Origin of the sequence: Blastochloris tepida (assembly GCF_003966715.1) — a bacterium.
GTDB classification, from domain to species: Bacteria; Pseudomonadota; Alphaproteobacteria; order Rhizobiales; family Xanthobacteraceae; genus Blastochloris; species Blastochloris tepida.
On sequence record NZ_AP018907.1, the window covers coordinates 2,029,023 to 2,085,119 of the forward strand.

Annotated in this window: 56 protein-coding genes (2 of these 56 running past the window's edge); 17 read left to right on the plus strand and 39 right to left on the minus strand. The window is 67.3% G+C overall.

All coding sequences use genetic code 11. The features are described 5' to 3' along the window. Positions 1-136, plus strand: the 3' end of a protein-coding gene (locus tag BLTE_RS09340) for a thiamine phosphate synthase (RefSeq protein WP_126399669.1). It extends 503 nt beyond the left edge of the window; the window shows 136 of its 639 coding nt (coding positions 504-639); the start codon falls outside the window, past its left edge; its stop codon occupies positions 134-136. An 89-nt stretch (positions 137-225) separates the two neighbouring features. Here BLTE_RS09340 and BLTE_RS09345 read toward each other — a convergent pair whose 3' ends face one another. Together BLTE_RS09345 and queF are read right to left on the minus strand one after the other, a co-directional pair. Continuing rightward, on the minus strand, positions 226-1,194 hold the full coding sequence (locus tag BLTE_RS09345; RefSeq protein ID WP_126399672.1) for an IS110 family RNA-guided transposase: 969 nt from the start codon (positions 1,192-1,194) through the stop codon (positions 226-228). Between the two features lie 290 nt (positions 1,195-1,484). Further along, positions 1,485-1,934, minus strand: coding sequence for a preQ(1) synthase (queF, locus tag BLTE_RS09350; RefSeq protein ID WP_126399674.1), 450 nt, complete (start codon positions 1,932-1,934; stop codon positions 1,485-1,487). A gap of 129 nt (positions 1,935-2,063) precedes the next feature. Between queF and eno the strand changes: the two genes are divergently transcribed. Beyond that, on the plus strand, positions 2,064-3,347 hold the full coding sequence (eno, locus tag BLTE_RS09355; protein WP_126399676.1) for a phosphopyruvate hydratase: 1,284 nt from the start codon (positions 2,064-2,066) through the stop codon (positions 3,345-3,347). 88 nt (positions 3,348-3,435) lie between these two features. Here eno and BLTE_RS09360 read toward each other — a convergent pair whose 3' ends face one another. The 13 genes from BLTE_RS09360 to BLTE_RS09420 all read right to left on the minus strand — a co-directional run bounded on the left by BLTE_RS09360 (position 3,436) and on the right by BLTE_RS09420 (position 15,896). Continuing rightward, complete coding sequence (locus tag BLTE_RS09360; RefSeq protein WP_126399678.1) at positions 3,436-4,299, minus strand: VOC family protein; 864 nt, start codon at positions 4,297-4,299, stop codon at positions 3,436-3,438. A gap of 247 nt (positions 4,300-4,546) precedes the next feature. Continuing rightward, positions 4,547-5,677, minus strand: a complete 1,131-nt coding sequence (gene tgt, locus BLTE_RS09365) for a tRNA guanosine(34) transglycosylase Tgt (RefSeq protein WP_126399680.1) — start codon at positions 5,675-5,677, stop codon at positions 4,547-4,549. 20 nt (positions 5,678-5,697) lie between these two features. Beyond that, positions 5,698-6,777, minus strand: coding sequence for a tRNA preQ1(34) S-adenosylmethionine ribosyltransferase-isomerase QueA (gene queA / locus BLTE_RS09370; RefSeq protein ID WP_126399682.1), 1,080 nt, complete (start codon positions 6,775-6,777; stop codon positions 5,698-5,700). A 7-nt stretch (positions 6,778-6,784) separates the two neighbouring features. Then, entirely contained in the window at positions 6,785-7,252 is a 468-nt protein-coding gene (locus BLTE_RS09375) for a peptidylprolyl isomerase (protein WP_126399685.1), read from the minus strand. Beyond that, a complete protein-coding gene (locus tag BLTE_RS09380; RefSeq protein ID WP_126399688.1) occupies positions 7,249-7,728 on the minus strand; it encodes a hypothetical protein in 480 nt (159 codons plus the stop codon). The genes BLTE_RS09375 and BLTE_RS09380 overlap by 4 nt, the downstream gene beginning before the upstream one ends. Before the next feature lie 7 nt (positions 7,729-7,735). Next, a complete protein-coding gene (locus BLTE_RS09385) occupies positions 7,736-8,275 on the minus strand; it encodes a peptidylprolyl isomerase (protein ID WP_126399691.1) in 540 nt (179 codons plus the stop codon). A 20-nt stretch (positions 8,276-8,295) separates the two neighbouring features. Next, the gene (coaD, locus tag BLTE_RS09390; protein ID WP_126399694.1) at positions 8,296-8,802 is read right to left on the minus strand and encodes a pantetheine-phosphate adenylyltransferase; all 507 of its coding nucleotides are present in this window, start codon (positions 8,800-8,802) and stop codon (positions 8,296-8,298) included. 74 nt (positions 8,803-8,876) lie between these two features. After that, the gene (locus BLTE_RS09395) at positions 8,877-9,491 is read right to left on the minus strand and encodes a LysE family translocator (protein WP_126399696.1); all 615 of its coding nucleotides are present in this window, start codon (positions 9,489-9,491) and stop codon (positions 8,877-8,879) included. Between the two features lie 6 nt (positions 9,492-9,497). Further along, the gene (gyrA, locus tag BLTE_RS09400; protein ID WP_126399699.1) at positions 9,498-12,269 is read right to left on the minus strand and encodes a DNA gyrase subunit A; all 2,772 of its coding nucleotides are present in this window, start codon (positions 12,267-12,269) and stop codon (positions 9,498-9,500) included. A gap of 305 nt (positions 12,270-12,574) precedes the next feature. After that, the gene (locus BLTE_RS09405) at positions 12,575-13,324 is read right to left on the minus strand and encodes a class I SAM-dependent methyltransferase (protein ID WP_160140562.1); all 750 of its coding nucleotides are present in this window, start codon (positions 13,322-13,324) and stop codon (positions 12,575-12,577) included. 177 nt (positions 13,325-13,501) lie between these two features. Then, positions 13,502-14,857 carry a sensor histidine kinase gene (locus BLTE_RS09410; RefSeq protein ID WP_126399704.1) on the minus strand — a complete coding sequence of 452 codons (1,356 nt, stop codon included), beginning with the start codon at positions 14,855-14,857 and terminating at the stop codon, positions 13,502-13,504. Further along, the gene (locus BLTE_RS09415; RefSeq protein ID WP_126399707.1) at positions 14,854-15,519 is read right to left on the minus strand and encodes a response regulator transcription factor; all 666 of its coding nucleotides are present in this window, start codon (positions 15,517-15,519) and stop codon (positions 14,854-14,856) included. The genes BLTE_RS09410 and BLTE_RS09415 overlap by 4 nt, the downstream gene beginning before the upstream one ends. After that, a complete protein-coding gene (locus tag BLTE_RS09420) occupies positions 15,519-15,896 on the minus strand; it encodes a PepSY domain-containing protein (protein WP_126399709.1) in 378 nt (125 codons plus the stop codon). Before BLTE_RS09420 ends, BLTE_RS09415 begins: the two co-directional genes overlap by 1 nt. 427 nt (positions 15,897-16,323) lie before the next feature. On the opposite strand from BLTE_RS09420, the gene BLTE_RS18070 reads away from it, so the two are divergent. The 3 genes from BLTE_RS18070 (at position 16,324) to BLTE_RS18680 (ending at position 21,361) form a co-directional block, all read left to right on the plus strand. Then, a complete protein-coding gene (locus BLTE_RS18070) occupies positions 16,324-16,494 on the plus strand; it encodes a hypothetical protein (protein WP_160140563.1) in 171 nt (56 codons plus the stop codon). A gap of 1,042 nt (positions 16,495-17,536) precedes the next feature. Then, a complete protein-coding gene (locus BLTE_RS18075; protein ID WP_160140564.1) occupies positions 17,537-17,710 on the plus strand; it encodes a hypothetical protein in 174 nt (57 codons plus the stop codon). Positions 17,711-18,979: 1,269 nt separating this feature from the next. Next, positions 18,980-21,361 carry a M10 family metallopeptidase gene (locus tag BLTE_RS18680; protein ID WP_160140565.1) on the plus strand — a complete coding sequence of 794 codons (2,382 nt, stop codon included), beginning with the start codon at positions 18,980-18,982 and terminating at the stop codon, positions 21,359-21,361. A gap of 163 nt (positions 21,362-21,524) precedes the next feature. Here BLTE_RS18680 and BLTE_RS09430 read toward each other — a convergent pair whose 3' ends face one another. The 11 genes from BLTE_RS09430 to BLTE_RS09480 form a co-directional block, all read right to left on the minus strand. Next, on the minus strand, positions 21,525-22,076 hold the full coding sequence (locus BLTE_RS09430) for a flavin reductase family protein (RefSeq protein WP_126399715.1): 552 nt from the start codon (positions 22,074-22,076) through the stop codon (positions 21,525-21,527). Between the two features lie 161 nt (positions 22,077-22,237). Next, on the minus strand, positions 22,238-22,726 hold the full coding sequence (locus BLTE_RS09435; protein WP_126399718.1) for a hypothetical protein: 489 nt from the start codon (positions 22,724-22,726) through the stop codon (positions 22,238-22,240). A 317-nt stretch (positions 22,727-23,043) separates the two neighbouring features. Beyond that, positions 23,044-23,220, minus strand: a complete 177-nt coding sequence (locus tag BLTE_RS18255) for a DUF6898 family protein (protein ID WP_165439197.1) — start codon at positions 23,218-23,220, stop codon at positions 23,044-23,046. Positions 23,221-23,291: 71 nt separating this feature from the next. Further along, complete coding sequence (locus BLTE_RS09440) at positions 23,292-24,467, minus strand: L,D-transpeptidase family protein (RefSeq protein WP_244600214.1); 1,176 nt, start codon at positions 24,465-24,467, stop codon at positions 23,292-23,294. A gap of 702 nt (positions 24,468-25,169) precedes the next feature. Next, on the minus strand, positions 25,170-25,682 hold the full coding sequence (ldtR, locus tag BLTE_RS09450; RefSeq protein WP_126399721.1) for a transcriptional regulator LdtR: 513 nt from the start codon (positions 25,680-25,682) through the stop codon (positions 25,170-25,172). Between the two features lie 164 nt (positions 25,683-25,846). Continuing rightward, positions 25,847-26,734 (minus strand): 3-hydroxyisobutyrate dehydrogenase, encoded by an 888-nt coding sequence (mmsB, locus tag BLTE_RS09455; protein WP_126399724.1) that lies wholly within the window; start codon positions 26,732-26,734, stop codon positions 25,847-25,849. Between the two features lie 41 nt (positions 26,735-26,775). Next, entirely contained in the window at positions 26,776-27,210 is a 435-nt protein-coding gene (locus BLTE_RS09460) for a DUF6163 family protein (RefSeq protein WP_126399727.1), read from the minus strand. Next, positions 27,207-28,235, minus strand: a complete 1,029-nt coding sequence (locus BLTE_RS09465; protein WP_126399730.1) for an enoyl-CoA hydratase/isomerase family protein — start codon at positions 28,233-28,235, stop codon at positions 27,207-27,209. The genes BLTE_RS09460 and BLTE_RS09465 overlap by 4 nt, the downstream gene beginning before the upstream one ends. Before the next feature lie 10 nt (positions 28,236-28,245). Further along, positions 28,246-28,737, minus strand: coding sequence for a DUF29 domain-containing protein (locus BLTE_RS09470; RefSeq protein WP_126399733.1), 492 nt, complete (start codon positions 28,735-28,737; stop codon positions 28,246-28,248). 11 nt (positions 28,738-28,748) lie between these two features. Continuing rightward, positions 28,749-29,231: a DUF29 domain-containing protein gene (locus BLTE_RS09475; protein ID WP_126399734.1), complete on the minus strand. Its 483-nt coding sequence runs from the start codon at positions 29,229-29,231 to the stop codon at positions 28,749-28,751. A gap of 22 nt (positions 29,232-29,253) precedes the next feature. Further along, positions 29,254-30,393, minus strand: coding sequence for an acyl-CoA dehydrogenase family protein (locus tag BLTE_RS09480; protein WP_126399737.1), 1,140 nt, complete (start codon positions 30,391-30,393; stop codon positions 29,254-29,256). 213 nt (positions 30,394-30,606) lie between these two features. Between BLTE_RS09480 and hemB the strand changes: the two genes are divergently transcribed. The 4 genes from hemB to BLTE_RS09500 all read left to right on the plus strand — a co-directional run bounded on the left by hemB (position 30,607) and on the right by BLTE_RS09500 (position 37,463). Next, positions 30,607-31,671, plus strand: a complete 1,065-nt coding sequence (hemB, locus tag BLTE_RS09485) for a porphobilinogen synthase (RefSeq protein WP_126399739.1) — start codon at positions 30,607-30,609, stop codon at positions 31,669-31,671. A 668-nt stretch (positions 31,672-32,339) separates the two neighbouring features. Next, the gene (locus BLTE_RS18685) at positions 32,340-33,668 is read left to right on the plus strand and encodes a CAP domain-containing protein (protein WP_126399741.1); all 1,329 of its coding nucleotides are present in this window, start codon (positions 32,340-32,342) and stop codon (positions 33,666-33,668) included. Between the two features lie 655 nt (positions 33,669-34,323). Then, complete coding sequence (locus tag BLTE_RS09495; RefSeq protein ID WP_244599943.1) at positions 34,324-36,105, plus strand: type I secretion system permease/ATPase; 1,782 nt, start codon at positions 34,324-34,326, stop codon at positions 36,103-36,105. A 14-nt stretch (positions 36,106-36,119) separates the two neighbouring features. Beyond that, positions 36,120-37,463, plus strand: a complete 1,344-nt coding sequence (locus BLTE_RS09500; RefSeq protein WP_126399744.1) for an HlyD family type I secretion periplasmic adaptor subunit — start codon at positions 36,120-36,122, stop codon at positions 37,461-37,463. Between the two features lie 15 nt (positions 37,464-37,478). On the opposite strand, the gene BLTE_RS09505 is transcribed toward BLTE_RS09500, so the two are convergent. Further along, a complete protein-coding gene (locus BLTE_RS09505) occupies positions 37,479-38,069 on the minus strand; it encodes a biliverdin-producing heme oxygenase (protein ID WP_126399746.1) in 591 nt (196 codons plus the stop codon). 338 nt (positions 38,070-38,407) lie between these two features. On the opposite strand from BLTE_RS09505, the gene BLTE_RS09510 reads away from it, so the two are divergent. Further along, entirely contained in the window at positions 38,408-38,905 is a 498-nt protein-coding gene (locus BLTE_RS09510) for an RDD family protein (protein WP_126402134.1), read from the plus strand. Between the two features lie 19 nt (positions 38,906-38,924). On the opposite strand, the gene BLTE_RS09515 is transcribed toward BLTE_RS09510, so the two are convergent. Together BLTE_RS09515 and BLTE_RS09520 are read right to left on the minus strand one after the other, a co-directional pair. Further along, complete coding sequence (locus BLTE_RS09515) at positions 38,925-39,158, minus strand: sulfurtransferase TusA family protein (protein ID WP_126399748.1); 234 nt, start codon at positions 39,156-39,158, stop codon at positions 38,925-38,927. 73 nt (positions 39,159-39,231) lie between these two features. Continuing rightward, complete coding sequence (locus BLTE_RS09520) at positions 39,232-39,438, minus strand: hypothetical protein (RefSeq protein WP_126399751.1); 207 nt, start codon at positions 39,436-39,438, stop codon at positions 39,232-39,234. A gap of 491 nt (positions 39,439-39,929) precedes the next feature. Here BLTE_RS09520 and BLTE_RS09525 point away from each other — a divergent pair, with 491 nt between their 5' ends. From BLTE_RS09525 to BLTE_RS09545, 5 genes are all read left to right on the plus strand, one after another. Further along, a complete protein-coding gene (locus BLTE_RS09525; protein ID WP_126399755.1) occupies positions 39,930-41,132 on the plus strand; it encodes an MFS transporter in 1,203 nt (400 codons plus the stop codon). Positions 41,133-41,329: 197 nt separating this feature from the next. Further along, the gene (locus BLTE_RS09530) at positions 41,330-42,820 is read left to right on the plus strand and encodes a DEAD/DEAH box helicase (RefSeq protein ID WP_126399758.1); all 1,491 of its coding nucleotides are present in this window, start codon (positions 41,330-41,332) and stop codon (positions 42,818-42,820) included. A gap of 166 nt (positions 42,821-42,986) precedes the next feature. After that, the gene (locus BLTE_RS09535; protein WP_126399761.1) at positions 42,987-44,045 is read left to right on the plus strand and encodes a GGDEF domain-containing protein; all 1,059 of its coding nucleotides are present in this window, start codon (positions 42,987-42,989) and stop codon (positions 44,043-44,045) included. A 164-nt stretch (positions 44,046-44,209) separates the two neighbouring features. Further along, positions 44,210-44,374, plus strand: coding sequence for an antitoxin MazE family protein (locus BLTE_RS09540; protein ID WP_342211509.1), 165 nt, complete (start codon positions 44,210-44,212; stop codon positions 44,372-44,374). 20 nt (positions 44,375-44,394) lie between these two features. Next, positions 44,395-44,703 (plus strand): type II toxin-antitoxin system PemK/MazF family toxin, encoded by a 309-nt coding sequence (locus BLTE_RS09545; RefSeq protein ID WP_126399767.1) that lies wholly within the window; start codon positions 44,395-44,397, stop codon positions 44,701-44,703. Positions 44,704-44,802: 99 nt separating this feature from the next. On the opposite strand, the gene BLTE_RS09550 is transcribed toward BLTE_RS09545, so the two are convergent. From BLTE_RS09550 to BLTE_RS09585, 8 genes are all read right to left on the minus strand, one after another. Beyond that, positions 44,803-45,177 carry a HesB/IscA family protein gene (locus tag BLTE_RS09550; protein WP_126399770.1) on the minus strand — a complete coding sequence of 125 codons (375 nt, stop codon included), beginning with the start codon at positions 45,175-45,177 and terminating at the stop codon, positions 44,803-44,805. A 109-nt stretch (positions 45,178-45,286) separates the two neighbouring features. Next, positions 45,287-45,673: an SUF system Fe-S cluster assembly protein gene (locus BLTE_RS09555; protein WP_126399773.1), complete on the minus strand. Its 387-nt coding sequence runs from the start codon at positions 45,671-45,673 to the stop codon at positions 45,287-45,289. Beyond that, entirely contained in the window at positions 45,670-46,923 is a 1,254-nt protein-coding gene (locus tag BLTE_RS09560) for a cysteine desulfurase (protein ID WP_126402135.1), read from the minus strand. The genes BLTE_RS09555 and BLTE_RS09560 overlap by 4 nt, the downstream gene beginning before the upstream one ends. Positions 46,924-46,955: 32 nt before the next feature. Further along, positions 46,956-48,299: a Fe-S cluster assembly protein SufD gene (gene sufD, locus BLTE_RS09565; protein WP_126399776.1), complete on the minus strand. Its 1,344-nt coding sequence runs from the start codon at positions 48,297-48,299 to the stop codon at positions 46,956-46,958. Between the two features lie 219 nt (positions 48,300-48,518). Then, on the minus strand, positions 48,519-49,265 hold the full coding sequence (gene sufC / locus BLTE_RS09570; protein WP_126402136.1) for a Fe-S cluster assembly ATPase SufC: 747 nt from the start codon (positions 49,263-49,265) through the stop codon (positions 48,519-48,521). 11 nt (positions 49,266-49,276) lie between these two features. Then, complete coding sequence (locus BLTE_RS09575) at positions 49,277-49,777, minus strand: cupin domain-containing protein (RefSeq protein WP_126399778.1); 501 nt, start codon at positions 49,775-49,777, stop codon at positions 49,277-49,279. Continuing rightward, positions 49,774-51,258, minus strand: coding sequence for a Fe-S cluster assembly protein SufB (sufB, locus tag BLTE_RS09580; protein WP_126399781.1), 1,485 nt, complete (start codon positions 51,256-51,258; stop codon positions 49,774-49,776). Before sufB ends, BLTE_RS09575 begins: the two co-directional genes overlap by 4 nt. A gap of 57 nt (positions 51,259-51,315) precedes the next feature. Next, positions 51,316-52,488, minus strand: coding sequence for a cysteine desulfurase family protein (locus tag BLTE_RS09585; protein WP_126399783.1), 1,173 nt, complete (start codon positions 52,486-52,488; stop codon positions 51,316-51,318). A 231-nt stretch (positions 52,489-52,719) separates the two neighbouring features. On the opposite strand from BLTE_RS09585, the gene BLTE_RS09590 reads away from it, so the two are divergent. Beyond that, positions 52,720-53,373 carry an alpha/beta hydrolase gene (locus tag BLTE_RS09590; protein ID WP_126399786.1) on the plus strand — a complete coding sequence of 218 codons (654 nt, stop codon included), beginning with the start codon at positions 52,720-52,722 and terminating at the stop codon, positions 53,371-53,373. Positions 53,374-53,431: 58 nt separating this feature from the next. Here BLTE_RS09590 and BLTE_RS09595 read toward each other — a convergent pair whose 3' ends face one another. After that, positions 53,432-54,553 (minus strand): anhydro-N-acetylmuramic acid kinase, encoded by a 1,122-nt coding sequence (locus BLTE_RS09595; protein WP_244599944.1) that lies wholly within the window; start codon positions 54,551-54,553, stop codon positions 53,432-53,434. Between the two features lie 102 nt (positions 54,554-54,655). On the opposite strand from BLTE_RS09595, the gene tyrS reads away from it, so the two are divergent. Further along, a complete protein-coding gene (tyrS, locus tag BLTE_RS09600) occupies positions 54,656-55,909 on the plus strand; it encodes a tyrosine--tRNA ligase (RefSeq protein ID WP_126399792.1) in 1,254 nt (417 codons plus the stop codon). A gap of 125 nt (positions 55,910-56,034) precedes the next feature. On the opposite strand, the gene recJ is transcribed toward tyrS, so the two are convergent. Continuing rightward, on the minus strand, positions 56,035-56,097 hold the 3' portion of the coding sequence (gene recJ, locus BLTE_RS09605; RefSeq protein WP_126399795.1) for a single-stranded-DNA-specific exonuclease RecJ. Its footprint extends 1,746 nt past the window's final position; only the last 63 of its 1,809 coding nucleotides appear in the window; its start codon lies off the right edge, out of view; its stop codon occupies positions 56,035-56,037.

Here is a 56,097-nt window from a genome sequence, read left to right on the forward strand (position 1 = left end):
CTGCCTGAAGGCCGGCGCCGCCGGCATTGCGGTGATGGGCGGGGTGATGCGGGCGGACGACCCGGGCGCGGAGGTCGCGGCATTGCTCGCATCCATGAGATGTCCCGCCGGCATCTCCACCGAACGGCCTGCGTGATTTTCGCGCACCATCTCGTTCTGCGCGGGGAAGGATCGTGAAATCCAGCCTGTCGTCCCGGGCAAGGGCCGAAGGCCCGCGAGCAACTGTCATGCGGTTTTGGGGTCTCGCCAGGGTTTGTTGTCTCGAATCATGGCGTTGAGGATGGTCAGGAGCTTTCTGGCGATGGCGATGAGGGCGACCTTGGCGGGTTTTCCGCGGGCTTTGAGGTCGGCGTAGAGCTGTTTGGCCCACGGGTTCCAGTGGATGGCGGCGAAGGCGGCGAGATAGCAGGCGCGCTTGAGCGCGCGGCGTCCGGCCTCGATATGGGCCGGCCGCCGCGCTTTGCCGCTGTCGTTGCGATAGGGTGCGCAGCCGCCGATGGCACCGGCTTGGCGGGGGCTGAACTGGCCGAGTTCGGGAGCTTCTGCGAGCAGGACGCGGGCCGTCTTGTTGGCGATCCCCGGCACCGAGGTGATGATCTTGGCCTTGGCGTCCATCGCCGGATCGGCGGCGATCAACGCCTCGATGGCCTGTTCGGCCGCGGCGACGGTCTCGCGCAGGGCGGCGATTTCGGCATCGAGCCGGGCGGTGATGGCCGCCAGGGTGGGGTGGGCCTTGCGGTTCTCGAGGCGGCGGATGTCGGCCTCGGCGCGGGTGATTTCGCGCACCCAGGCGGTCAGGTCGCTCTGCGCTTGCGAGGGCTCCGGGAACGGCCGGCAGGGGTGATGCAGCATGAAGGCGCGGATGATGCGGGCGTCGAGCGGATCGCTCTTGGCGCGCTGGCCGCAGGCCTTGGCGAACTGGCGGCAGCGCCAGCTGTCGACCTGCAGCACGGTGAGGCCGGCCTCGCGCAGCACCGCGACCGCCAGGCGTTCATAGCCGCCGGTCGGCTCCAGGCCGGCGGTGGTGAGCCCGGCCTTCACCAGGCGCCTGGCCAAGCGCTGGAGAGCCGCGGGGGTGTTATCGACGCGCTCGACCTTGGTGTCGTCGAAGGCGATGTCGAGCCAGTCCTTGGAGACATCGATGCCCACAAGGTGGGTGGCAAACGGCGTCGGGTGTGGCAGCATGGCAAGCATCCCAGGCTTGGAAGCGGGGTCAAAAGCCCCGTGCAACTGTTCGGGTTGGCTTGGGACGGACGGCCGCTTCTGCTCGCGACGGCCTCGAAGGCTCACCCGGGATACGGCGTGCCGCCCGCACCGGCTCGGGGTGGCCACCCCGAGCCGGTGCACCCATCAAAGCACAGTTCGCCGTTCCAACCCGGGATCGTGCGGAGAAAGAGGAGCCTTGTTCTGATTGCGGCCCCGGGTCTTCGCGGAGTGCTTCGCATCCGCTCCGCCCGGGGCGACGAGACATCCGACGCGAAATGTCACCGCCCGCGATAGGGCGGCATGCCCTGGTCGGGGATGAACAGGCCCGCCGGGGGCGCCGCCGTCTGCCAGAAGATGTCGATCGGCATGCCGCCGCGCGGGAACCAGTAGCCGCCGATGCGCAGCCAGCGCGGTTCCAGGAGCCCCACCAGCCGCTTGCCCACCGCGATGGTGCAATCCTCGTGGAAGGCGCCGTGATTGCGGAAGCTCGCCAGATAGAGCTTCAGCGACTTCGACTCGACCAGCCAGTCGCCAGGCACATAGTCGATCACCAGCAGCGCGAAATCCGGCTGGCCGGTCACCGGGCACAGCGAGGTGAATTCCGGGCAGGTGAAGCGGGCGACGTAATTGGTATCGGAGTGAGGGTTCGGCACGCGCTCCAGCAGCGCCCGGTCGGGCGAGGCGGGCAAGGGAACGTGACGGCCGAGCTGGAGAGATTCATCTGTCATGATTTTCTCCTATCGAACCGTGGCTCCCGACGGAAGCGCGGGTTCCCCAGGCTGGTGCGATCCTGTATGAGCGGGCCAGCCCCTCCGTGTTTCCGATTACATCGTCCCATTCAGACAGGCAGGCGTTCCATGACCGCGATCGTCGACATTATCGCCCGTGAGATCCTCGACAGCCGGGGCAATCCGACCGTGGAGGTGGACGTGCGGCTGGAGGACGGCTCGTTCGGCCGCGCCGCCGTGCCGTCCGGCGCCTCGACCGGCGCCCATGAGGCGGTCGAACTGCGCGACGGCGACAAGAGCCGCTATCTCGGAAAGGGCGTCCGCAAGGCGGTGGATGCCGTCAACAACGAGATCTACGACGCCGTGGGCGGCCTGGATGCCGAGGATCAGGTCAAGATCGACGAGATCATGATCGCGCTCGACGGCACGCCCAACAAGTCGCGGCTCGGCGCCAACGCCATCCTCGGCGTGTCGCTGGCCACCGCCAAGGCGGCCGCCGCCGCCTGCGGCCTGCCGCTCTACCGCTATGTCGGCGGCACCTCGGCGCGGCTGCTGCCGGTGCCGATGATGAACATCATCAATGGCGGCGTGCATGCCGACAACCCGATCGACTTCCAGGAATTCATGATCCTGCCGGTCGGCGCGGAGAGCGTGGCCGAGGCGGTGCGCGTGGGCGCCGAGGTGTTCCACACGCTTAAAAAGGCGCTCAAGGACGCCGGCCACAACACCAATGTCGGCGACGAGGGTGGCTTCGCCCCCAACCTGCCGTCGGCGGAGGCGGCGCTCGACTTCATCATGACGTCGATCGAGAAGGCCGGCTTCAAGGCTGGCGAAGAAGTGGCGATCGGCCTCGACTGCGCCGCCACCGAGTTCTTCAAGGATGGCAGCTATGTCTATGAGGGCGAAGGCACCAAGCGCTCGCGCCAGCAGCAGGCGGAGTATCTCGCCAAGCTCGTCGGCGCCTACCCGATCGTGACGATCGAGGACGGCATGTCGGAGGATGATTTCGAGGGCTGGAAGATCGTCACCGACCTGATCGGTTCCAAGTGCCAGCTCGTCGGCGACGATTTGTTCGTCACCAATGTCGAGCGGCTCGCCGCGGGCATCAAGGGTGGCCTCGCCAACTCGATCCTGATCAAGGTCAACCAGATCGGTTCGCTGACCGAGACGCTGGCCGCCGTCGAGATGGCTCACAAGGCGGGCTACACCGCGGTGATGAGCCACCGCTCGGGCGAGACCGAGGATTCGACCATCGCCGACCTCGCGGTTGCCACCAATTGCGGGCAGATCAAGACCGGCTCGCTCGCCCGCTCGGACCGGCTCGCCAAGTACAACCAGCTCATCCGCATCGAAGAGGAGTTGGACTCTCAGGCCCGCTATGCCGGCCGTGCGGCGCTGAAGGCGCTTGCCTGATCCAACGACACGACCTCCGGCCCCTCGGGGCCGGAGGCTGCATTTCGGGTGGTTCCCGAAATCCTTGCCCGGCAGTCGGCTTGTCGGTTCACGCCTGCTCGAACACCAGCGCCGCGCCGTGGGCGTGTGCCGGCGTGACCACCAACGCGCCGCGTCCCGTCTCGATGCCGAGACGGCCGACCACCGTGCGGGCAAGGCCGAGGTCGGTGGCCGCAATCCGCACCGCCGCCAGCCGCAGGCCGGACGCCGTGACCGGCGCCGGACAGCCATAGACACGGGCGAATACCGCCGGTTCCATCACCGAAATCTCGCCGCGCCCGGTTCGGATGACGAGGCCGAGGCTCGTGGCGTGCATCTCGCGCCGCGCGGCAAAGCTGCCGAGAAATCCGTGATGGTCGCTGGGGTTGTCAGCAACCAGCACCACGCCGCGCACCCCTGCCGCGCCGTTGGGGTGGCGCTGGAACGCCGGGTTCCAGAAGTTCTCCGGGAAATGCTGCTCGCAGACGAAGAAGCAGGCATCGGGCGAGCCGGGATCGACCGCGAACGCCAGCGTGAAGGCCACCGTCACCACCGTGCCGTCCGGCCGCTGGCCCTGGCGGCTGAAATGGAACGGCTCGTAGTCGCCGAGGGCCGAGGCGCGGAACGCCATGGCCGCCACCCGCGCATTGTCGCTCTCCAGCACCAGGCACGACAGCCCCTCGCCATTGCGGAGAAGAAAGTCGCGGTTGAAGGCGCCGAACGACACGTGCCGCGGCTGGGCGGGCACAATCTTCGCCGGCTCGCCGACCGTGAGCAGTTCGATAAAGAACCCCGGCAACTGGACCAGCCGGTTCCAGGTGCCCCAGGGATGGCGGTTGACCGCGCCGACCTGGAAGCCGAGCCGCTGATAGGCGGCACCGGCGGCGTCGAGATCGCGGACGCAATGGACGACGTGATCGAGGCCGAGAATCATGAGGGAATTGCCAGGAAGACGGAGGGGGCCCAGGACGGCAGGAACATCCGCAGCATGCGCCATCCGCGGGCGGTGGGAAACCTCCCGCCGATCACAGATCACGGCAGGCCGCGCAGGCGGCGGCTCATACGTATTCCGGCTGATCAAGCCGGAATACGTATTCCGATCGCCGAAAATCCCGTTACTGAATAAGGGGTTTTCGGCGAGACCGTTTCCAGTATCCCGAAGGGATCAACCGGAAATCGTATCACAATGCCGGCAGATCGCCCCGCGCCCAGCCGGCCTTGACCTCCTCGCGGAAGGCGGCGAGCCGCCCTTCTGCGATGGCTGAGCGGATGCCGGCCATCAACTCCTGGTAATAGGCGATGTTGACGGCGGTCAGGATCATGCCGGCCAGCATCTCCTCGGCCCGCACGAGGTGGTGGAGATAGGCCCGGCTCCAGCGGCGCAGCGGCTCGGAGGGGCTGTCGGGGTCGAGCGGGCGGGTGTCCTCGGCGTGGCGGGCGTTGCGCAGATTGATCTTGCCGAAGCGGGTGAAGGCGGTGGCGTGGCGGCCGGCGCGGGTCGGCATAACGCAGTCGAACATGTCGATGCCGCGCGACGCCGCCTCCAGGATGTCGTCCGGCGTGCCGACGCCCATCAGATAGCGCGGCTTGGCGGCCGGCAGATGCGGCTCCACCGTCTCGATCATCGCCAGCATCACCTCCTGCGGCTCGCCAACCGCAAGGCCGCCGACCGCGAGGCCGTGGAAATCCATGCCGGCCAGCGCCTTGGCGCTCTCGACCCGCAAATCCGGCTGGTCGCCGCCCTGGACGATGCCGAAGATCGCCCGGCCCTCGGGCTGGCCCTCGAAGGCCCGGCGCGAGCGCTCGGCCCAGCGCAGCGACAGCTCCATGGCGCGGGCGATGTCCTCGCGGGCGGCCGGCAGCTTCAGGCATTCGTCGAGCTGCATCTGGATGTCGGCGCCGAGCAGGCCCTGGATCTCGATCGAGCGCTCCGGCGTCAGCCGGTATTCGGAGCCATCGAGGTGCGAGCGAAACGTGACGCCGTCCTCGTCGAGCTTGCGCAAGGAGGCGAGCGACATCACCTGGAAGCCGCCCGAATCGGTAAGGATCGGGTGCGGCCAGTCCATGAAGGTGTGGAGCCCGCCGAGCCGAGCCACCCGCTCCGCCCCTGGGCGCAGCATCAGGTGATAGGTGTTGCCAAGGATGATGTCGGCGCCGAGCGCCCTCACCTGCTCGGGATACATCGCCTTGACGGTGGCCTGGGTGCCGACCGGCATGAAGGCGGGCGTGCGGATGACGCCGCGCGGGGTGGCGATCTCGCCAAGGCGCGCGGTGCCGTCCGTGGCGCGGACGCGGAAGGAAAAGGCGGTCATGTCTCAGGCTCGGATTTGGATCAGGCTCGATCCGGAAACAGCAGGCTGGCGTCGCCGTAGGAATAGAAGCGATAGCCGGATTGGATAGCGTGCGCGTAGGCGGCGCGCATGGTCTCAAGGCCGGAAAAGGCCGAGACCAGCATGAACAGCGTCGACTTCGGCAGATGGAAGTTGCTCATCAGCACGTCGACGGCGCGGAAGCGGTAGCCCGGCGTGATGAAGATATCGGTCTCGCCGGCGAAGGGCTTGAGCGCACCATCCCTTGCTGCGGTCTCCAGCAGGCGCGCCGAGGTGGTGCCGACGGCGACGACGCGGCCGCCCCCTGCCCGCGCCGCGTCAAGCGCTTCGACGGTCGCGGCCGAGACCTCGCCCCACTCAGCGTGCATGCGGTGGGCGCGCACATCCTCGGTCTTGACCGGCAGGAAGGTGCCGGCGCCGACATGCAGCGTGACGAAATGCTGCGAGATGCCCTTCGCCGCAAGCCGCCCTAGCAGATCGGGCGTGAAGTGCAGGCCGGCGGTGGGCGCGGCGACCGAGCCGTCGAAACGGGCGAACACCGTCTGATAGTCGGCGCGGTCGCGGGCATCGTCCGCGCGCCGTGCGGCGATGTAGGGCGGCAGCGGCACGTGGCCGTGGCGGGCAATCGCCTCGTCGAGCGCCACGCCGGAAAGGGCGAAGCGCAGCTCGACCTCGCCGCCTTCGCCCTTCGCCGCCACCTCGGCGTCGAAGGCGGCAAGCTCGCAGGCGATGCTCTCGGATGCGGGGCCGAACCGCACCCGCTCGCCCACCTTCAGCCGCTTGGCCGGGCGGGCGAAGGCGAGCCAGCGATCCTCCGCGATGCGCTTGTGCAAATTGAAATGGACGGTGGCGGCGGCCTCGCCGCGCACCCGCAACCCGACCAACTCGGCGGGAATCACGCGCGTGTCGTTGAACACCAGCGCATCGCCGGGCTTAAGCAGGTCCGGCAGGTCGCGCACGACGCGGTCCTCAAGGCCCGCGCCCGGCCGCACGACGAGGAGCCGCGCCGAGTCGCGCGGCTCGGCCGGGCGCAGCGCGATGCGCCCCTCCGGCAGGTCATAATCGAAGTCGGAGAGGCGCACGGCAGGATCAGGCCGCGTCGGCCGCCACCTTCATCGAGACGATCTTGTCGGGATCGCGCACCGGCTCGCCGCGCTTGATCTGGTCGACCACGTCCATGCCCTCGGTGACCTGACCCCAGACCGAATACTGGCGGTCGAGCCAGGGCGCCTCGGCGAAGCAGATGAAGAACTGCGAATTGGCCGAATCCGGATTGGCGGAGCGCGCCATCGAGCAGGTGCCGCGCACGTGCTTCTCGGCCGAGAACTCGGCCTTGAGGTTGGGCAGGTCCGAGCCGCCGGTGCCGGTGCCGCGCGGGCAGCCGGTCTGGGCCATGAAGCCGTCGATCACCCGGTGGAACACGATGCCGTCATAGAAGCCTTGGCGCGCCAGGGTCTTCAGCCGCTCGACATGGTTGGGGGCGAGGTCGGGACGCAGCGCGATGGTGACGCGGCCCTTGGTGGTTTCGAGAATCAGCGTGTTTTCGGGATCACTCATCGGAGCGCTTGCCTCTGGTTGCGGCGGTCTTGGAGGACGACCCTGAAGGTCCGTCCGGCGACGGCGCCGCCGAGCCCGTCGGTGAACGGCAGGGATGAACACAGGTCGAGCGCCCGGGCGACCGCCTGATAGAAGATTCCACGCTCGGCCGAGGTCACCGCACGGGAGAACTCGATGGTTCGCGGCCGGCCGAACAGGGTGCCGTTGCGGCGGTAGCTCACCTGGAAGATCACGTCGGGCGGGTTGGCCACCTCGGCGTGGTCAGGCGGGCTCCAGCATCCAGCAAGCGCTTGGGCGACGCCATTGAGGTCGGAGATCGGCGCGGTCGGGCGCACTGGGTTCGGATTGTCGGCTGCAATGCGCACGCCGAGGATCAGGCCCTGCACCGTCTCGACAGGATGGCCCGGCGCCTCCGCCGCGGCGGCCAAGAAGGCCAAGGCCAAGCCGGTCGCAGCGGCGAAGGGCGCTGATCTCATGCGGGACTCATTTGGAGTCGGCCTGGACCGTCATCTTGACGATCTTGTCGGGATTGCGGGGCGGCTCGCCGCGCTCGATGTTGTCGACCACATCCATGCCCTCGGTGACGTAGCCGACCACGGTGTACTGGTTGTTGAGGTGCGGCTTGTCGGCAAACATGATGAAGAACTGCGAGTTTGCCGAATTGGGATCCCTCGCACGGGCCATGCCGACGACACCGCGGGTGTAGGGCACCTTGGAGAATTCCTGGCGCAGGTCCGGATACTTCGAGCCGCCGGTGCCGTCGCCCCGCTCGCCGTCACCGGTCTGCGCCATGAAGCCGGGGATGACGCGGTGGAACGGCACGCCATCATAATAGCCCTCGCGGGCCAGCAGCTTGATGCGCTCGGCGTGCTTGGGGGCAACGTCATCGCGCAGGCGGATGACGACGCGGCCCTTGGTCGTCTCCAGCACCACGGTGTTCGCAGGGTCGGGCGGCAGCGTCGTCTGGGCGAGCGCAGGCGCCGCGAAGGCGAGCGCGAGCGCGGTCACGAGGGCGCGGAACATGAAGCCTCCTTTGGAGTCGATCAGCCCCTGCGGGGCGGGAATTTGGCGGCCAGCCGCTGCTGGACCGGCGCAGGCACGAAGGCGGACACGTCGCCCCCCATGCTGGCGATCTGCCGCACCAGCGTGGCGGTGATGGGGCGCACGATCGGCGAGGCCGGCAGGAACACCGTCTGCAACTCCGGCGCCAGGGTGGCGTTCATGCCGGCAAGCTGCATCTCGTAATCAAGGTCGGAGCCGTCGCGCAGGCCGCGGATCAGGAGGCCGGCGCCGACCCGGCGCGCCGCCGAGACCGCGAGGTCGTCGAAGGTGACGACCTCCAGCCGGCTGCCGACCTCGCTGGCATAGGGGCCGCAGATCTCCATCAGCATCGACGCCCGGTCCTCGGCCGAGAACAGCGGCATCTTGCCGGGGTGGATGCCGATGCCGATGACGAAACGGTCGACCATCCGGCAGGCATTGTGGATCACGTCCACATGGCCGTTGGTCACCGGGTCGAAGGAGCCGGGGTAGAAGGCGGTGCGCATCATCGGGCGGCACCTTTAGCCCACAATCCGTGAAAGTGGAAATACGCCCCGAGGCCGAGGGTTTGGGCGCCGGGAGGCTACCGCCGCCCTGCCGCCAGCAGCACCACGGCGCCGCCGAGCAGGATGCCGGCGCTCGCTCTGTCGGCGATGCGGACGTAACGGCCGGACACCGCATGGCCGAGGCGCGCCGCCGCCAGAACGAACAGAGTGTCGCCGCCCGCCGCGATCACCGCGAAGGTGGCGGCCAGGATCCATAGTGCGGTCGACTCCCCGGCATTGGGGTCGATAAACAGCGGCAGGAAGGCGGCGAAGAACACCAGCGTCTTGGGATTGGCGAAGGCGATGAGGAAGCCGCGGGCAAACGCCCGCTCGGGCGCCAGTGCCGGGGCGGCGACGCCGGGTGAGACCGGCTTGCTGCGCCATTGCTGCACCGCAAGAAAGATCAGGTAGCCGGCGCCGAGGTAACGGATCAGGTCGAAATGGGCCGAGAACACCTCGACGATCCAGGTGAGACCGGCGGCAACCGTGCAGAGCTGCAGCACCACCCCGGCATTGACCCCGGCCACCGCGAGCAGGCCCGCGGTGCGGCCGTGGCGCAGGGTGGTGCCGACCACCAGCGCGACGTTCGGCCCGGGGGTGGCGATCAGCGCCGCGGTAGCGAGAACGAACAGCAGCCAGGTTTCAACGGTCATCGCGGCTCACCCTTCCCCGCCGTCGTCCTCGCCCTCGCCGTTCGCATCGGCGCTTGCCTCGCCGGCGGTCTCCTCGCTCACCCGCTCGACCGAGACCACCCGCTCGCCCTCGGCGGTGTTGAAGATGATCACGCCTTGGGTCGAGCGGCCGGCGATGCGGATGCCGTCGACCGGGCAGCGGATGAGCTGGCCGCCATTGGTGACCAGCATGATCTGGTCGGAATCCTCGACCGGGAACGAGGCCACCAGCGGCCCGTTGCGGTCGTTCACCGCCATGGCGGCGATGCCTTTGCCGCCGCGGCCGGCGATGCGGTACTCGAACGACGATGAGCGCTTGCCGAAGCCGTTCTCCGAGACGGTGAGGATGAACTGCTCCTGGGCGCCCATCTCGATATAGCGCTCGGGCGCGAGCTGGCCGTTGCCGGCAGCCTCCTCGCCCTCCTCCGCCACCACCGGCTCGTCCGGCACATCGTCGCCGGCCGCGCGGCGCATGGCAGACGCCTGCTTGAGATAGGCGGCGCGCTCGGCCGAGGTCGCCTCGGCATGGCGCAGGATGGCCATGGAGATGACGCGGTCGTCTCCCTCCAGCCGGATGCCGCGCACGCCGGTCGATTCGCGACCCTTGAACAGGCGCACGTCGCCGACGGGGAAGCGGATGCACTGGCCGTTCGCCGCGGTGAGCAGCACGTCGTCGGCCTCGGTGCAGAGCGCCACACCGGCGATCGCCTCGCCCTCCTCCGTCAGCTTCATCGCGATCTTGCCGTTGCGGTTGACCTGGACGAAGTCGGACAGCTCGTTCTTGCGCACGCCGCCGGCGGTGGTGGCGAACATGATCTGATAGTTCGCCCAGGTCGACTCATCCTCCGGCAGCGGCATGATCGAGGTGATGCGCTCGCCCTGCTCCAAGGGCAGGATGTTGACCAGCGCCTTGCCGCGCCCCTGCGGCGGCGCCAAGGGCAGGCGCCAGACTTTCAGCTTGTAGACCATACCGCGCGAGGAGAAGAACAGCACCGGCGCGTGGGTGGAGGCGACGAACAGGCGGGTGACGAAATCCTCCTCCCGCGTCTGCATGCCCGAGCGGCCCTTGCCGCCGCGGCGCTGCGCCCGGTAGGTCGACAGCGGCACGCGCTTGACATAGCCGGCGTGCGACACGGTCACCACCATGTCCTCGCGCTGGATGAGATCCTCATCCTCCATGTCGGCGTCGGCTTCGACGATCTCGGTCTTGCGCGGGGTGGCAAATTCGCTCTGCAGCTCGACCAGCTCGGTCTTGACGATGGCCATGATGCGGGCGCGCGAGCGCAGGATGTCGAGATAGTCGGTGATCTCGGCGGCGAGCTTGTCGAGTTCCTGGGCGATCTCCTCGCGGCCCAGCGCGGTGAGGCGCTGCAGGCGGAGGTCGAGGATCGCGCGCGCCTGCTCCTCGGTGAGGCGGATGGTGCCGTCCTCGCCGATGCGGTGGCGCGGGTCGTCGATCAGCGCCAGCAGCGGCTCGACGTCCCGCGCCGGCCAGTCGCGCGCCATCAGGGCTTCGCGGGCCGTCGCGGCGTCCGGCGAGGTGCGGATCAGCCGGATCACCTCGTCAATATTGGCCACCGCGATGGCGAGGCCGACCAGGATGTGGGCGCGGTCGCGCGCCTTGCGCAGCAGGAACTTGGTGCGGCGGCTGACCACCTCTTCGCGGAAGGCGACGAAGGCCGAGATCAGATCCTTCAAGTTCATCAGCGCCGGCCGGCCGCCGGCCAGCGCCACCATGTTGACGCCGAACGTGGTCTGCAGCGGCGTGAAGCGGTAGAGCTGGTTCAGCACCACGTCGGGCACCGCGTCGCGCTTGAGCTCGACAACCACGCGCACGCCCTGACGGTCGCTCTCGTCGCGCAGGTCGGAGACGCCCTCGATGCGCTTCTCCCGCACCAACTCGGCGATCTTCTCGACCATCGACGCCTTGTTCACCTGGTAGGGCACCTCGGTGATGATGATGGCTTCGCGGTCCTTGCGGATGGTCTCGATCGACACCTTGCCCCGCATCACCACCGAGCCGCGGCCGGTGTGGAAGGCGGAGCGGATGCCGCCGCGGCCGAGGATCAGGCCGCCGGTCGGGAAATCCGGCCCCGGCATGCGCTCGGCCAGCTCGTCGATGCCGATCCCCGGATTGTCGATGTAGGCGATGCAGGCATCGATCACCTCGCCGAGATTGTGCGGCGGGATGTTGGTGGCCATGCCGACCGCGATGCCACCCGCGCCATTGGCCAGCAGATTGGGGAAGCGCGCCGGCAGCACCGACGGCTCGCGCTCGGAATTGTCGTAGTTGGGCAGGAACTCGACGGTGTCCTTGTCGAGGTCGTCGAGAAGCGCGCCCGCGACCTTCTGCAGGCGCACCTCGGTGTAGCGCATCGCCGCCGGCGGATCGCCGTCGAGCGAGCCGAAATTGCCCTGCCCGTCGATCAGCGTCAGACGCATCGAGAAGGGCTGCGCCATGCGCACCAGCGCGTCATAGACCGCCTGATCGCCATGCGGATGATACTTACCGATGACGTCGCCGACCACGCGGGCCGATTTGCGGTACGGCTTGTTCCACTCGTAACCGTTCTCGCTCATCGAGAACAGGATGCGGCGATGCACAGGCTTGAGCCCGTCGCGCACGTCGGGCAGCGCCCGGCTCACGATCACGCTCATCGCGTAATCGAGGTAGGAGCGCTTCATCTCCTCGGCGATGGAGACAGGACGAACGTCGGAGGAATCGCCGCCTTGGGGGTTCGCGGGGTCGTTGGGCAACATCGCCTCGGTGTGCTGGGATGATGCGGATACCGGCCCAAGGGGCCGGATCCGCAGTCCGATCGCTGGAAACCCCGTTCTTGAACAAGGATTTCGGGCAAAATTCGGATCCGGCGATCACGGAGTGACCGGCCGGATGCTGCAATGCCTGCCTGGATAGCCGATTCCGCCGCCCGGCGCCACCGCCGCAAGCCTGCAAAGGCGGGGATTTTTCAGTTTAGTTTCAGATATTTGTGCGAAGCGTTGCGGGAGGTTCCAGCGCGCCGGCCAGGGTTGCGGCCCTCATCGCCCGCCCCGCCGGCCCGGGCTCACGGCGCCGGCTTGCGGGCCGCCACGGTGATGTAGCCATAGGTGTCGCCACAGTCGCGGAAGACCGCGATCTCGCGGCGGGTGAGGGCCGCGACCTCGGCCAGCGCAGGGTCCATCACGGTGCCCAGCGCGTCGAGCCGGGCCGCCAGCGGCAGATAGTAGCTCTCCCACCAGTCCTCGACCGGCAGCACGAAGTCGGCGACCGGCTCGAAGCCGCGGCCGGCGACCTCGGCGCGCAGGGCCGTCACGTCGGTCATGCCCGGATATTCACGCTCCCAGAACGCGGAGGCTTCCGGCGGCCGCTCCTCCCCCAGCCAGACCAGCTCGCTGAACACGGCGAGGCCGCCCGGCATCAGCAGGTCGCGCCAAGCGTCGAGCGCCCGCCCGACGCCGACCGAATATGCCGCCGCCTCGCACCAGATCAGCGCGGCGGTGCCCGGACCGATGCCGGGATCGTCGAGCGAGGCGACCTCGAATACGATGCGATCGCCGAGCCCGACCAGCTCGGCCCGCTTGCGGGCGATCTCGACCGAGGCCGGGAACACGTCGGACGCCCGGATCACCCGGTCGAGATGGCGGGCGAGCACCCGCGTCGAGGCGCCGGTGCCACAGCCGACGTCGAGCACCTCGCCGGTCGGCGGCAGCAGCGGACGCACGAGGTTGAGCGCGCGCAGGGTGGACGCAGTCGTGCCGGGCCCCTGGCGAATCAGGTCGCCGAATACCCGCATGAATGCGTCTTCAATGGTCATGCTTTTTTCCCCTCGCCTTCTTCTAGCGCCGGAGCCGAGCGGGCGGAAGCGTATCCAACACCGATTGCGTGCGGACGATTGTCTTACCGTGGGAGAACACTTGCCGTGGGAGAACATTTGCCGCGATAGAGCATTTGCCGGTTGCGGACGCGGAGTCGGCGTAGAACGCGAGGGATGTCAGCCCGCGCGCGGCAGCCGCACCACCGCGGTCATGGCGCCGGGCGCGGTCGGGCCGAGCGTCAGCGCCCCGTCCCAGGCTTCGGCGAGGTCGGCGGCGATGGCGAGGCCAAGCCCGGTGCCGGGCCCGGTCTGGTCGAGACGGCCGCCGCGCCGGAGCGCGATCGGCACCTGGGCCTCCGGAATGCCCGGCCCGTCATCGATGACCGAGATCACCACCCAATCCGCCTCGGCGACCGCCCGCACCTCGATGCGCTCGGCGGCATGGCGGGCGGCATTCTCCAGCAGATTGCCGAGGATCTCGGTCAGGTCGTCGGGCTGGATGCGGACGGCGAGGTCGGCAGGCACGTCGTTCGACCATTCGAGCGCCTCGCCGCGCGACGTGCGGCGCACCACGGCGATGACCTGCGCCGCCACCGCCGCCACCATGGCACGGGCAGTGGTGGTGCCGCCGGTGCGGCGTGCCCGCGCCAGTTCCCGCTCGACGTGCCGGCGCATCGCCTCGCCGATGGCGGCGAGGTCGGCGGCGATGACGCTCTCGCCCTTGGCCTGCAGCCGGTCGATGTCGCCGGCCAGCACCTGCAGCGGCGTCTTGAGCCCGTGGGCGAGGTCGGAGGCGCGTGCCCGCGCCGCCGTGACCTGACGTTCACGCTGCTCCAGCAGGGCGTCGACCTCGGCGGCCAGCGGGCGAACCTCGTCGGGGAAGGCCGTGCCGAGCCGCTCGGCGGTGCCGGCGCGGATCGCCGCCAGCCGGGCCTGCACCGCCTTGAGCGGCGCCAGACCCACCGCCACCTGCACCGCCGAGGCCGCCACCAGCAGCAGCGCCACCAGACCGAGAAACGGCAGCAGGTCGCCGGCAAAATCGCGGGTCGCCGCGGTGAGATCGGCCACGTCCTGCGCCACAGCCACCCGCACCGCGCCGCCGCCCAGCCGCGGCGACAGGATCACCCGCCGCTCCACCGCCAACAGCGTGCCGCCCCCCGGCCCCGGGATGCGGTGGTGGTGCAGCGTGCCTTCCGACAGTTCGTCGGCTGGCAGCGCCAGTTGCGAATCCCACAGCGAGCGCGACCGATCGATCAGGCCGCCCGGCTCGGCCGTCACCTGCCAGTAGAGCCCGGCCAGCGGCTTGTCGAAGCGTGGGTCGTCGGGCGGATCGGTCTCGGCCAGCCGGCCGCTGGTGTCGCTGTCGAGCCCCGCCAACAGCCGGTCGAGAATGACCGTCAGGTCGGCTGCCATGCGCCGCTCGACGTGGCGCTCGAACAGCATGGTCAGCCCCAGCGCGGCGAGCCCGAGCGCCAGGAGAATCGACACCGCTCCGGCCGCGAACAGCCGCAGCCGCAGCGAGCCGCCGATCACGGCCGCGGCTCCGCCACCAGATAGCCGAAGCCACGGCGGGTCTCGATCAGCTCGGCGCCCAGCTTGCGGCGCAGCCGGGTGACCAGCGCTTCCAGGGCGTTGGCGTCGCGGGCATCGTCGTCGCCATAGAGATGGCCGATCAGCTCATGGGCCGGCACCACCCGCCCCTTGTGGAGCGCCAGATAGGCCACCAGCCGGTATTCGAGTGGAGAGAGCGTCACCGGCAGGCCGCGCACCGTCACCCGCATCTCGCGCGGATCGACGGCGAGCGGGCCGGCCTCGATCACCGCCGTGCCGATTCCCGCCGAGCGGCGGACGAGCGCACGGGCACGGGCGACCAGCTCCTCCATGCGGAAGGGCTTCGGCAGATAGTCGTCGGCGCCGGCATCGATGCCTTCCACCCGCTCGGCCCAGGTGCCGCGCGCCGACAGCACCAGCACCGGCATCTGGCGCCCGTTGCGCCGCCAGCGCTTGAGCACCGCCAGACCGTCGAGCCCCGGCAGGCCGAGATCGAGCACCACCAGCGCGTAGTCCTCGGTGTCGCCCTTGAACCACGCCTCCTCGCCATCGGCGACGACGTCCACCACCGCCCCGGTCGCCGTCAGCGCCGCGGCGATGTCATCGGCGATGCGCGGCTCGTCCTCCACCACCAGCACGCGCATCACATCTTTTCCTTGAGGACCTCGCCGGTCATGGCATCGACCTCGGCCTCGACCAGCCGGCCATCCGGCCGCAGCACCTTGACCTCATAGACGATCCGGGCGTCACAGTGTTCCAGCTCGACCTCGATGACCTGCCCGCCCAGCGCCGACTCGACAGCCGGCAGGATTTCGGCCAGCGGCCGCGCCCGCCCCTCCTCCAGCGCCCGCCGGGCGCAGTCGTGGTCGTCACGGCGGCGGTGGCGATTCCGCCGCTGCTCGCCAGGGCCGTACGGCCCGCCAAACCCATGCGGCGGACCAAATTGCGCAGCGGCGCCGGGAATGCCGAGAAGTCCGCACACGCCGGCCAGAAGAATCACGCGCCTGACATTATCAACCATGGTCACCTTTTAGATTCGCACGGCTGACGGCGCCCTGACGCCGCCGCCGTCCCCAGCCGGACCGGGATTGCCGGGATTGCGAGGCGAATCCCCCTTCCGGCAAGGCGCTGTGAAAGCCGGCAAAGAACCGTCGCTCGGCGCAACGCCGCCTGCCGCCTCGGGAAAGAGGAGCGGCCGCCGGCAACCTCCGCGAAACAGCGCGATCGAGCGGCGCCAAGCGGCATTTGCCGGCAATGGCGGCCATTGCATTCGGCGCCAGAAACGGTAGTGTCACCCCGCTTGGGGGGTGCGACAACCTCTTCCATTCTCATCCGTGACGGACCGCAGCCCCGACCGGTTTGCATGGATGAACTGAAGCGTCTGGTCATGCCAGCCGTCTCAGTATGGGGGAGGTGGGCACCCTCAGCTCCTTAGGAGAGGATCAAAGATGAAACTTTCGTTCGTTATTGGGGCGCTCTCGGCCATCCTCGCGTCGACGGCTGCGTCTGCCGCCATGGTCAACGGCGTTGTTCAGCCGAGCATCACCGACTGGAACCTGTGGGTTCCGCTCGGAATCCTTGGCATCCCGACCATCTGGATCGCGCTGCTCTATCGTTGAGCACGTGCCCAGCGGTTCAGGATGTGAGCAGAACATATCGGGCTGGGCTCCTCGTGGGCCCAGAACGGTTCTGTAAAGCCTGACGCTCTTGCAGGATTTCCAATTGCGCTAAGGCGCTTTTGGGAATCCTGCTTCATAAAGCTGCCACAGCCCTGCGCTTGTGGCAGCTTTTTGATTCTTGCCGTCCGGTTTTCCGCCGTTCGCGCGCCCGCCATCCGACGTCTCATCCCCCGAACTGCTGCCGTTCGAGTCCCTGCTTTCGATTCTGTCCGCGCGCCGTTTTCTCCCCTTTTCTTGTTTTTCCCCTTTTCTTGCCCTCTCCTTGTCTCGGCTCACCTCGTTTCTCGAATCCGTTGATTCTATTACGGGCTGCGGTTCAGCCTGCGCACGGTGTGACGCCAGCAGCTTCTGCGGCCGAGGATCTCCTCTCGGAAGCTTCTTCGCCCGGAAGCCCGACCGGGGGCGTCGCGGCCAACCGGTGGCCTTGCGCCCCCTCGCTTTGCCCACCGCCCTCTCCGGACAGCGATCGGCCGGCTGGTCGAGCCCGTACGTAGTACGTCTCATGGGTGCATCCCATCCCGGTTGCGGCGACCGCGCGTGCCGCGGCCGACCCGTGGGCGGTGGTCCCAGGTCGCGCTCCCCTGCGTGGCGACCGAGTCGCCGCCGCGCCCTCGGTGCAACCCTTGCCGCATGCGGCTTCGCGGCCGCTGGCTACCGGACGCGCTCCGCCGGATTGTTTCCGGCGAATACCTCCGCGGCGTCAAAAATGTTCGCCCGCCACGAGCTCGAACCGCATGCGGCGGGCCGGTGATCGGCAGTTTCTCGTAACCTCAATCGCCGATCCGACCATTGCATTCGTCGCCAGAAGCGCTAGAGTCACCTCGCTCGGAGGTGCGACAACCTTTTCCGTTCTCATTCGCAACGACACCGCTGCCCCGATCGGTGTGAGGTGAATGGACTGGCGGCGGAAGACAACACCGGCCGCGAGGCATGGCGGAAAAGGAAGTAAGCATTCCTGGGCCCCTTCATGAGAGGACCAAAGATGAAACTATCAGCTGTTATTGGGGCGCTTTCGGTCGTCCTCACGTCGACGCTCGCTTCTGCTTACTTCGCTGCCGATGGCTCTGTCGTGCCGAGCATCACCGACGCCAACCTGTGGGTTCCGCTCGGAATCCTTGGCATCCCGACCATCTGGATCGCGCTGCTCTATCGTTGATCACAGGTCGGCGTAGCAGGGCCTGAGCAGAGTGACGCAGGTTGGACTGAAGGTCGGACCAGCGCTGTCCTGCAAAACCTGAGACGATCGCAGGATTTCCGAATCCGCTCATATGCGGACTTCGGAAATCCTGCTTTATTTTTGGCGATCGCAATCCGGTTGATCGTCAGATTCCTAGAGCGTGATCCGATCTGACTGCATCAGATCGGACGCTTTAAGTTTCTCGTTTGTCGCATTTTCTTTCGCACAACCGGTATCCACTTGTGCGGAAAATGCTTTAGTGGCCGTCCGTTACGCCGCGCCCCCTGCGCGGCTTTATTTTTGCCGGCGACATGACCTTGCCGAGCAAGTGAGACAAACGGCCCGAACGCTGAGGCGTGGGACCGTCGACTCTCGCGGTTTTTCTCATCTGATACCAGCCTGCTTGGAGCATGACTCCGGGGTCTATCGTCGCCAGCGACCGGGCCGACAGCCTCTGATCCGCGCAGGCTGAGATGACATGCTTGCGCACTCTCACCGTGGTCATCGCCGGGCTTGGCCCGGCGATCTCGATTGGACCGCGGCGGTGTCGGACAAGAGGTCGGCAAGCGGGATGACCAGGGTGTCGGGATCGCCGGGACAAGCCCGGCGATGGCGGGGACTGTTCCGGCCATACCGCTTGGCCCCGCAGGTTCCCGTCCACGCAGGCCGGTATGAAATCAAGGACTTCGCGAAAATCCGCGACAGGAATCAACGGTCCGCGTTCGCGGCCTTTGGTCCGACCTCGCCGGCAAATCATGCGGACGACCCCAAGCACTGACGCGCGCGACCGTTCGCACTCCGATCGCCAAAATTTCCAATGTCGAGCCAACCCTGGCTGACCGACGCTTTCGTCGAGACCGCTTCCGGCATCCCGGAGGGATCATCGGGAGGCCGTGTGACACGATCTCGCTCCGGGTGGCCTGCTGCCGCGGGCCTGCCACAAGGCGCTGCCGTCGCACGCTTGCCAGTCGGTGCCGGCATGCCGTGTCATATGGTTTCCGGATGATTACCCGATGGAATGCGGAAGCAAACTCCGCAGAAATCGCCCTCGAACGTCGGAATTCCCAGCAACTGAGCGACAAAACGCCCCCTACGCCGTTCGATTTCGTGTCGCCACTCACCCCCGGGCTGTCGTCGACCGCCAATGAAGTGTCACAGGTAGATGGCATTTTAGGGATCAATACGCAGTTTGTTTAAAGCGTCTTCGGAATCATGCCGCCTGCGAATTGGGGTCCAGGAGGGCGCATCATGGCGAAGGCGGTTTGGACGAACGCCCAGATCACTGCTCAGCTCGACAGCGGTTATCACCTGACGGGCGCCAGCCTGACCTACGGCTTCCCCTCCAGCGCAAGCTGGTTTCCCTACGCCGAGAAGTCCGGGTTCTCGGCGCTGAACAGCACCCAGCAGACCGCCGCAACCCTCGCCATCAAGCTGTGGGATGACCTGATCACGACCGATTTCGCCTACACGTCCAACGGCGCCGCGGCGACGATCAAGTACTCGAACACCACCACCAATATCGGCTACGCCCACGCCTATTATCCGGGCAGCTATACCGGCGCCAGCTCCGTCTGGTTCAATTCCAGCTACGGCTCGAATTCCGGCACCAACAATCTGGTGTCGCCCACCGTCGGCCAGTGGGGCTTCCAGACCTACGTCCATGAAACCGGCCACGCGCTGGGTCTCGACCACCCCGGCGACTATAATGGCGGCTCGCCGACCTATGCGAACGATGCACTCTTCATGCAGGATTCGCAGATGTACACCATCATGTCGTACTTCACGGCCAACAATACCGGTGCCGACTGGGTGGCGAGCGACGGCAAGACCTACTACGCCCAGACCCCGATGCTGTACGATATCCTGGCCATCCAGACGATGTACGGCGCCGAGACCACCACGCGTGTCGGTAACACCACCTACGGCTTCAATGCCACCGCCGATGCCTGGGTGTTCGACTTCACCCAGAACAGGCACCCGGTGCTGTGCATCTATGATTCCGCCGGTACCGACACGATCGACCTGTCGGGCTGGAGCTATTCCTGCACCCTCGACCTGACGCCGGGCGCGTTCTCCAACTGCGATATGATGACCTGCAACCTCTCGATCGCCTATGGCGCCTGGATCGAGAACGGCATCGGCGGCAGCGGGGCGGACCGGCTCACCGGCAACAGCCTCGGCAACACGCTGTCCGGCCTCGGCGGCAACGACATCATCGACGGCGGCGCCGGCAACGACATCCTCCTGGGCGGCGACGGCAACGACCAGCTCACGGGCGGAACCGGCGACGACACGCTGACCGGCGGCGCCGGCAACGACACGCTGACCGGCAATGACGGCAGCGACACCGCGCTCTATTCTGGCCTGTTCGCGGCCTACACGATCTCCATCTCCGGCAGCAGCTATCTGGTCTCCGGTGAAGGCGTGGACACGCTGACCGGCATCGAGTTCGCGCGCTTCGCCGACGGCATCTACGATTTCCTGCTCGGGCTGTTCTCAGACCCCACCACGACCACGACGACGACCACGACGACGACCACCACCACCGACGAGGAGGAAACCGGGGTCATCGTCCATGGCTCGAAGCGCAGCGACACCATCAGCACGACCGTCACCGTCACCGGCCAGTCCAAGGCCGGCAACGGCGCCGACACGCTCTACGGCTATGCCGGCAACGACTCGCTGGATGGCGGCCAGGGCGCCGACATCATGTATGGCGGTGCCGGCAACGACACCTACACGGTGGATGATGCGGGCGACCAGGCGATCGAACTGATCGGCCAGGGCACCGATCTCGTGCGCACCTCGCTGTCCGCCTTCGCGCTCGGCGACTATCTCGAAGGGCTGACCTTCATCGGCAGCGGGGATTTCGCCGGCACCGGCAACGAGCTGGCCAACATCCTGACCGGCGGGGCCGGCGACGACACGCTGTCCGGGCTCGCCGGCAACGACACGCTCACCGGCAATGACGGCAACGACACGCTCGACGGCGGCCTCGGCAACGACACCATGGTGGGCGGCGCGGGCAACGACACCTATGTGGTCGACAGCACGCGCGACAGGATCACCGAGCGCAAGGATGGCGGCACCGATCTGGTGACCACCACGCTCAGCAAATATACGCTCAGCACCTATCTCGAGAATCTCACCTATACCGGATCGGACTCCTTCACCGGCACCGGCAATGCGTCAGCCAATGTCATCACCGGCGGCACGGGCAAGGACACGCTGTCCGGCGGCGCCGGAAACGACGTGCTGAGCGGCCTCGCAGGCGATGATATCCTGGAAGGCGGCGCGGGCATCGACACGCTCTCCGGCGGCGAGGGCGCCGACACCTTCGTGTTCCGCACCATCAAGGACATGGGCTGCGGCGCGAACGCCGACACCATCAGCGACTTCTCGGTGGATGAGAACGATATCATCGACCTGCGCCTGATCGATGCCATGACCACGGTGCGCGGCAACAACACCTTCGTGTTCATCGGCGATGACGACTTCTCGAACACGGCGGGCCAGCTTCGGTTCACCGAGGGCCTGCTCGCCGGGGACATCAATGGCGACGGCACTGCCGATTTCGAGATCTGCCTCACCGGCGTCACCACGCTGACCGCGGCGAACGTCATCCTTTGATGCAGAACCAGACGGCTCGGTTGCGATTCTGAATCCGAAAGTCGCCGCAACCTGCTGCGATTCCGAATCCGGATTTTGCCGCAAGCCACTGCCGTGAAACCGCAATTGCGTCGGTGCCGGGGGCGATATACCGCCCCACTGGGGCGCGCGTCCGCCCCCTTCCCTACAGCATCTCCGGCCGAAACTTCGAGCGCCGGCTGATGATCCTGCCCGACACCATGAATGCGCCGCCGCCGAGATAGTGCAGCGTTTCCGGGTGCTTCGGCCGTGCCGCGGCCTGCGCCTTCACCACCTCGAAGATGAAGAAATTGTACTTGTCGATCAGGCAGCCATCGACGAGGCGGCATTCGAAATTGGCGTGGCACTCGGCGATGAGGGGGGCAGCGACGTGCACGGCCGGCTCGGCCGTCAGGCCGAAATGCGCGAACTTGTCGATCTCGGCGCCGGTGGTGTTGCCGATGCCGACCACTGTGTCGATCAGATCCGCGGTCGGCAGGTTGATCACGCACGCCTTGCTGCGCCGGATCAGACCAAAGCTGTGGTTGGCGCTGGAGATGATGCAGCCGACCAGCGACGGCGTGAACTCCATCACCGTGAGCCAGCCCATGGTCATGATGTCGGTATCGCCGCGATCGGCCGAGGACACCAGCACCACCGGGCCGGGCTCGAGAAAGCGCCGAACATCGCTGACCGGGACGTCGACCTTGCGCGACATCGCCGCCTCACGGGTTTCACACGGCGTCCGGCCATGATGCCGGACACCGTGTGATATCGATCCTCGCCCCCGCAGGAAACCGCTTCTCCGAAACACCTGTTCGAAAAGGGATTTCCGGCCGTCGGGATGCGACTACCCGGCTTGATCGGCCGGATACCGCGTCACGCCTTCTTCTCGGCCGGCTCGCTCGCTTCCGGTTCGGCGGCGGGCGCAGTCTCCGCCGGCCCGGCCGGTGCAGCGGGTTCGGCCGCCAGCGCCTTCTCGATGGCGGGCTCGGCGACCGCAACGACCGTCACCACCGTCGTCTCGGCCACCGCCTCGACCGTCTCCGACACGGCCGGCTCGACCACGATCGTCTCAGACACCGTCTCGACAGGCGGTGCCGGGTCCACGGCAGCGGCGGCCGGTTCGTCCGCCTTGGCGGGAGCAGCCTCCGTCTTCGCCGCGTCAAGCGCGGCGGCGCGTTCCTCCGCAGCCTGACGGCGCTCCTCCTGGAAATTGGTCACCAGGAACCAGAACCAGTTGATCGGCCACCAGATGACCGGTCCTCGCCCCTCTTCCCACAGAATGCCTCTGCCCTTGAAGCTGTATGTCATGCCGAATCCCTCCGCAACGGCGGTGGTAGTATAGCGCAGCAGCGCGACAAGCACAGCGACTCGAATGCGCCGGGTTTGCGTCGCCCGGCACCAGAGCATGCCCGGCAAGACTGGATTCCGCTGCTGCGGAAGCGATGACGTGAGACGGAATCCGGCTGATCAAGCCGAAGCTTTGTCGTTCCGCCGGCAAGACTCCTGGCCGCGGGCAACCATATCTGCTGAAGTGCAGAGATTACGGGTACAAATTTTCCTCGCCCGCAGATGATCCCCCTGCGCTTCCCGCAAGCACGCGGAGCGAGGATCTCTTGTCCTGCGGCAGGCTTGATTGCGATCCGCCGACGATGATCGTCCCGGACGCGCGGATAGTCGTCTCAACCTGCGGCAAGCCGGCGTTGAAGCTTCTGCAGTGCCAGCCGTTCGAGGTCGCCACGGGTGGCTGCGGCCGGCGCCATCACCACCACCTCGATGCCGGTTTCGGCATCGATGGCGGCCACCCGGACATAGGCGCCCATGCGTGAAAATTCGAACAGCACTTCGCGCTCGGCCATGGCGCCTTCCGCAACCCGGATACGCTGGCCGGGCACACGGCCCGCGCCGGCCGGCGCTGCCCCACTCGTCCTCAGTGGTCCGCGGCGACCTGGCCGCCCAGGCCATCGCGGTTGTAGATGTCCTCTCGGAGCTGCACCACGCCGTCCGAGGTCGCCCAGGCGGTGATGTAGACCCAATAGACCGGTACCGGCGCGACCGGCTTGGCATCGGCGCGCTCGCCCGAGCGGATCACCGAGTCGATCTGCGGCCGCGCCCATTGGCTGCCGGCGAGAATCCAGGTGACGAGATCGCGCACGTTCTGCACCCGCACGCAGCCCGATGAGTCGAAGCGACGGTCCTCGCCGAACAGGTTCTTCTGCGGCGTGTCGTGCATATAGACCGAATGCTGGTTCGGCATGTTGATGCGTACCGAGCCCATCGAGTTCTGCTCGCCCGGATCCTGGCGGAACTGGTAGTTCACCGCCTCTTCCGAGTACCAGTTGATCTGGCGGGGATCGAGTTCGCGGCCGCGGCCGTCATAGACCCGGATCTTGTACTTGGCCAAATAGTCCGGCTCGGCCTGCATCTTGGGGATCAGATCCTTGCGGATGATCGATACCGGCACGGTCCAGAACGGATTGAAGTTGACTTCCTGGATCTTGACCGACAGCACCGGCGAGGGCCGGTCCGGCTTGCCGACGATGGCAGTGTGGCGGGAAACGACCGCGCCATTCTCCACCGCCTCGAGCTGGGCAGCGGGAATATTGACGGTGATGAAGCGATTGCCGAGGAAGCCGGACATCGCCTTGAGCCGGCCGAGATTGGTCTCGAGCTGGCGCAGGCGCACGTCGGCCGGCACGTTGAGGGCGCGATAGGTGCTCTCGCGCACCACGCCGTCCGCCTGCAGACCATGACGGGCCTGGAAGCGGCGCACGCCGGCCTCGACATAGGAATCGAACACCTCCGAGACGCCGGCGGCGGGATCGAGGTCGCCGCTCGCCGCCAGACGCTGGCGCAGCGCCGGCACGGCCCGGTGGCGCATGCCGACACGCAGCCGCCCGGCCTCGGGCACCATGGGCCAGCCGCCGCGGGCGACGATACCAGCATAGGTCTGCAGCGCCTGCTCGGTGGCCGCCAGCGTCTGCGGCGACAGGGTCGGCAGCGAGGAGCGCGGCATCAGGATGGTGCGAGAAGCCGAATCGAACCCCTGGTTCCATTCGGCGCTGTCGACCAGGGTGGCGTTCCGCTCCTCCTGGCCGAAACCCAGGCCGAAGCCCTGACCGAACCCCTGCGCCAGCACCGGCGAGGCGATCAGACCGGCCCCAAGACCGGCGAGCAGGCCGCGGCGGGAAACCGAGACGGGCGACAGAACGGCGGGCAGACGAGACCGAGAAGGTTGGTCGGCGCGTGACGACACGATGCCGGGCTCCGGTATGACATCAGCGACGCCCGCGAAATTGCGGACGAAGCGGGGGTGGACTATCGGCTTGTTTCGTTAACAAACAAAGTGGCCATAACGGGGCGGCGGCGGCGAAGAGCACCGCCTGCGGCCTTCACCTTGGCGTGCACGGAGCGCGGTGCGTGCACGCCGGACTCCCTGCCACGAGGGCGTGCGGGTCACGGTTTCCTATTGGTCACCCGGCGATCCCGGAAACCGCCGCACCGAAAAACCATGTTCGAAAACCGGCCTTCCCAAGGCCGGGGCTCCCGGTCTCCGGTCCTGCAGGCCGAGGTTGCTGCCCTTTCGGAATGCACCTCTCCGCAAGCCGGAACAGGCCCGGAAGGCACGCGCATTCGACGCGGCGGGCGGCGGCAGACCTCCGGCCAACGCAAATCCAGCCAAGACGAAGCCGGCAAAGACGAAGCCGGCAAAGACGAAGCCGGCAAAGACGAAGCCGGCCATAACGAAACGGCCCCGATCCTCGTCGGATCGGGGCCGTTCGCCGCAAGGCGTTCGATCAAAAGTCGATTACAGCCGATAGAGGATCTGGTCGGTCCAGAACCGCTCGAGCCGCTGCAAAGCCTTGTTCAGGCCGGCGAAATCGGCTGTGCCAATGCCGCCCACCTGCTCGATGGTCTTGATGTGCTTGGCATAGAGGCTGTCGATGATATCGCGCACCTCCCTGCCCTTGTCCGTCAGGCTGATGCGCACCGACCGCCGGTCGATCCGCGAGCGCTGATGGTGCAGATAGCCCATTTCCACAAGCTTTTTCAGATTGTAGGAAACGTTGGAGCCAAGATAGTAGCCCCTGGTGCGAAGTTCACCAGCGGTCAGTTCACTGTCTCCGATGTTGAACAACAGCAGTGCCTGCACGCTGTTGACGTCGGAGCGGCCTCGACGATCGAACTCGTCCTTGATCACGTCAAGGAGCCGGCGATGCAGTCGCTCTACCAGCGTCAGAGACTCGAGGTAGAGCGGACGAATCTCCTGGGCTCGCTCTCGTCGCTCGACGGGTTCCACCGTCTTCACTGCACTCTTCATTACGACGCCCCTTGTCTGCTGTAAGCACCGGTGTTTCCCGGTTTCACAGCAAATCTAGCTCTTCTCGCCTAAGGTTCGTCTTAAAGAATACCGTGAACAGTCGGTGAAATTCGCCAGCCTTGACGCGAGGTATACGAGTTGTTTGCAATTGTACTATTCGGTTGTCAGGTACCGCGCAGGAGGCGGATGATGCCGGAGAAGTCGCGCCCGCCCTCGCCGCTGCCGCAATAGAGGCCATAGAGCTGGGCCACCGCCGCGCCCAGCGGCGTCGAGACGCCGGCGCCGGCCGCGGCATCCTGGGCGAGCTTGAGGTCCTTCAGCATCATCGCGGCGGTGAAGCCCGCGGCATAATCGCGGTTGGCGGGCGAGGTCGGCACCGGGCCGGGCACCGGGCAGTAGCTGGTGAGCGACCAGCACTGGCCCGACGATTTGGAGGAGATGTCGAACAGCTTCTGGGCGTCGAGCCCCAGCCGCTCGGCCAGCACGAAGGCCTCCGACACCGCCACCATCGAGATGCCGAGAATCATGTTGTTGCAGATCTTCGCCGCCTGCCCGGTGCCGGGGCCGCCGGCGTGAACAATGGTCTTGCCCATCGCCTGCAGGATCGGCTCGGCGCGGGCGAAGGCCGCGTCCGGCCCGCCGACCATGAAGGTGAGCGTGCCGGCGGTGGCGCCACCGACGCCGCCGGACACCGGCGCATCGAGCACGGCGAGGCCCGCGGCCTCGGCCGACGCCGCCACGGCGCGGGCGGTCTCCACGTCGATGGTGGAGGAGTCGATCAGCAGCGCGCCGGGCGCCGCCGCCGCGATCACCCCGCCGGGTCCGAGATAGACCTCGCGCACGTGCCGGCCCGCCGGCAGCATGGTGATGATGACCTCCGCGCCGGCCGCGACATCGGCGGCCTTGGCCGCGGCGACGCCGCCCGCCGCGGTGAAGCGCTCCACTGCCGCCGGCACCGGGTCATAGCCGGTGACGCGATGACCGGCCTTGAGCAGGTTCGCCGCCATCGGCCCGCCCATATTGCCGAGCCCGATGAAACCGATGTTCGCCATGATGTGTCCTCCCGTGGATGGTTTTTTGTCGTTGGAATGGATCAGCGATCCGGCTTCTCGCGCAGCGCCAGCACGCGCAGCACCACGTAGCCGACCAGCAGCAGCGCGTAGAAGATGGTGAGCGGCACCACGCCGCCATAGATCTGCGGAAACCAGATATCGAACACCACCTGCGACATGCCGCCGATCAGCCACACCGCGGCGCCCCAGGCGGCGAGCAGCCACAGGCCGACGCCCGCCACCACGTCGATGATGGCGAAGAAGATGGTGGCGATCTGCCAAGCCGGCGGCATGACCTCGAAATGCACGCCGCTGCCGTCGCCGACCCCGCACAGCAGCGACCAGTGGAACAGGCCCTTGATCAGCACCAGCACCGCCACCGAGCGCACGAAGATGGTGAGGCGGCGGGCCCACACGCCCTTCTCGACCAGCTTGTCGAGCTCGATCGGCGGATCGTGAATCGGAATGTCGCTCATAGCGGCAACTCGCGGTCGATCGGCGCGAAGTGGCGCTCGACATCGGCGGCCGAAACCGCATCGAGCGTGGCGGGAGTCCAGCGCGGGACGTTGTCCTTGTCGATGATGAGCGCCCGCACGCCTTCGTAGAAATCGTGGCCGTGGGCGAGACGCGACACGATGCGGAATTCGGTGCGGATCGCCTCGGCGAACGACATGGTGCGCCCGCGCCGCATCTGGCCGAGCGCGATCTTGAGGCTGGTCGGCGACTTGCTGCGGATGGTGGCGGCAAGCTCCGGCCCGGGTGCCGCGGCGCCATCGAGCCGGGCGAGGATCGTCTCGACGCTGTCGCCGGCAAAGCAGGCATCGATGAGCGGGCGGATGTCGCGCAGCGGCCCTGGGGCCTGCGGCAGCGCCCGCGCCGCGAGGGCGGCGTCGGGGTGCTGTCCGGTGGCGAGGTCGGCGATCAGCGCCGGAAAATCGGCCGACCGCACGGCTGCCCGCACCAGACCGAGATCGGCGGCATCGGCCTGGTTCAGCCGCGCGCCGGTGAGCGCGCAATAGGTGCCGACCTCGCCGGGCAGCCGCGGCAGGGCATAGGTCGCCCCGACATCGGGGAAGAAGCCGATGCCGACCTCCGGCATGGCGAACTGGAAGCGGTCGCCGGCGACGCAGTGGCTGCCATGGATCGACACGCCGACCCCGCCGCCCATGACGATGCCGTCGACCAGCGCCACATAGGGCTTCGGGTAGGTCTTGATCCTGGCGTTGAGCAGATATTCGTCGTGCCAGAAGGCAAGTTGCTCGTCGAAGCGACCGGCCTTGGCGAGATCGTAGAGCCGGCGGATGTCGCCGCCGGCACAGAAGGCGCGCTCGCCGGCGCCCTGCACCACGATGCAGCGAATGGCGGGATCCTCGGCCCAGAGGTCGAGCTGGCGGGCCAGCGCCAGCGCCATGGCGTAGGTGAGCGCATTCAGCGCCTTGGGACGATTGAGCGTGACGATGCCGGCGGCACCGCGCTGCTCGAACAGAATCTCTGAATCCATCGGGACTGTCTTAAACGTCGGGGGAACGGGCGGCGAGTGCTGCAGGATCGGCCGGCGGCCACTCGACCGGCCGGGTCATGATGGCGTCGAAGTCGTAGGGGCAGGTCTCGGGGAACACCGAGAGGTCGAGGTCAGTCTCGCCGGAGGCTTCGCGGCGGGCAAGCCGGTAGGCATCGGCGATGATGTCCCCCAGCCTGGGCTTGAGGCTACGGTTCTCTTTCAGGAACTTGGTCGCCCGGTCGCGCTGGTTGGCGATGGTGACGGCCCAGCTTCGCGTGCGCTTCTGAGGTTGATAATCCCATTTCAGCAGGTGCATCAGCACCAGCCTGAGCGCGCTTTCCAGCCTATCTGCTTCCGCCCGTCCCACGCTTTCGATCTCATCGGCCAAGTGTTCGATATCAAGGTCGTGCCAGCGCCCGGCGCGCAGCAATGCCGCCTGCTCGAACGCCCAGCCATAGGCGTCGTCGTCGTAATGTGCCTTGGCCTTCGGTTTGTCGTCCATCGCGGTGCCTCTCACGATGCCGCCGGCGGCCACTCGACCGGCCGGGTCATGAGGGTGTCGAAGTCGTAGGGGCAGGCTTCGGGAAACACCGAGAGGTCGAGGTCGGTCTCGCCGGAGGCCTCAAGCCGGGCGGTCTCATAGGCGTCGGCCAGCACCTCCACCAGCACACCCTTGAGGCCTGGGTTCTTGCGCAACGCCCTCGCCGCGAACTTGCGGTGGACGGCAATGCTGAGCGTCCAGCTTCGCGTGCGCTTCTCGGGCTGATGGTCCCATTTCAGGAGGTGCATCAGCACCAGCCTGAGTGCGCTTTCCAGTTCACGCGCCTCGGATTTGCCCACGTCCTCGATCTCGTCGGCGAGGTGTCCGATGTCGAGTTCGCTCCAGCGTCCGGCGCGCAGCAGCGCTGCCTGCTCGAAGGCCCAGCTATAGGTGTCGTCCTCGTAGCGCACCGTGGCCTTCCGGGGCTTCGGCGCCTTGTTCGCGACATCGTCCATGGCCGCCTCCTGAAAGCCCTCCTTAAATATCAAATATACCGCGGCTGATGATCAGCCGCATGATCTCGTTGGTGCCCTCCAGGATGCGATGCACGCGCAGGTCGCGCAGAACCCGCTCGATCGGGAAATCGCGCAGGTACCCATAGCCGCCATGAAGCTGCAGGCAGCCATCGACCACCTGGAACCCGGTGTCGGTGGCCAGCCGCTTGGCCATGGCGGCAAGCTGGGTGGCGTTCGGCTCGCGGTCGGCGACCGCCTTGGCGGCACGGCGCAGCAGCAGGCGCGCCGCCTCCAGCTCGGTGGCATAGTCGGCGATGCGGAAGCGCAGCGCCTGGAAGTCGGCGATCGGTTGTCCGAACTGCTTCCTCTGGCGCATGTAGTCGATGGTCTGGTCGAGGCAGAACTGGGCGCCGCCCAGCGAGCAGGCGCCGATATTCAGCCGGCCGCCATCGAGCCCGGCCATGGCGATCCTGAAGCCCTGCCCTTCGCTGCCGACCAGATTGCCGGCCGGAATCCGGCAATTCTCGAAATGCACCGCGGCGGTGGGTTGGGTCTTCCAGCCGAGCTTCTTCTCCTTGGCGCCGAAATGCAGCCCCGGCGTGCCCTTCTCGACCACAAAGCAGGAGATGCCGCGGGGGCCGGCCTCGCCGGTGCGGGCCATCACCACATAGACGTCCGACACGCCGCCGCCGGAGATGAACGCCTTGTCGCCGTCGAGCACCCAGTGATCGCCGTCGCGGCGGGCGCGGGTGCGCAGCGAGGCGGCATCGGAGCCCGCGCCGGGCTCGGTCAGGCAGTAGCTCGCCACCCTGTCCATGGTGCAGAGATTCGGCAGATAGCGCTGGCGCAGCTCATCGGAGCCGAAGGCGTCGATCATCCACGACGCCATGTTGTGGATCGAGAGAAACGCGGCGGTCGACACGCAGCCCTGCGCCAGCTCCTCGAAGATCAGCGCGGCATCGAAGCGCGTGAGGCCGGAGCCGCCGACATCCTCCTTCACATAGATGCCGGCGAAGCCGAGCGCGGCGGCATGACGCAGCGTCTCGATGGGAAAGGTCTCGGCCTCGTCCCAGGCCTTGGCGTGGGGGGCCATCTCGTGGCGGGCGAACTCGCGCGCCGCCTCGGCAATCGCCCGCTGGTCGGCGGTTAGGGCGAAGTCCATCGGTTTTTCTCGTTGTATTGCCGGCGCTTGGGCTGCGCCGGTCCTCCCGTCCGGTGATCTAACGAGGCCCTGGCGCCAGCGTCAACGCGACATTGGTTGCACGCAGGCCGGGCATGCCGGGCCGGGCAATGGCCGGCGGCTTTGCTGTGGCCGGGGCGGTTGCGGAGTGCTAAGGCGTTCCGCGCTTTCTTCCCGCGTTCCGGAGGCGTCGCCATGGCCATCAAATACGGCCGCCCGATCGAACCCGCCAATCACTTCCCGCTCGAAGCGCCGGCCGGCCGAACCCCGCCGGGCCTCGACCTCGTCCACCGGCCGCGCCGAACCCGCCGCACCGACTGGGCGCGCCGTCTGGTGCGCGAGAACACGCTCACGGTCGATGACCTGATCTGGCCGATCTTCATCGTCGATGGCGAGAAGACACGGGTGCCGGTGGCCTCGATGCCCGGCGTCGAGCGCCTCAGCGTCGACGAGGCGGTGAAGGAGGCCGAGCGCGCCGCCGCCCTCAAGATCCCGGTGCTGGCGCTGTTCCCCTACACCGATCCGGCTAGGCGCAGCGAGGGCGCGGAGGAAGCGCTCAACCCGGACAACCTCGTCAACACGGCGATGCGCGCCATCAAGGCGGCGGTGCCCGACATCGGGCTCTTGGCCGACGTTGCGCTCGACCCCTACACCAGCCACGGCCATGACGGGCTGATCCAGGACGGCATCATCCTCAACGACGAGACCGTCGAGATGCTGGTGAACCAGTCGCTGGTGCAGGCCGAGGCCGGCGCCGACATCATCGCGCCGTCCGACATGATGGACGGCCGCATCGGCGCCATCCGCGCCGGGCTCGACGCCGCCGGCTTCCAGGACGTGTCGATCATGGCCTATTCGGCCAAGTACGCCTCGGCCTTCTACGGCCCGTTCCGCGACGCGGTGGGCTCCAAGTCGACGCTGACCGGCGACAAGCGCACCTATCAGATGGATCCCGGCAACGGCAACGAGGCGATCAAGGAGACCGAGCTCGACATCGCCGAGGGCGCCGACATGGTGATGGTGAAGCCCGGCATGCCGTACCTCGACATCGTGTGGCGGGTGAAGGAGACCTTCGGCCTGCCGACCTACGCCTATCAGGTGTCGGGCGAGTACGCGATGATCGTTGCCGCCGCCCAGAACGGCTGGCTCGACGGCGAGAAAGCGATGATGGAGAGCCTGCTCTGCTTCAAGCGCGCCGGCGCCGACGGCATCCTCACCTATTTCGCTCCCCGCGTGGCCGAGAAGCTGGCCAAGGGGTGAGTTGCCGAGCGTAAGGCGGAATAGCGCAAGCGTATTCCGCCATCGCGCCAAACCCTCGCGCGGTCGTCCCCGGCGACCGCCGAAGGCGGTCGGGAAGGACCCCATGGACCAATCGTTCGTGGACCAACCGTTTCAGAATCCATCACGCCGGTGAGATCGCAGCCAATACTGCCGGCGCAGAGCCTGTCTTGCGGTGCCGTGGTTCGTGGGTCCCCTTCCCTCGCATGGCTTCGCCATGCTCGCCGGGGACGACCGGTCGAGGTTCCGGAATCCCACTCACTCCCCACGCAGAAACCCCGCGATGGCCTCAACCATCCCGGGCGCCAGCGGCAGCGCGGGATCGCCATAGGCGGCGCGGCCGCTCGGCGCCGCCTTCAGCGCTTCGTTCACTCCCCGGATCGTCACCAGCCGCACCGCCGGGCAGTCATCGTGACTTACCTTCCTACCGCCCAGACATTAAGCGCCGGATTGCGGCGAGGTTGGGCATATTTTCTTTGAAGGTGGACACAAGTCAATGTTCCGCCATCCCTCCCTATTCCCGATCGACTCAAAATAAACACGTTTGAGTCAATCGCTGATCACAGTTGATCGCCAGCATCTGAGCAGCCCGGATCCACCCTTCGCGGATGCTCGACACCTTTCGCATATCTGAATAGGGAAAATAACCGATGACGCAGCCCAGCGCCGAGGAACAATACCTGCTGGAATTGATCAATGCCGAACGTGCGAAGGTCGGCGCCCAGCCGCTCGCGTTCGACGGCGACCTCAATGAAGCCGCTGAGAGCCACAGCGCCTGGATGATCGCCACCGACACGTTCTCGCACACCGGCTCCGGCGGCAGCACTGCCGGCCAGCGCATGTCCGCGGCGGGCTACGCTTTCACCGGCTCCTGGGCGTGGGGCGAGAACATCGCCTGGGCCACCACGCGCTCGCCGGCCGGCTACCAGGACGAGGTGCAGCTCCTGCACACCAATCTGATGAACTCGTCCGGCCACCGCGCCAATATCCTCAACGACACTTATCGCGAGGTCGGGCTTGGCATCGAGATCGGCGACTATGGCGGCCGGCAGAGCATGTTCGTGACCGAGGACTTCGCCAAGTCCGGTACCAGCACGTTCCTCACCGGCGTCGCGTTCGACGACAAGGATGGCGACAAGTTCTACGATCCGGGCGAAGGCCTCGGCGCCATCACCGTCACCGCTATCAGCAGCACCGGCACCAAATACACCACGACGACGATGGATGCCGGCGGCTACGACATGGTGCTGCCGACCGGCACCTATACCGTTACCTTCTCCGGCGCCGGCATCGCCACCACCACGATGCAGGCCACCGTGGGCAGCAAGAACGTCAAGCTCGACCTGATCGACCCGGCGACGACCGGCAGCGGCGGCGGTACCGGGACGCCAACGCCGGAGCCCACGCCCACACCGACCCCGCAGCCCGCGGCCATCGTCGGCACGTCGGGCAACAACACGCTCAACGGCACCGCGGCCGCCGACCAGATCCAGGGCCTCGCCGGCAACGACAGGCTCTATGGCAAGGACGGGAACGACCGTCTCGAGGGCGGGACGGGCGATGACAGCCTGTGGGGCGGCGCGGGCGCCGACACCCTTCTCGGCGGCGACGGGCGCGACGTGCTCTATGGCGAGGCCGGGCTCGACATCCTCACCGGCGGCGCGGGCGCCGATCGCTTCGTGTTCAACACTGCGCTCGGATCGGGCAATGTCGACACCATCACCGACTTCTCGGTGGTGGACGACACCATCGTGCTGGAGAACGCCATCTTCACCGCGCTCCGCTCGACCGGAACCCTGAGCTCGTCGGCATTCTATGCCGGCACGGCGGCCCACGATTCCACCGATCGCATCATCTACAACCCCAATACCGGCGCGCTGATCTATGATGCCGACGGCACCGGCTCGGCGGCCGGCGTCCAGGTCGCCCAGCTGACGACGGGGCTGGCGCTGCAATCGTCCGACTTCGCGGTCATCTGATGCGACGTCCGGCCCGAGGGCGGGATTTCCGTCCTCGGTTGTGGCGGTATTTGCGAATCCGGTTCCGTGGACAACGAAACGCTTACCCGGGAGCCGTATCGTGTGGCTTCCGGGTGCCCGTCTCCGCATCCCGGGCATCGCCTCGCTGAAGATCTGCGTTCGGAACCGGGATCTTCGAACAACGGACGCAGGCCGGACCGGCCGGCTCCCGCATCGATGGCCGGGTGTCAATGATCTGACATCGGCGTGCCCTAATCACCCTGGCGTGGATCGGGCGTTCAGGGTGAGCAGTCGTCTCCGCAGGATCGGTTTCCCCTCTTGCGGAGAATCCTCCACCGCTCGACGTGGCCTCTCTTGACGGCAACGAATTGTTGCAGAACGTTCATACCAGAGCATTCTCCGCAGGAGCGGGGACCGGTTTTGCGAAAGAGAATGCGACAATTCAATAATGCCAACGGCCCCGGACGCCGACGCGTGGGGCCGTTGTCTCTTGCGGATTTTCTCATCCGAAATCAAGGATTTCGCGAAAATCCGCGACCGGAACCAACGGTCCGCGTTCGCGGCCGTTGGGATAGCTTGGATCGTTCGCTCGGTTCAGTCGGATCGGCGGACGCTCTTGCATTTCGACTATAGACGACCCCACCAGGAACAGGCCGTGTCGACGTCCCGACAGCATTCGAAACCGGCGGAGGCGACGCCGATCGCCCGCACCCTGCGGGCCTGCCGCGCCGCCTTCGTGGCGCTGGCCCTGTTCAGCGGGCTCATCAATGTCCTGATGCTCACCAGCTCACTGTTCATGATGCAGGTCTATGACCGCGTCCTGACCAGCCACAGCGTGCCGACCCTGGTGGCGCTGAGCGTCATCGCCATCGGGCTCTACCTGTTCCAGGGCGCGCTCGAAGTGATCCGCGGCCGGCTGTTCGTGCGCATTGCCGAGCGCGTCGACGCCGAGGCCGGCGCCCGGCTTTTCCCGACCATCGTGCGCATGCCGCTGCGGGCCAGCCGCGGCACGGTCGATCCCATGCAGGCCACCCGCGACCTGGAGGCGATCCGCAGCTTCCTATCCGGCAACGGGCCGGCCGCGCTGTTCGACCTGCCGTGGATCCCGGTCTATCTGGCCGTCGTCTTCGCGCTGCATCCTTTGCTCGGCTGGGTGACGGTGGCCGGCTCGGTGGTGCTGATCGGCCTGACGGCCCTGGCCGACCTATGGTCGCGCCAGCCGACCCGCGAGGCGCTGTCGGCGCTCTCCGCCCGCAGTCACCTCGCCGACACCGCCCAGCGCGGCACCGAGGTGGTGACCTCCATGGGCATGGCCGCCGAGCTCGGCCAGCGCTGGGGCGCGGCGCAGGAGGCGTTCCTTGCCGCGCAGCGCCACGCCACCGACGTCAGCAGCGGCCTGTCGGCGCTGTCGCGCACGCTGCGCTACGTGCTGCAATCGGCCATGCTGGGGCTTGCCGCCTATCTGGCGATCCTCGGCGAGATTTCGGCGGGCTCTATCATCGCGGCCTCGATCCTCGGCGCGCGGGCCCTGGCGCCCGTCGATCTGGCGATCGCGAACTGGCGCGGCTTCGTCGCCGCCCGGCAGGGCTACCACCGGCTGGTTCGGCTGTTCGAGGCATTCCCGGCACCGCCGCCGCGGCTGAAACTGCCGGCGCCGACATCCGCCCTGCGGATCGAGAGCCTCTACGTCGCCGCCCCCGGCGAGCGCGAGCCGATCCTGAAAGGCGCCAACTTCGCGCTGCGGGCGGGCGACGGGCTCGGCGTCATCGGCCCCTCCGCCTCCGGCAAGTCGACGCTCGGCCGCGCGCTGGTCGGGCTGTGGCCGCCGCTCAAGGGCAAGGTGATGCTGGATGGCGCCTCGCTCGACCAGTGGGATCCCGAGGCGCTCGGCCCGCACATCGGCTATCTGCCGCAGGACGTGCAGCTCTTCGACGGCACCGTGGCCGACAACATCGCCCGCATGGCCGCCAATGCGCCCTCGGAGGCGGTCATCGCCGCGGCCCAGCAGGCCGGGCTGCACGAATACATCCTGGCCATGGCCGACGGCTACAATACGCGGGTCGGCCAGGGCGGCGCCCATCTTTCCGCCGGGCAGCGCCAGCGGCTGGGGCTGGCGCGGGCGCTCTACGGCAACCCGTTCCTGGTGGTGCTCGATGAGCCGAACGCCAATCTCGACGCCGAGGGCGAGGCCTCGGTCGCCCACGCCATCCGCTCGGTGCGCGAGCGCGGCGGCATCGCCGTGGTCATCGCCCACCGGCCGAGCGCCATCGCCGCGGTCGACCAGCTCCTGGTGATCCGCGCGGGCGAGATCGTCGCGTTCGGCCCGAAGGACGAAGTGCTGGCCAAGACGGTGCGCAATGTCGCCTCGCTCGCCGGCAAGCCGGGGCCGCGGCCGGTGCCCGCCGCCGGTCAGGTGGCAACGGGAGGCATCCTGTGAGCAGATCCCCGCGTATGCCGCAGCCGACACCGCCTTCCCCCGCCGCGCCGCCCTCGCTGGCTGGGCGCGCCGCCGCCTCGATCCGGCGCCACGTGCTGGTCGGCCTCATCCTGGCTGTCGGCTTCGGCGGCACCGCCGCAGCCTGGAGCCTGATGGCCGAGCTGTCGGGCGCGGTGGTGGCGAGCGGAACGGTGGTGGTGGAGACCAATCTCAAGCGCGTCCAGCACCCGACCGGCGGCGTGGTCGGCGCGCTGTTCGTGCAGGAGGGCGACCATGTCGAGGCCGGCCAGCTCGTGCTGCGGCTCGACGAGACCGCGACCAAGGCCAATCTGGCGATCATCGTCAACGAGATGACCGCGCTGCGCACGCGGCTGGCGCGCCTGACCGCCGAGCGCGACGGCGCCCAGGACATGACCGTTCCGCCCGACATCGCGCACCGGGCGCGTCTCGAACCCGAGATCCAGACCCTGGTCGATGGCGAGCGGCTGCTGTTCGCCTCGCGCGCCCGCACCCAGGCGGGCCTGCGCGAGCAGCTCACCGAGCGCGTCCAGCAGCTTCGCGAGGAGATCAAGGGCGTGGAGGCGCAACAGCGCTCGCTGGAGGCGCAGCTGCGGGTGGCCCAGAGCGAGATGCAGGACGTCCAGGATCTCTACGCCAAGAACCTGGTGCCGCGCACCCGGGTGAGCCAGCTCGAGCGCGAGATCATCCGCATCGAGGGTTCGATCGGCGAGTTCGTCGCCCGCATCGCCCAGAGCCGCGGCCGCATCAGCGAGACCGAGCTGCAGATCATCCAGCTCGACAAGGACCGCGCCACCGAGGTCGCCAAGGAAGTCCGCGAGGTCGAGACCCGCATCGCCGAACTCGCCGAGCGCCGCACGGCGGCGGAGGACCAGTTGCGGCGGGTCGACGTGCGCTCGCCCGGCGCCGGCTTCGTCCACCAGCTCGTGGTGCACACGGTGGGCGGGGTGGTCGGCCCCGGCGAGACGGTGATGCAGATCGTGCCCGAATCCGACGCACTGGTGGTGGAGGCGCGGATCAGCCCCTCCGATATCGACCAGCTCTATATCGGCCAGGAGACGCGGGTCCGCTTCTCGGCGTTCAGCCAGCGCACCACGCCGGAATTCAAGGGAACCATCTTCCGCATCTCCGCCGACCTGTCGCGGGACGAGAAGACCGGCCAGCCATTCTATGTTGCCGGCATCCGCGTGCCCGAGGCGGAGCTGCACGGTTCGAACGACCTCAAGCTCATGCCCGGCATGCCGGCCGAGGTGTTCGCCACCACGTCCGAGCGCACCGTGGCGCAGGTTCTGCTGAAGCCGCTGTTCGACCACATGAACCGGTCGCTTCGCGAGGATTGACGCCGGCGGCCAAATTCAATCCGTCAAACCCGCGGCTTCGAACAGCGCATTCACCCGGGCGAAGGCAGAGTGGGCGCCAATGGCAACGCGCGGCTCCTCCTCGGGGCTCAGCGCAGCGGCGTCGAGCGCATTGGTGAAGCGGTGCCAGTGCAGGCCGCGTCCCTGCGGGTGGCCGCGCATGTGGCGGGCGCCGAAGCTCTCGTCGAAACCGAGCTTGACGGTCTCCTTGAGCAGGAAGGGCGAGCCGAGATCGGCGCCCTCGGCGACATAGAGCCAGCCCATCGCCGCCGGCAGGTCGATGGCGCCGCCGAACAGCGGCGGCTCGCTTGGCGGCAGGTCGAGGCCGAGGTCGCGCACGTCCTGCTCGGCCAGCGGCAGGCGGCGGCGCTCGGCGAGGTCGGAAAAGACGGCGCAGAGGCCCGGCTCGGCATAGAGCGGGTCGATGTCGCGGAAGAACCGGAGCTGCATCAGCACGAACCGGCCATAACGGTCACGGTCGCGGAACGGATCGCCGGCCATGATGCGGGCGTCGAGGGCGCGGTGCACCGCGTCGGTGTCGCTCTGCAGCCGCCGCCAGCGCGACGCGGATGCCGGCATCGCCGTCATAGCTCTTCTCCTCGGCGTTCTTTCGGGCAGGGTTCGCGGGCAGGGTTCGATCCGGCCCGGTCATAGACCGGAACCGGGCGGGCGCCGAGAAAATTGTGGCCGGCGGCGGCGCCTGCGCCAAACCATGGGCAATTGCCGCAAGCTCGGCTAATTGCTTACCTACGATTCCAACCCGACCGGACTGCACCACGCGGCCGCGACATGCGCCGCCTGCGGAGACTGAGATGACGCTGCCCGACCGCCCGGCCGTTCGCCGGCTCGAAGGTCCCCGCCCGCCCCGCCCCCACGCCGGGCGCAGCGTGCCCGACCGGCAGCGGCCGCTCGGCGCGCCGCCGGCAATGGCGCTGAAGCGACCGCACAAGTTCGATCCCGATGCCGAGCCGGAGCTGTTCCAGGGCGTGCTGGCACGCCGGATGGTCGCCTTCCTGGTCGATGTCTGCATCGTCCTGGCGCCGATGATCGTGCTGTGGGTGATGTTCGCCATCCTCGGCGTGCTGACCCTCGGCCTTGGCTGGATGCTGTTCTGGCTGATTGGCCCGGCGGCGCTGGGCTGGGCTTTGCTCTACACCGCGACCACGCTCGGCGGGCCCTATTCCGCCACGGTCGGCATGCGCATGCACGGGCTGGAGATGCGCACCTGGTATGGCGCGCCGGTCTATCCGCTGCTCGCCTGCGTGCGCCTTCTGGTGTTCTTCATCGTGGTGTCGGTGCTGACGCCGGCCGTGCTGCTGCTGGGGCTGTTCAACGGCCGCCGCCGGCTGCTGCACGACTTCATCTGCGGCACGGTGGTAATCAACACGGTGCCGCGCTCGGTGGAGCTGGTGATCCGGCGCTGACAGACCGGACGCATAAGCCCTATCCCTGGCGGCGGATGGTGAAAACGAGCACCCCGCCGGCCTCCTCACGACCTTCGAGCGTGTCGCCGGTTTCCTGGCACAGGTGCGGAATGTCGATCACCGACATCGGATCGGTGCAGCGCACCACGAGCCGCCCCCCCGGCGCGATGCGGCCCAGCGCCTTGCGCGTTCTGAGCACGGGCAGCGGGCATTTCAGCCCTTCGAGGTCGAGCACGTTCGCGGCGTCGGTCACGCCGGCCTTCTAGAGCATTTTCCGCACAAGTGGGAACCGGTTCTGCGCAAGAACTGGAAGGTCGGAGCCCGTCTCAGCGGTCGGCGGCGACGCGCCGACCCCGAACCAGTTCGCGCGCCGCCTTCTGCGCTGCGCGGGGCGTGGCGAAGCGGCGCTCCTCAAGGCCGATATAGGGCTTGATGGCGGCAAAGAAGCGAAAGGCCCGGTCCTCGTCGGGCACCACGATGCCGACGGCTTCGTCATCGATTTCAATGATGTAAGCACCGGTCGAGCCGCTCATCGGAATCTCCCCTGCCGCCTATGGCGGCGACTGAACAAGGTTCGGCATCGGGCGAAGCGAAGGCTCAAAGCGCGTCTTCAAGAGGACCGTACATATTAATCTTAGGACGCGCCCCAAATCGTTAATCAATCGTTAACGCGCGTGCGGCAAATCGTCTGGCATTGAGCCGAAGACGACTCAAGGTCTGATCGGTAACCCTCCCAGACTCCCCGTGTCGCACCGTTGAACAGACGTTCGGCCTCAGAAATCACCCTGCGTACGGCGCCCGTTTAGACAGTGATTCTGACGGTTTGATATCAAGCGGTTGACGATTTTCCATTTGCGGCAACGCGGCCGATCCTGTCGCCGCGCCGTCCGGCCGGGGGCGTCCGCGCCATCATGAAGGTAACCTGTTTCATGGCTGGACAGGACCGGCCGGCGTGACCAAATTGCGCGGTTCTGGCGCCCGGCCTGTCGTCGCACCGTCAGATATGCCGGCTAAGAGCCCCACCATGTCGCTGTCAGGCTTCTCGCTTCCGGACTTCGTTCCCCGCTGGTCGGCAGGCGAGCCGGAGCATGCCCGCATGCTGTCGATCGCCGCAGCGATCGCGGCGGTGACGGTGGTCGGGTTCGGCCTCAGCCTGTCGATCCCGCTCCTCACCTTCGAGCTGGAGCGGCGCGGCATCTCCCCGACCTGGATCGGCCTCAACACCGCGACGGCGGGGATCGCCAATATCCTGATGGCGCCGCTGGTGCCCTATCTGCTGCGCCATTTCGGGGTGGTGAAGCTCCTGATCGGCGCGGGCGTGGCGGGCGCGGTCTCGCTCCTGGCGTTCAAGCTCGCCGGGCCGTTCTGGCTGTGGTTTCCGCTGCGCTTCGTTGCCGGCGGCGCGCTGTGCGTGGTGTTCGTGGTCTCCGAATTCTGGATCAATTCGGCGGCGCCCGAGAACCGGCGCGGTCTGGTGATGGGCATCTACGCCACGATGCTGGCGGTGGGCTTCGCCGCCGGCCCCGTGCTGCTGGCGGTAGTCGGCACCACCGGCCTGCTGCCGTTTGCGATCGGCACGGTGATCATGCTGCTGGCGATGATCCCGGTGGTTGCCGCCGGGCCGCTGGTGCCGACCATCTCCGCCACCTCCCAGCATAGCGTCGGCCGCTTCCTGCTGATCGCGCCGACCGCGACGCTGGCCGCGCTGGTGTTCGGCGCGGTCGAGACCGGCTCGATGAGCTTCCTGCCGCTGCTCGGGCTGCGCCTCGGCATGAACGAGAACGCGGCGGCACTGCTGCTCTCGGCCGCCATGCTTGGCAATGTCGCCTTCCAGATTCCGATCGGCTGGCTGTCGGACCGTGCCGACCGCCGGCTGGTGCTCGCCGGCTGCGGGGCGGCGGGTGCGATCGGGGCACTGGCCATGACCGTGGTGCCCTCGGGATGGTCGTTCATGGCCCTGGTGTTCGTGTGGGGCGGCATCGTCGCCTCGCTCTACACGGTCGGCCTCGCCCATCTCGGCTCGCGCTACCGCGGCGCCGACCTCGCGTCCGCCAATGCAGCGTTCATCATGCTCTATTCGGTGGGCTTTACCTTCGGCCCGCCGGGGCTCGGCGCGGCGATGGACGCCTGGAGCCCGTGGGGCTTTCCGGTGGCGCTGGCCGCCGCGCTCGGCCTCTATACGCTGGTGGTGGTGGTGCGGCGGAAGCTCCACCCGCAGCAGCCGTAAGAGACCGGCTTGACCGCTCCCGATCACGCCGCGCCGCTACCCCCTTGACCCGACGCACCTCATTGACACTGCGACGCCACACCGTATGGTGCCGGTTCTATCGGCAGGGTGCGGCGCTTTCCTGCGCCCGCGCCTATTGCATCTGTGCTTTCGGTCCCGACGGCGCGTTCTCAGGGGCCTGATCCGAGACCGCATCAATGTCCTTTGATACCCTTGGCCTGAGCGACAAGGTTCTCGCAGCCGTGCAGGCGGCGGGCTACACCACGCCGACCCCGATCCAGGAACAGGCCATTCCCCACGTGCTGGCCCGCAAGGACGTGCTCGGCATCGCCCAGACCGGCACCGGCAAGACCGCGGCCTTCACGCTGCCGATGCTGACCATGCTGGAAAAGGGCCGCGCCAAGGCCCGCATGCCACGCACCCTGATCCTGGAGCCGACGCGCGAGCTCGCCGCCCAGGTGGAGGAAGAGTTCAGCAAATACGGCCAGCACCACAAGATCAACATGGCGCTGCTGATCGGCGGCGTGTCGTTCGATGACCAGGACGCGAAGCTGTCGCGCGGCGTCGACGTGCTGATCGCCACCCCCGGCCGCCTGCTCGACCATTTCGAGCGCGGCAAGCTGCTGCTCTCCGGCATCGAGATCCTGGTGATCGACGAGGCCGACCGCATGCTCGACATGGGGTTCATCCCCGATATCGAGCGCATCTGCCGGCTGATCCCGATGACGCGCCAGACGCTGTTCTTCTCGGCGACCATGCCGTCGGAAATCCAGCGCCTTGCCGACACCTTCCTGCACCAGCCGGCGCGGGTCGAGGTGGCCAAGCAGGCCACCGCGGCGGCCACCGTCACCCAGCAGCTCGTCGCCACCGGCTCGGAGTCGCACGAGAAGCGCGATGTGCTGCGCGGCCTGATCCGCGAGGCCGAGGGGTTGAAGAACGCCATCGTGTTCTGCAACCGCAAGCGGGAAGTGGCGGTGCTGTGGCGCTCGCTGGTCAAGCACGGCTTCAACGCCACCGCGCTGCACGGCGACATGGACCAGCGGGCCCGCATCGCGTCGCTGGACTCGTTCCGCGCGGGCGAAACCACCATCCTGGTCGCCTCCGACGTGGCGGCCCGCGGCCTCGACATTCCCGAAGTCAGTCACGTCTTCAATTACGACGTGCCCCACCACGCCGAGGACTACATCCACCGCATCGGCCGTACCGGCCGCGCCGGCCGTTCGGGCACGGCGGTGACGCTGGTCAGCCCCGCCGACACCCGCTCGCTTGCCGCGATCGAGAAGCTCACCGGCGTGTCGATCCCCTGGATCAGCACGCCGGTGGCGGCAGACGCGGAGGACCGTCCCGCCCGCAGCGAGCGCAGCCGGGGCGGCAGCCGCCGCAGCCGGGGCAGTTCGGCACCGCGCGGCCGCCAGGAAAGTGGGCGCCAGGAGAGTGGGCGTCAGGAAGGTGCGCGCCAAGAGGTTGCAAGGCAGGAGGTTGCGCGGCAGGACGGCGAGCGGCCGGAGCGCAAGCGCCCGGAAAACAAGCGCCCCGAGACCAGGCGGCCGGAAAGCCGGCCCGCTGCCGAAGCGAAGCCGGCAAACATCGCCGGGCGCTCGCGGCGGCCCCATGCCGTCGACGAAGCCGACGAAAACCTGTTCCTGCCGGCGTTTCTGCTTCGCCCGACGCGCATCAAGGCCGAATAGCGTTACTTCAATACCCGCCAGCAGCAGCTTCCGCCCCCGGGGGCGGACGCATTTTTCTGCGCGTTTACCGCATATTCAGAAGCGGGCGGCTAAACTCAGCATTGTCGCTTCATCGATTTATCAATTTGGATTTCGCGTACGGGGGCCGGGGCCCCGGAGGGAATTCATGGACGACCCGAAGGACGATTTCGAACGGTCGCTCGCATTCGCGGATATCGCGATGGGGCAGATGAAGGCGTTGCGCCAGCCTGCCTATCCGCGCAACTACGAAGTCTGGTACACTTATGCCACAGGGCAGAACCTTCAGCTCAACGCTGCCGTAAACGAGGTTCTGGCAAAGGGCAGTTTCTGCGACCAGGAACTCGGCCGGATCTACGAGGAACTTCTTTCACCACACCGTTTCACCGAGACCATCGACCAGGTCGGGGTGCGGGTGATGAACAAGATCGGCCAAGTGCTGGCCATGGTGCAGATCGCCGCCGGCGACGTCACCCAGTATTCCGAATCGCTGGCCGACGCCACCAACGCGCTCGTGCGGGCCGGCGCCGACTCCGAAAGCCTGCACGTCATCGTCGAGAGTCTGGTGGAATCGACGCGCGAGATGGAAGCGCGCAACCGCGTCCTGCAGGACCGGCTTAACGATTCCAACCGTGAGATCTCGCTGCTCAAGCAGAACCTTGAGGCCGCCCGCACCGAATCCCTCACCGATCCGCTGACCACGCTCGCCAACCGCAAGTATCTCGACATGGCGATCACCCGCCTGATGGCGGACGGCGCCGCCAGCGGCGAGCCTTTGTCGGTGCTGATCACCGACATCGACAATTTCAAGAAGTTCAACGACACCTTCGGCCACCTGACCGGCGATCAGGTGCTGCGGCTGGTGGCCATGGCGGTGAAGCAGAACGTCAAGGGCCAGGACGTCGCGGCGCGCTATGGCGGCGAGGAGTTCATGGTGCTGCTGCCGCGCACCACCACGCAGCACGCCATCACCGTCGCCGAGCACATCCGCAAGGCGGTGATGGGCAAGGAGCTGATGAAGCGCTCGACCGGCGAAAGCCTCGGCCGCATCACCATCTCCATCGGCGTCGCGACGATGCGTCCCGGCGACACCGCCGCCTCACTGATCGACCGGGCGGACAGCCACCTCTATGCGGCCAAGCGCGCGGGCCGCAACCGCGTCTCGGCCGAGACCGAGGCGCAGCCCTCCCCGGCCAAGGTGGCGTGATACGGTTTTCAGCATCCCGAAGGGATCAACCGGAAGCCGCATGACTTGCGCGACAGACGCGCTCTTTCCGTATAACATGTTACGGAAATTAGAGGTGCGAGATGCCGCGCCAACCCAAGCGCCCCGTTCCGCCGCCGAAGCGCATGGCGAGCTACCGGCAGAGAATGCGGGCTGCCGGGTTGCGGCCCGTGCAGATCTGGGTGCCGGATACCCGAGCGCCGGATTTCGCCGAAAAGTGCCGCCGACAGGCGCGCGCTGTGGCGGCGGATGATCCGGCGGGGGACGAGCTCATGCGCTTTGTCGCCCAAATCTATGAATTGCCAGAGTAATGGTCCGGCGCGGCCAGTTCGTGGTGATCGTTCTGCCGGGGGATTACGGCAAGCCGCGCCCCGCACTCGTGGTGCAGAGCGATCTCTTCGCCGAACTGCCGTCCGTCGTGATCTGCCCTTTGACGACCACGCTTCGCGACGACGCGGATCTGTTCCGGCTTCAGGTCGAGCCCACGCCGCGCAACGGTCTCCGTGAGCCTTCGCAAGTGGCCATCGACAAGATCACCGTCGTTCCGGTTTCGAAGATCGGAGCGGCGATCGGCGAAGCTGACGATACCCTGCTCGTGCGCATCAACCGGGCGCTCGCTTTGTTTCTCGGCATTGCCTGATACGGTCTCCGGCTGATCAAGCTGGAGAACCGTATTCCGATCGCGGCGTGAAATCGCGCAGGCGTCCCAGTTCAGGCTGTCCGGCCGCGGCCGCGGCGCTCAGGCGGCGGAGCGTTCCTCGGCCGGCTTCAGCGACACCGATTCACCGCAACCGCACGACGCCGTCTCGTTGGGATTGTTGAACACGAACTGCGCCGACAGCTTGTCGGTCTTGTAGTCCATCTCGGCACCGAGCAGGAACATGATGGCGCTGGGGTCGACCACCACCTTGACGCCCCCCTGCTCCACCACCTCGTCGCCCGGCCGGATCTCGGTGGCGTAATCGACCGTGTAGGACATGCCGGCGCATCCGCCCTGCTTGACGCCGACGCGCAGGCCGGCGACCGGGGTCTCGGCGGCCTCCACGATGTTCCTCACCTGCGCCGCGGCGCGATCGGTGAGACGCAGAACCGGCAAACGCGGGCGGACATTCATATGCTCTCCTCCATGCGCAGGCACTCGGCCAGCCGTCTGGCGAGCCGTCGCCCGCCAAGATGGATCCGATCCTTGGTCGATATAGGGCAAATCGGTGCAGAAACCCGGATCACCAAAGATTGAGCGCGACCCGCGCCTCTTCGGACATCCGGCTCTGATCCCACGGCGGATCCCAAACCACCTCGACCTTGGCGCCCGCAACCCCCGGCACCATCGCCACCGCGGTCTCCACCATGATGGGAAGCTCGGCGGCCGACGGGCAGTTCGGCGTGGTGAGCGTCATCTCGACATGCACCATGCGGTCGTCGGCGATGTCGACCTTGTAGATCAGGCCGAGCTCATAAATGTCCGCCGGAATCTCGGGATCGTAGACGCTTTTCAGCGCCTGCACGATGTCGTCGGTCAGGCGTGCGATCTCGTTCGGCGGGATCGCGCCGCCCGTGCCTGCGGCGTCCACCGGAGCGACAACGTCCTGATTGGAATTATTCTCGTTCATGCAAACAGAGCCTCGGCTCTTGTGAGAGCATCTGTCAGTTTATCGACCTCTTCGCGCGTGTTGTACAGTGCAAATGAAGCACGGCACGTCGCCGTTACTCCGAAGCGCGCGAGAAGCGGCATCGTGCAGTGCGTTCCTGCACGTACCGCGATACCGGAACGGTCGATCACGGTCGCGACATCGTGAGCGTGAGCATTCTTCAACTCGAAGGAGACGATCGCGCCCTTGTCGCGCGCGGTGCCGAAGATGCGCAGCGAATTGATGCGCGACAGCCGCTCGGTCGCATAGGCGACGAGATCGCTCTCATGGGCGCGGATCGCCTCGGGCCCGACTGCCTTGATATAGTCCAGCGCCGCGCCGAGCCCGATCGCCGGCACGATCGAGGGCGTGCCGGCCTCGAACTTGTAGGGCGGATCGCCATAGGTCACGGCGTCCTCGGTGACGGTGCGGATCATCTCGCCGCCACCCAGGAACGGCGGCATCCGCTCCAGATGCTCGCGCTTGGCGTAGAGCGCGCCGATGCCGGACGGCCCATAGAGCTTGTGGCCGGTGATGACGTAGAAGTCGGCGTCGATGTCCTGCACGTCGACCGGCAGATGCACCGCGCCCTGGCTGCCATCCACCAGCACCGGAATGCCGCGGGCGTGGGCGATGCGCACCACCTCCTTGACCGGCACGATGGTGCCGAGCGCGTTCGACATGTGGGTGATGGCGACAATCCTGGTCTTCGGCGTCAGCAGCTTCTCGAATTCGTCGAGGAGGAAGTTGCCGTCATCGTCGACCGGCGCCCATTTCAGCACCGCTCCGCGGCGCTCGCGGTGGAAGTGCCAGGGCACGATGTTGGAATGGTGCTCCATGATCGACAGCACCACCTCGTCGCCCTCGCCCAGCACCATGCCGCCGAACGAGGCCGCAACGAGGTTGATCGCCTCGGTGGCGTTGCGCACGAAGATGATCTCGTCGGTCGAGCGGGCATTGAGGAAGGCGCGCACCGTCTCGCGCGCGCCCTCGTAAGCCTCGGTCGCGGCATTGGCGAGGAAGTGCATGCCGCGGTGGACATTGGCGTATTCGGTCTCGTACGCCAGCCGCATGCGGTCCAGCACCTGCCGCGGCTTCTGGGCCGAGGCGGCATTGTCGAGATAGACCAGCGGCTTGCCGTAGACCTCACGGGACAGGATGGGGAAATCCGCCCTCACCTTCGCGATGTCGTAGCGCGAAACCTCGGAACGGCCGATCGCCGTCGCATCCATCATCATCCCCATCGCCTCAAATCGGTTGCGCCTCAGTCGCGCGCCTGCGGTGTGCCGGCGCGCTGCGCCAGCCAGCGCCCCACGCCATCCATCAGCGCGGCGCGCACCGCCTCGTTCTCGACCTGATCGATGATCTCGCCGACGAAGGACTGGATCAGCAGCGCCGCGGCCGCAGCCTCGGGAATACCGCGCGCCTCGAGATAGAACAACAACTCCTCGTCGAGCGCGCCGACCGTGGCACCATGGCCGCACTGCACGTCGTCGGCATAGATCTCAAGCTCGGGCTTGTTGTCCATCTCCGCGCCCTCGGCCAGGATGAGCGCGTTGGAGGCCATGCGGCCGTCGGTCTTCTGGGCCTGGGACTCGACGATGATCTTGCCCTGGAACACGCCGTGGGACTCGCCATCGAGCACGGTGCGGAACAGCTCGCGGCTTTCGCAGTGCGTTCCCTTGTGCTCGACGAGCAGCGTGGTGTCGCCATGCTGACGGCCGCGCAGCAGCGACGTGCCGCGCAGGCCCGCACTGATATGATCGCCGTTCAGTGCCAGCGCCACCTGCTGGCGCGACACCGCCGCGCCGGTGGTGAGCGTGCAGCCCTTGAGGCTCGCGTGCGCCGCGGCTTCCGCCATCAGCGTGTGCAGATGCAGCGCGCCGTCGCCTTCCGCCTGATGGCGGATCAACTCGACCGAGGCAAGCTTGCCAACCGACAGTTCAAGCGCGCTGTTGGTCTGGTAATCAACGCCGTCCGGCCCCTCGAAGCTCTCGATCAAAGTCAGCGCGGCGCCATCCTCGACCACGACGAGGCTGCGCATAACATCGGCGGTGGCGGCGCCGACATGACGGCTGACGATGAGCAGCGGCCGCTCGATCTTCGTCCCCGCCGCAACATGCACGACGACGCCATCGGCCATGAAGGCGGTGTTGAGATCGACCGCGGCATTACCCTTGGGCGCAAGCCGGCCCAGCCGGGAGCTCAAGGGCTGGCCTTCGCCGAGCACGCGCGCCAGCGGCAGGATCGTCAATCCCACTTCGAGGCTGGCGAGATCGGAGAGTTCAGCGACGAAGCTGCCATTGACCAGCACCAGCCGGCGGGCACCAGCTGCGGCGAATGCCGCGCCGGCATCCTTGGCCGCGGCGATGTCATCGGCGTTCGGCGGCGCGGCGAGCGGCTTCGCCTCGCGCATCAGCACGCGCAGGTCGGTGTATTTCCAGTCCTCGACGCGGCGGTGCGGCAGGCCCGCAGCCTCGAACGCGCCGAACGCGCTGGCGCGCAGCTCCTTCACGCTCGCATCGCCCGGCAGCGTCGGCGCCGCCAGCCCGAAAGCGCGAGACAGGGCCTGCTCGGCCGGCGTCTTGATGGGGGTCATGTCCGTCATGCGACGTGGTCTTCCTGTCCGTTCAGGCGCAACTGCGGCTGCGTTTGCTCGGCTCCTTCCCTCTCCCCTTGCGGGAGAGGGTGGTGAGACCGAGCAATGCGAGGTCGAACCGGGTGAGGGGTCGTGTCCAACCTGCCTTCAGGTTCCCCTCACCCGCCTCGCGATCATTCGATCGCTCGGCACCCTCTCCCACAAGGGGAGAGGGAAGAAACGCGTCGCCTATGCCGCGTCCTGGTAGTCGCGATAGCCGTTGGCTTCGAGCTCCAGCGCCAGCTCCTTGCCGCCGGAGCGCACGATGCGGCCCTTCGACATCACATGCACGGTGTCCGGCACGATGTGATTGAGCAGGCGCTGATAGTGAGTGATGACGATGAACGAGCGGTCGGCCCGGCGCAGCCGGTTGACCCCCTCCGACACGATGCGCAACGCGTCGATGTCAAGGCCGGAGTCGGTCTCATCGAGAATGGCGAGCTTCGGCTGAAGCAGCGCCATCTGCAAAATCTCGTTGCGCTTCTTCTCGCCGCCGGAGAAGCCGACATTGACCGGCCGGCGCAGCATCTCCTGCTTGATGAACAGCGCGTCGGCCTCCGCCTTCACCAGCTTCATGAAGTCCGGCGTGGTCAGTTCGGGCTCGCCGCGATGCTTGCGCTGGGCGTTCATCGCCGTCTTGAGGAACGTCATGGTGGCGACGCCCGGCACCTCCATCGGATACTGGAAGGCCAGGAACACGCCCTTGGCGGCGCGCTCGTCCGGCGGCATGTCGAGAATGCTCTGGCCGTTCAGCAGCACCTCGCCGTCGGTGACGGTGTAGCCCGGCTTGCCCGACAGCACATAGGACAGCGTCGACTTGCCCGAGCCATTCGGCCCCATGATGGCGGCAACCTCGCCGGGGGCGACGCTCAGCGTGAGGCCGTTGAGGATCTTGCGGTCCTCGACCTCGGCGTGGAGGTTGCGAATTTCGAGTATGGCCGGCACCGTCATGTGTCTTCACCGTCGTAATAATTGAGGCTTGTTTCGGCGCGGCCGACGAAGCGGACACCGCCGCCGCCCGGATTGGCCCAGTCGAAGCGGCTCATCACCGCGAATTTCTTCGAGTCGGGATATTCGACCACTTCGGTCTCGGCGATGTTCGAGATGCCGAGATATTTGAGCGGCGTGGTGCCGGTGTTGATGAGCTGATGGGCGACCTCGGGTCCGCCGGTCGGCGCGGCGCAGACATCGCCGGCCTTCACGGCGAAGCGCTCGTCGCCGAAGCGATAGGTGCCCTCGCCCTCCAGGATCACGAACAGCTCGTGGATCAGATGGTGCGCGTGGAACGGAAACGCCTTCTCGCCCGGCTCGACCACATGCAGCATTGCGCCGAGCCCCTTCGAGCCGATGAGGTGCGCGAAGGAGCCGACCCTGGCCTTGAACGCCTTGCCGTTGCCGATGTACTTCAGCGGCACGTCGGCGAGGTTGATCACCGGTTTCCCCGTCATCCGACGCTGCCCTCCAGCGAGATCGAGATCAGCTTCTGCGCCTCGACGGCGAACTCCATCGGCAGCTTCTGCAGCACGTCGCGCACGAAGCCGTTGACGACCAGCGCCACCGCCTCTTCCTGCGAAAGCCCGCGGCTCTGGCAATAGAACAGCATCTCCTCGGAGATCTTCGAGGTGGTGGCCTCGTGCTCGAACACGGCGCTGGAATTCTTGCTCTCGATATAGGGCACGGTGTGCGCGCCACACTGGTTGCCGACCAGGAGCGAGTCGCAGTTGGTCCAGTTGCGCGCGCCGGTGGCCTTGCGGTGTGCCGAAACCAGGCCGCGATAGGTGTTCTGCGATTTGCCGGCGGAGATGCCCTTGGAGATGATCCGGCTCACGGTGTTCTTGCCGAGATGGATCATCTTGGTGCCGGAATCGACCTGCTGGTGGCCGTTGGAGATGGCGATCGAGTAGAACTCGCCCTTCGAGCCATCGCCGCGCAGGATGCAGCTCGGATACTTCCAGGTGATGGCCGAGCCGGTCTCGACCTGGGTCCAGGAGATCTTCGAGTTCCGGCCGCGGCAGTCGCCGCGCTTGGTGACGAAATTGTAGATGCCGCCCTTGCCGTCCTTGTCGCCGGGATACCAGTTCTGGACGGTCGAATACTTGATCTCGGCATCGTCGAGCGCGATCAGCTCGACCACGGCGGCATGAAGCTGGTTCTCGTCGCGGCGCGGTGCGGTGCAGCCTTCAAGGTACGACACATACGCGCCCTTGTCGGCGATGATCAGCGTGCGCTCGAACTGGCCGGTGTTCTGCTCATTGATGCGGAAATAGGTGGACAGCTCCATCGGGCAGCGCACGCCCGGCGGCACGTAGACGAACGAGCCGTCCGAGAACACCGCCGAATTGAGCGTGGCGTAGTAATTGTCGGTGACCGGCACGACGCTGCCGAGATACTGGCGCACCAGATCGGGATAGTCGCGGATCGCCTCGGAGATCGGGCAGAAGATGACGCCCGCCTTCTTAAGCTCGTCCTTGAAGGTGGTGGCCACCGACACCGAGTCGAACACCGCATCGACCGCGACGCGCGAGGACGGATAGGCCGCGCCCTCGACACCGGCCAGAAGCGCCTGCTCCTTCAGCGGGATGCCGAGCTTCTCGTACGTGCGCAGGATTTCGGGATCGACCTCGTCCAGCGACTTCGGCGCCGCGTTCTTCTTCGGCGCGGCGTAGTAATAGAGATCCTGGAAATCGATCTTCGGATAGGCGACCTTGGCCCAGGTCGGCTCGGTCATGGTCAGCCAGCGCCGGTAGGCGCCGAGCCGCCACTCGGTCATCCATTCGGGCTCGCCCTTTTTGGCCGAGATGAAACGGACGATGTCCTCGTTCAGGCCCTTGGGGGCCTTGTCCATCTCGACATCGGTGGAGAAGCCCCACTTGTACTGGTCGACGTCGATGGCGCGGACCGATTCAACGGTCTCCTGCACGGCCGGCATATCGTACTCCCTTCCTCGCGGTTTCAAGGACCGTGGGTCGGTCTGGAAGACTTCAGGTCAGGCAGCCTTCCCTTGCCTGTTAGCTAGAGCGCCCACCACGGTCTGCCAGACGCCGATCGCGCGATCGATTTCCGCTTCCGTGGTGGCGGGGCCCACGGAAAAACGCAAGGTGGACCCGGCCAATTCCGGAAAGCCCATGGCCGCGACCACCGGCGATGCAGCCACCTTGCCAGATGAGCAGGCCGAGCCCGCCGAGATGGCGACGCCGTTCAGATCAAAGGCGATCACCGCGGTCTCGGCGGCGAGCCCCGCCAGGGCTACCGCCAGCGTGTTCGGCAGGCGCGGCGCCTCGGCGCCCAATTCGACAGCAAATGGCGCAATCCTGTGCAGCCCCTCAGCGAGGCGGGTCCGCAGCCCGGACATCCGCGCGGCCGCCGCCGGCAGGCTGGCCACCGCCGCGGCCGCTGCTGCGCCGAAGCCGGCGATGGCCGGCACCGCCTCGGTACCGGCTCGCACGCCGCGTTCCTGGCCGCCGCCGGCGATCAGCGGCGCCGCGAGATGGCTGATGCGCGGCCCCAGCACCAGCGCCCCCGCCCCCTTGGGGCCGCCGGCCTTGTGGCTGGACAGCGTCACCAGGTCGGCATCGAGGGCGCGGACATCCAGCGGAATCCGGCCCAGCGCCTGCACCGCATCGACATGAACAAGCCCGCCCGCGGCATGGACACGCTCGGCAATGCCCGCAACCGGCTGGATGACCCCGGTCTCGTTGTTGGCGAGCATCACCGACACCAGCGGCCGGCGGCAGCCCTTTTCGGCAAGGCGCGCCAGTGCGCCCTCGACCGCTGCGACCTCGACCACGCCCGCCCGGTCGACCGCGGCAGTCTCGACCGGCAGCGCTCCAAAGCGGTGGCCGCGCAGAACCGAGGGGTGCTCGATCGCCGAGACCACCAGCCCATCGCGCGGGGCGGCGTCATCGGCGGTCTCGATCGCAGGCGTGAGCGCCAGGGCATTGGCCTCGGTGGCACCGGAGGTGAAGACGATCTGGCGCGGGGTGGCGCCGACGGCGGCTGCGACCTCGGCGCGGGCGCGCTCGACCAAAGCGCGGGCCTCGCGGCCCTCCGCATGGACGGACGAGGGATTGCCGGCGTCGAGGGCAGCCAGCACCGCCGCCCTTGCCGCCTCATGCAGCGGCGCCGTGGCATTCCAGTCGAGATAGGCCCGCTCGGCCACCTGGGTTGTCGCTCCGTCGCTGGCGTGTTCGAAAAGCTTGAAATCCGAGTCCGATCTGCCTTACAGGAGTAGCAGGTCCCGAGCCATCTGTGCACGCCATGCGGCGCCGCGCGGGTTGAGTTTAGAACTATTCTAAACAATAGGATTTCGGCCGGTCTACGTCAAGAGAATGGGGCTCCCGCCGGCCCGCACTGCCGGGCTGAGCCGGCTTCCGTTCAAGGTTCCTTGCACATGCCTGAAGTGGTGTTCGCCGGTCCGGCCGGCCGTATCGAAGGCCGGTTTCATCCTGCCAAATCCCGCAGTGCGCCGATCGCGGTGGTGCTTCATCCCCACCCGCAATTCGGCGGGACGATGAACAACCCGGTCGTCTACCAGCTCTATTACCTGTTCGCCGAGCGGGGCATGAGCGTGCTGCGGTTCAATTTCCGCGGCGTCGGCCGCTCGCAGGGCTCGTTCGACCACGGCCAGGGCGAGCTGTCGGACGCGGCCTCCGCCCTCGATTGGGTGCAGTCGATCAATCCCGACGCGCGCACCTGCTGGATCGCCGGCGTGTCGTTCGGCTCGTGGATCGGCATGCAGCTCTTGATGCGCCGGCCGGAGGTCGAGGGCTTCATCTCGATCGCCGCCATGGCCAACATCTACGACTTCTCCTTCCTCGCCCCCTGCCCGTCCTCGGGCCTGTTCGTCCATGGCGAGAAGGACTCGGTGACGCCGGTCACCGCGGTGCAGGGCCTCGTCGAGAAGCTCAAGACCCAGAAGGGCATCGTCATCGAGCAGAAGGTGATTCCCGGTGCCAATCACTTTTTCGAGGGCAAGGTCGAGGAGCTGATCGGCACGGTCGGCGACTATCTCGACCGGCGCATCGCCGCCAAGCGCGAGAAATAGGCGCCGGCAGGACGTATTCTCCTGTCCGGTGGGCTCCCGGCGTTGCGATGTCCGTAATCTACGGCCGCACCACCACGCCGCCGGTCATCGGCACCGGCACGCCGGTGGTCGAGGGATAAGACAGCGGCAGCCCGTCGAGCGCGCGCACGGCGAGGAAGGCGAACGCCTGCGCCTCCAGATGATCGCCCGACCACCCCACCCGCTCGGCCACCTCGACGCGGGCCGGCGCCAGCCGCTCGGCCAGCATGCGCATCAGCGTCGGGTTGCGGGCGCCGCCGCCGGCAACGATCCAGCATTTCGGCGGGCGCTTCAGGTGCGGCACGATGCGCGCCACCGCGGCGGCGGTGAAGGCGGTGAGCGTCGCCGCCCCGTCCTCCAGGCTCGCGCGGTCGAGCCCGCCATGAACCTTGGCCGCGGCCTTGAAGGCGTTGCGGTCGAGCGACTTGGGCGGCGGCAGCGTGAAGAAGCGCATGCCGAGCAGCCGGCGCACCGCGTCCTCGTCCACCTTGCCGGCCGCCGCCAGCTCGCCGCCGGCATCCATCGCCGCGCCGGTGCGGCTGGCGACGAAATCGTCGATCAGCGCATTGCCGGGCCCGACGTCGCAGGCGACCGGGTCGGCCTCGCCGTCGATCACCGTGACATTGGCCACGCCGCCGATATTGAGCACCGCCAGCGGCTGCGGCCGGTGCAGCACGCCGGCCATGGCGCGGTGGAACACCGGCACGAAGGGCGCACCCTGGCCGCCGCCGACGACGTCGGCGGCGCGGAAGTCGTAGACCACCGGCACATTCAGCCGCCGCGCCAGCGCCAGCCCGTCGCCGAGCTGCACGGTCAGCCCCACCTCGGGCCGGTGCAGCACGGTCTGACCATGGAAGCCGACCACATCGACCGGCGGCGCGGCGAAGCTGCCGCCGTCGAGCGGCATCCAGCTGCGGTTGGCCTCGCGCCACGCCTCCACCGCCTCGGCATTGGCGTTGGTGACGATGGCCTCGGCCTCGGCCAGCACGCCCGGACGGGCGGTGCGTTCGGCGAGGATTTCTGCATCGTCAAGCGCCGCCCGCAGCACGGCGCGCTCGGCCCCCGTGAACGGGCGGTAGCCGGTCGGGCCGAACGCCAGAATGCGCTCGCCGTCGGTGGCGAGATAGGCGACGTCAACGCCATCGAGCGAGGTCCCGCTCATCAGGCCAAGCGCTCCGCGGACTTTCAAGGCCGGCATTTCCCGTTGAATCCCCCTCCGGGCCTGTTACACCCACCCGGTCCGCCGAACCACTGCTGAGCGATGATGACCACCTACACCAGCGATTTCCTGCACGTCCTGTCGACCCGCGGCTTCATCAACCAGATTTCCGACCCGTCCGGCCTCGACCAGGCTGCGCGGGACGGCCGGGTGGTCGCCTATGTCGGCTATGACTGCACCGGCCCCTCGCTGCATGTCGGGCACCTTCTCTCCATCATGATGCTGCACTGGCTGCAGCAGACCGGCCAGAAGCCGATCGCGCTGATGGGCGGCGGCACCACCCGCGTCGGCGACCCCTCCGGCAAGGACGAGGCCCGGCGAATCCTGACCTATGACCAGATCGAGGCCAACAAGGAAAGCCTCAAGACGGTGTTCTCGCGCTTCATCACCTTCGGCGCGGGCCGGAATGACGCGCTGATGATCGACAATGCCGAGTGGCTGGCCTCGCTGAACTACATCGAGTTCCTGCGCGAGGTCGGCCGCCACTTCTCGATCAACCGCATGCTGACCTTCGATTCGGTGAAGATGCGGCTGGAGCGCGAGCAGGAACTGTCGTTCCTGGAGTTCAACTACTCCATCCTGCAGGCCTACGATTTCGTCGAGCTCTACAAGCGCACCGGCTGCATCCTGCAGATGGGCGGCTCCGACCAGTGGGGCAACATCGTCTCGGGCATCGATCTCGGCCGGCGCATGGGCACCTCCCAGCTCTATGCCCTCACCTGCCCGCTGATCACCACCGCCTCGGGCGCCAAGATGGGCAAGACCGCCGAGGGCGCGGTCTGGCTCAACGCCGACATGCGCAGCCCGTACGAATACTGGCAGTTCTGGCGCAACACCGAGGACGCCGACGTGCCGCGCTTCCTCAAGCTGTTCACCATCTTGCCGCTCACCGAGGTCGGCCGGCTGGCTTCGCTCAAGGACGCCGAGATCAACGAGGCGAAGAAGATTCTCGCCACCGAGGCCACCGCCCTGCTGCACGGACGCGAAGCGGCGGAAGCCGCCGCCGAGACCGCGCGCCGCACTTTCGAGGAAGGCGCGCTGGCCGAGACGCTGCCGACCGTCGAGATCGCCGGAAGCCGGCTGGCGGAGGGACTCGGCGTGCTCGCCGCCTTCGTCGAGGCCGGGCTCGTCGCCTCCAACGGCGAGGCGCGCCGCCAAGTCAAAGGCGGCGGGCTCAAGGTCAATGACGTGACGGTGGAGGACGAGCGTGCGGTGCTGGGCGAGAGCGATCTTGCCGGCGGCGGGGTGATCAAGCTGTCGCTCGGCAAGAAGCGCCACGTACTGCTGAAGCCGGTGTAATTTGCTCGCGCGTCGTCGTCCCGGGCAAGCAGCGAAGCTGCGCGACCCGGGACCGTGCGCAGAAAAGACACCCCTTCCGGATGACGATCCCGGCTCTCGGCTTCGCCTCGGCCGGGATGACAGTCTCACCGCACGGGCTCGGCCGCGTCGAGAATCTTGAGCTGCACCCGCTCGCGGGCCTGCCAGCG

Excerpts from the sequence above, each read along its gene's own strand:
- BLTE_RS09560 (WP_126402135.1), bottom strand. The coding sequence starts at position 46,923 with ATGGATGCGACGGCGATCGGCCGTTCCGAGGTTTCGCGCTACGACATC.
- BLTE_RS09345 (WP_126399672.1), bottom strand. The coding sequence starts at position 1,194 with ATGCTTGCCATGCTGCCACACCCGACGCCGTTTGCCACCCACCTTGTG.
- coaD (WP_126399694.1), bottom strand. The coding sequence starts at position 8,802 with ATGATGCGCACCGCCTTCTACCCCGGCTCCTTCGACCCGGTGACCAAC.
- BLTE_RS09505 (WP_126399746.1), bottom strand. The coding sequence starts at position 38,069 with ATGACGGCGATGCCGGCATCCGCGTCGCGCTGGCGGCGGCTGCAGAGC.
- tyrS (WP_126399792.1), top strand. The coding sequence starts at position 54,656 with ATGACCACCTACACCAGCGATTTCCTGCACGTCCTGTCGACCCGCGGC.
- BLTE_RS09550 (WP_126399770.1), bottom strand. The coding sequence starts at position 45,177 with ATGAATGTCCGCCCGCGTTTGCCGGTTCTGCGTCTCACCGATCGCGCC.
- BLTE_RS09535 (WP_126399761.1), top strand. The coding sequence starts at position 42,987 with ATGGACGACCCGAAGGACGATTTCGAACGGTCGCTCGCATTCGCGGAT.
- BLTE_RS18075 (WP_160140564.1), top strand. The coding sequence starts at position 17,537 with ATGAAACTATCAGCTGTTATTGGGGCGCTTTCGGTCGTCCTCACGTCG.
- BLTE_RS18685 (WP_126399741.1), top strand. The coding sequence starts at position 32,340 with ATGACGCAGCCCAGCGCCGAGGAACAATACCTGCTGGAATTGATCAAT.
- BLTE_RS09470 (WP_126399733.1), bottom strand. The coding sequence starts at position 28,737 with ATGGACGACAAACCGAAGGCCAAGGCACATTACGACGACGACGCCTAT.
- BLTE_RS09405 (WP_160140562.1), bottom strand. The coding sequence starts at position 13,324 with ATGACCATTGAAGACGCATTCATGCGGGTATTCGGCGACCTGATTCGC.
- BLTE_RS09385 (WP_126399691.1), bottom strand. The coding sequence starts at position 8,275 with ATGTTCCGCGCCCTCGTGACCGCGCTCGCGCTCGCCTTCGCGGCGCCT.
- BLTE_RS09595 (WP_244599944.1), bottom strand. The coding sequence starts at position 54,553 with ATGAGCGGGACCTCGCTCGATGGCGTTGACGTCGCCTATCTCGCCACC.
- BLTE_RS09430 (WP_126399715.1), bottom strand. The coding sequence starts at position 22,076 with ATGTCGCGCAAGGTCGACGTCCCGGTCAGCGATGTTCGGCGCTTTCTC.
- BLTE_RS09395 (WP_126399696.1), bottom strand. The coding sequence starts at position 9,491 with ATGACCGTTGAAACCTGGCTGCTGTTCGTTCTCGCTACCGCGGCGCTG.
- BLTE_RS09420 (WP_126399709.1), bottom strand. The coding sequence starts at position 15,896 with ATGGTTGATAATGTCAGGCGCGTGATTCTTCTGGCCGGCGTGTGCGGA.
- BLTE_RS18255 (WP_165439197.1), bottom strand. The coding sequence starts at position 23,220 with ATGGCCGAGCGCGAAGTGCTGTTCGAATTTTCACGCATGGGCGCCTAT.
- BLTE_RS09530 (WP_126399758.1), top strand. The coding sequence starts at position 41,330 with ATGTCCTTTGATACCCTTGGCCTGAGCGACAAGGTTCTCGCAGCCGTG.
- BLTE_RS09480 (WP_126399737.1), bottom strand. The coding sequence starts at position 30,393 with ATGGACTTCGCCCTAACCGCCGACCAGCGGGCGATTGCCGAGGCGGCG.
- BLTE_RS18680 (WP_160140565.1), top strand. The coding sequence starts at position 18,980 with ATGGCGAAGGCGGTTTGGACGAACGCCCAGATCACTGCTCAGCTCGAC.
- sufD (WP_126399776.1), bottom strand. The coding sequence starts at position 48,299 with ATGACGGACATGACCCCCATCAAGACGCCGGCCGAGCAGGCCCTGTCT.
- BLTE_RS09510 (WP_126402134.1), top strand. The coding sequence starts at position 38,408 with ATGGCGCTGAAGCGACCGCACAAGTTCGATCCCGATGCCGAGCCGGAG.
- BLTE_RS09555 (WP_126399773.1), bottom strand. The coding sequence starts at position 45,673 with ATGAACGAGAATAATTCCAATCAGGACGTTGTCGCTCCGGTGGACGCC.
- tgt (WP_126399680.1), bottom strand. The coding sequence starts at position 5,677 with ATGACCGCCTTTTCCTTCCGCGTCCGCGCCACGGACGGCACCGCGCGC.
- BLTE_RS09360 (WP_126399678.1), bottom strand. The coding sequence starts at position 4,299 with ATGATTCTCGGCCTCGATCACGTCGTCCATTGCGTCCGCGATCTCGAC.
- BLTE_RS09415 (WP_126399707.1), bottom strand. The coding sequence starts at position 15,519 with ATGCGCGTGCTGGTGGTGGAGGACGAGCCGCGCATCGCCGATGACATC.
- hemB (WP_126399739.1), top strand. The coding sequence starts at position 30,607 with ATGGCCATCAAATACGGCCGCCCGATCGAACCCGCCAATCACTTCCCG.
- BLTE_RS09475 (WP_126399734.1), bottom strand. The coding sequence starts at position 29,231 with ATGGACGATGTCGCGAACAAGGCGCCGAAGCCCCGGAAGGCCACGGTG.
- BLTE_RS09525 (WP_126399755.1), top strand. The coding sequence starts at position 39,930 with ATGTCGCTGTCAGGCTTCTCGCTTCCGGACTTCGTTCCCCGCTGGTCG.
- mmsB (WP_126399724.1), bottom strand. The coding sequence starts at position 26,734 with ATGGCGAACATCGGTTTCATCGGGCTCGGCAATATGGGCGGGCCGATG.
- BLTE_RS09500 (WP_126399744.1), top strand. The coding sequence starts at position 36,120 with ATGCCGCAGCCGACACCGCCTTCCCCCGCCGCGCCGCCCTCGCTGGCT.
- BLTE_RS18070 (WP_160140563.1), top strand. The coding sequence starts at position 16,324 with ATGAAACTTTCGTTCGTTATTGGGGCGCTCTCGGCCATCCTCGCGTCG.
- sufB (WP_126399781.1), bottom strand. The coding sequence starts at position 51,258 with ATGCCGGCCGTGCAGGAGACCGTTGAATCGGTCCGCGCCATCGACGTC.
- BLTE_RS09460 (WP_126399727.1), bottom strand. The coding sequence starts at position 27,210 with ATGAGCGACATTCCGATTCACGATCCGCCGATCGAGCTCGACAAGCTG.
- queF (WP_126399674.1), bottom strand. The coding sequence starts at position 1,934 with ATGACAGATGAATCTCTCCAGCTCGGCCGTCACGTTCCCTTGCCCGCC.
- BLTE_RS09590 (WP_126399786.1), top strand. The coding sequence starts at position 52,720 with ATGCCTGAAGTGGTGTTCGCCGGTCCGGCCGGCCGTATCGAAGGCCGG.
- eno (WP_126399676.1), top strand. The coding sequence starts at position 2,064 with ATGACCGCGATCGTCGACATTATCGCCCGTGAGATCCTCGACAGCCGG.
- BLTE_RS09465 (WP_126399730.1), bottom strand. The coding sequence starts at position 28,235 with ATGGATTCAGAGATTCTGTTCGAGCAGCGCGGTGCCGCCGGCATCGTC.
- BLTE_RS09375 (WP_126399685.1), bottom strand. The coding sequence starts at position 7,252 with ATGAGTGATCCCGAAAACACGCTGATTCTCGAAACCACCAAGGGCCGC.
- gyrA (WP_126399699.1), bottom strand. The coding sequence starts at position 12,269 with ATGTTGCCCAACGACCCCGCGAACCCCCAAGGCGGCGATTCCTCCGAC.
- BLTE_RS09540 (WP_342211509.1), top strand. The coding sequence starts at position 44,210 with ATGCGGGCTGCCGGGTTGCGGCCCGTGCAGATCTGGGTGCCGGATACC.
- BLTE_RS09520 (WP_126399751.1), bottom strand. The coding sequence starts at position 39,438 with ATGAGCGGCTCGACCGGTGCTTACATCATTGAAATCGATGACGAAGCC.
- ldtR (WP_126399721.1), bottom strand. The coding sequence starts at position 25,682 with ATGAAGAGTGCAGTGAAGACGGTGGAACCCGTCGAGCGACGAGAGCGA.
- BLTE_RS09575 (WP_126399778.1), bottom strand. The coding sequence starts at position 49,777 with ATGACGGGGAAACCGGTGATCAACCTCGCCGACGTGCCGCTGAAGTAC.
- BLTE_RS09380 (WP_126399688.1), bottom strand. The coding sequence starts at position 7,728 with ATGAGATCAGCGCCCTTCGCCGCTGCGACCGGCTTGGCCTTGGCCTTC.